56 protein-coding genes (1 of these 56 cut by a window edge) are annotated in these 56,984 nt (G+C 40.3%); 31 read left to right on the forward strand and 25 right to left on the reverse strand.

Annotated features, from left to right (window positions below):
- Positions 1-236 precede the first annotated feature (236 nt).
- The 4 genes from ACE1CI_RS08845 to ACE1CI_RS08860 form a co-directional block, all read right to left on the reverse strand.
- Positions 237-1,301, reverse strand: coding sequence for an oxidoreductase (locus ACE1CI_RS08845; protein ID WP_496615347.1), 1,065 nt, complete (start codon positions 1,299-1,301; stop codon positions 237-239).
- Between the two features lie 304 nt (positions 1,302-1,605).
- Positions 1,606-2,589: a heme o synthase gene (locus ACE1CI_RS08850; RefSeq protein WP_413264416.1), complete on the reverse strand. Its 984-nt coding sequence runs from the start codon at positions 2,587-2,589 to the stop codon at positions 1,606-1,608.
- A 96-nt stretch (positions 2,590-2,685) separates the two neighbouring features.
- Positions 2,686-3,600, reverse strand: a complete 915-nt coding sequence (locus ACE1CI_RS08855; protein ID WP_413264415.1) for a COX15/CtaA family protein — start codon at positions 3,598-3,600, stop codon at positions 2,686-2,688.
- A 286-nt stretch (positions 3,601-3,886) separates the two neighbouring features.
- The gene (locus ACE1CI_RS08860; RefSeq protein WP_413264414.1) at positions 3,887-5,434 is read right to left on the reverse strand and encodes an ABC transporter ATP-binding protein; all 1,548 of its coding nucleotides are present in this window, start codon (positions 5,432-5,434) and stop codon (positions 3,887-3,889) included.
- A 329-nt stretch (positions 5,435-5,763) separates the two neighbouring features.
- On the opposite strand from ACE1CI_RS08860, the gene ACE1CI_RS08865 reads away from it, so the two are divergent.
- Positions 5,764-6,078 carry a slr1957 family protein gene (locus tag ACE1CI_RS08865; protein WP_413264413.1) on the forward strand — a complete coding sequence of 105 codons (315 nt, stop codon included), beginning with the start codon at positions 5,764-5,766 and terminating at the stop codon, positions 6,076-6,078.
- 78 nt (positions 6,079-6,156) lie between these two features.
- Here the strand turns inward: ACE1CI_RS08865 and ACE1CI_RS08870 are convergent, their stop codons facing one another.
- The 4 genes from ACE1CI_RS08870 to ACE1CI_RS08885 all read right to left on the reverse strand — a co-directional run bounded on the left by ACE1CI_RS08870 (position 6,157) and on the right by ACE1CI_RS08885 (position 10,429).
- Complete coding sequence (locus tag ACE1CI_RS08870) at positions 6,157-6,666, reverse strand: four helix bundle protein (protein WP_496615348.1); 510 nt, start codon at positions 6,664-6,666, stop codon at positions 6,157-6,159.
- Between the two features lie 125 nt (positions 6,667-6,791).
- Positions 6,792-7,625 (reverse strand): ABC transporter permease, encoded by an 834-nt coding sequence (locus ACE1CI_RS08875; RefSeq protein WP_413268335.1) that lies wholly within the window; start codon positions 7,623-7,625, stop codon positions 6,792-6,794.
- 79 nt (positions 7,626-7,704) lie between these two features.
- The gene (locus tag ACE1CI_RS08880; RefSeq protein WP_413268336.1) at positions 7,705-8,715 is read right to left on the reverse strand and encodes an ABC transporter permease; all 1,011 of its coding nucleotides are present in this window, start codon (positions 8,713-8,715) and stop codon (positions 7,705-7,707) included.
- A 67-nt stretch (positions 8,716-8,782) separates the two neighbouring features.
- The gene (locus tag ACE1CI_RS08885; protein ID WP_413268337.1) at positions 8,783-10,429 is read right to left on the reverse strand and encodes an ABC transporter substrate-binding protein; all 1,647 of its coding nucleotides are present in this window, start codon (positions 10,427-10,429) and stop codon (positions 8,783-8,785) included.
- Between ACE1CI_RS08885 and ACE1CI_RS08890 the strand changes: the two genes are divergently transcribed.
- A complete protein-coding gene (locus ACE1CI_RS08890) occupies positions 10,428-11,033 on the forward strand; it encodes a hypothetical protein (RefSeq protein ID WP_496615349.1) in 606 nt (201 codons plus the stop codon). The genes ACE1CI_RS08885 and ACE1CI_RS08890 overlap by 2 nt on opposite strands.
- A gap of 49 nt (positions 11,034-11,082) precedes the next feature.
- Here ACE1CI_RS08890 and ACE1CI_RS08895 read toward each other — a convergent pair whose 3' ends face one another.
- Positions 11,083-13,215: a DNA phosphorothioation-associated putative methyltransferase gene (locus tag ACE1CI_RS08895; RefSeq protein WP_413268338.1), complete on the reverse strand. Its 2,133-nt coding sequence runs from the start codon at positions 13,213-13,215 to the stop codon at positions 11,083-11,085.
- 58 nt (positions 13,216-13,273) lie between these two features.
- On the opposite strand from ACE1CI_RS08895, the gene ACE1CI_RS08900 reads away from it, so the two are divergent.
- From ACE1CI_RS08900 to ACE1CI_RS08910, 3 genes are all read left to right on the forward strand, one after another.
- Positions 13,274-14,719 (forward strand): alpha/beta hydrolase, encoded by a 1,446-nt coding sequence (locus ACE1CI_RS08900; protein WP_413268339.1) that lies wholly within the window; start codon positions 13,274-13,276, stop codon positions 14,717-14,719.
- A gap of 307 nt (positions 14,720-15,026) precedes the next feature.
- Positions 15,027-15,317, forward strand: a complete 291-nt coding sequence (locus ACE1CI_RS08905) for a hypothetical protein (protein ID WP_413268340.1) — start codon at positions 15,027-15,029, stop codon at positions 15,315-15,317.
- A 17-nt stretch (positions 15,318-15,334) separates the two neighbouring features.
- Positions 15,335-15,679, forward strand: coding sequence for an immunity protein CdiI family protein (locus tag ACE1CI_RS08910; RefSeq protein WP_413268341.1), 345 nt, complete (start codon positions 15,335-15,337; stop codon positions 15,677-15,679).
- A 55-nt stretch (positions 15,680-15,734) separates the two neighbouring features.
- Here the strand turns inward: ACE1CI_RS08910 and ACE1CI_RS08915 are convergent, their stop codons facing one another.
- Both ACE1CI_RS08915 and ACE1CI_RS08920 read right to left on the reverse strand, forming a co-directional pair.
- Positions 15,735-16,070 carry a DUF5615 family PIN-like protein gene (locus ACE1CI_RS08915; protein ID WP_413268342.1) on the reverse strand — a complete coding sequence of 112 codons (336 nt, stop codon included), beginning with the start codon at positions 16,068-16,070 and terminating at the stop codon, positions 15,735-15,737.
- Positions 16,039-16,380, reverse strand: coding sequence for a DUF433 domain-containing protein (locus tag ACE1CI_RS08920; RefSeq protein WP_193978409.1), 342 nt, complete (start codon positions 16,378-16,380; stop codon positions 16,039-16,041). Before ACE1CI_RS08920 ends, ACE1CI_RS08915 begins: the two co-directional genes overlap by 32 nt.
- A gap of 164 nt (positions 16,381-16,544) precedes the next feature.
- Here ACE1CI_RS08920 and ACE1CI_RS08925 point away from each other — a divergent pair, with 164 nt between their 5' ends.
- Entirely contained in the window at positions 16,545-17,039 is a 495-nt protein-coding gene (locus ACE1CI_RS08925; protein ID WP_413268343.1) for a DUF4385 domain-containing protein, read from the forward strand.
- Between the two features lie 7 nt (positions 17,040-17,046).
- On the opposite strand, the gene ACE1CI_RS08930 is transcribed toward ACE1CI_RS08925, so the two are convergent.
- On the reverse strand, positions 17,047-17,664 hold the full coding sequence (locus ACE1CI_RS08930; protein ID WP_413268344.1) for a hypothetical protein: 618 nt from the start codon (positions 17,662-17,664) through the stop codon (positions 17,047-17,049).
- 219 nt (positions 17,665-17,883) lie between these two features.
- Here ACE1CI_RS08930 and ACE1CI_RS08935 point away from each other — a divergent pair, with 219 nt between their 5' ends.
- From ACE1CI_RS08935 to ACE1CI_RS08955, 5 genes are all read left to right on the forward strand, one after another.
- Positions 17,884-18,630 (forward strand): DUF3891 family protein, encoded by a 747-nt coding sequence (locus ACE1CI_RS08935; protein ID WP_413268345.1) that lies wholly within the window; start codon positions 17,884-17,886, stop codon positions 18,628-18,630.
- 97 nt (positions 18,631-18,727) lie between these two features.
- Positions 18,728-20,905, forward strand: coding sequence for a Tex family protein (locus ACE1CI_RS08940; RefSeq protein WP_413268346.1), 2,178 nt, complete (start codon positions 18,728-18,730; stop codon positions 20,903-20,905).
- 9 nt (positions 20,906-20,914) lie between these two features.
- Entirely contained in the window at positions 20,915-21,925 is a 1,011-nt protein-coding gene (locus ACE1CI_RS08945) for an NAD-dependent epimerase (RefSeq protein WP_413268347.1), read from the forward strand.
- Between the two features lie 70 nt (positions 21,926-21,995).
- Positions 21,996-22,433, forward strand: a complete 438-nt coding sequence (locus ACE1CI_RS08950; protein ID WP_413268348.1) for a DUF29 domain-containing protein — start codon at positions 21,996-21,998, stop codon at positions 22,431-22,433.
- A 3-nt stretch (positions 22,434-22,436) separates the two neighbouring features.
- Positions 22,437-22,895: a DUF29 domain-containing protein gene (locus ACE1CI_RS08955; protein WP_413268349.1), complete on the forward strand. Its 459-nt coding sequence runs from the start codon at positions 22,437-22,439 to the stop codon at positions 22,893-22,895.
- On the opposite strand, the gene ACE1CI_RS08960 is transcribed toward ACE1CI_RS08955, so the two are convergent.
- On the reverse strand, positions 22,892-23,353 hold the full coding sequence (locus ACE1CI_RS08960) for a DUF29 domain-containing protein (protein WP_413268350.1): 462 nt from the start codon (positions 23,351-23,353) through the stop codon (positions 22,892-22,894). The genes ACE1CI_RS08955 and ACE1CI_RS08960 overlap by 4 nt on opposite strands.
- Positions 23,354-23,618: 265 nt before the next feature.
- Here ACE1CI_RS08960 and ACE1CI_RS08965 point away from each other — a divergent pair, with 265 nt between their 5' ends.
- The 3 genes from ACE1CI_RS08965 (at position 23,619) to ACE1CI_RS08975 (ending at position 27,000) form a co-directional block, all read left to right on the forward strand.
- Positions 23,619-23,936, forward strand: coding sequence for a carbon dioxide-concentrating mechanism protein CcmK (locus ACE1CI_RS08965; protein ID WP_413268351.1), 318 nt, complete (start codon positions 23,619-23,621; stop codon positions 23,934-23,936).
- Between the two features lie 161 nt (positions 23,937-24,097).
- Positions 24,098-26,194, forward strand: a complete 2,097-nt coding sequence (locus ACE1CI_RS08970; RefSeq protein WP_496615350.1) for a M3 family metallopeptidase — start codon at positions 24,098-24,100, stop codon at positions 26,192-26,194.
- A 143-nt stretch (positions 26,195-26,337) separates the two neighbouring features.
- The gene (locus tag ACE1CI_RS08975) at positions 26,338-27,000 is read left to right on the forward strand and encodes a class I SAM-dependent methyltransferase (RefSeq protein WP_413268353.1); all 663 of its coding nucleotides are present in this window, start codon (positions 26,338-26,340) and stop codon (positions 26,998-27,000) included.
- Positions 27,001-27,258: 258 nt separating this feature from the next.
- On the opposite strand, the gene ACE1CI_RS08980 is transcribed toward ACE1CI_RS08975, so the two are convergent.
- Complete coding sequence (locus ACE1CI_RS08980; protein ID WP_413268354.1) at positions 27,259-27,894, reverse strand: hypothetical protein; 636 nt, start codon at positions 27,892-27,894, stop codon at positions 27,259-27,261.
- Positions 27,895-27,983: 89 nt separating this feature from the next.
- On the opposite strand from ACE1CI_RS08980, the gene ACE1CI_RS08985 reads away from it, so the two are divergent.
- Complete coding sequence (locus ACE1CI_RS08985; RefSeq protein ID WP_413268355.1) at positions 27,984-29,927, forward strand: protein kinase domain-containing protein; 1,944 nt, start codon at positions 27,984-27,986, stop codon at positions 29,925-29,927.
- 28 nt (positions 29,928-29,955) lie between these two features.
- On the forward strand, positions 29,956-30,276 hold the full coding sequence (locus ACE1CI_RS08990) for a helix-turn-helix domain-containing transcriptional regulator (RefSeq protein WP_413268356.1): 321 nt from the start codon (positions 29,956-29,958) through the stop codon (positions 30,274-30,276).
- A gap of 12 nt (positions 30,277-30,288) precedes the next feature.
- On the opposite strand, the gene dprA is transcribed toward ACE1CI_RS08990, so the two are convergent.
- The 4 genes from dprA to ACE1CI_RS09010 form a co-directional block, all read right to left on the reverse strand.
- On the reverse strand, positions 30,289-31,443 hold the full coding sequence (gene dprA, locus ACE1CI_RS08995) for a DNA-processing protein DprA (RefSeq protein ID WP_413268357.1): 1,155 nt from the start codon (positions 31,441-31,443) through the stop codon (positions 30,289-30,291).
- A gap of 180 nt (positions 31,444-31,623) precedes the next feature.
- On the reverse strand, positions 31,624-32,286 hold the full coding sequence (locus ACE1CI_RS09000; RefSeq protein WP_413268358.1) for a DUF2301 domain-containing membrane protein: 663 nt from the start codon (positions 32,284-32,286) through the stop codon (positions 31,624-31,626).
- Positions 32,287-32,298: 12 nt separating this feature from the next.
- Complete coding sequence (locus ACE1CI_RS09005) at positions 32,299-33,177, reverse strand: proline iminopeptidase-family hydrolase (protein WP_413268359.1); 879 nt, start codon at positions 33,175-33,177, stop codon at positions 32,299-32,301.
- Positions 33,178-33,273: 96 nt separating this feature from the next.
- Positions 33,274-34,062 carry an SAM hydrolase/SAM-dependent halogenase family protein gene (locus tag ACE1CI_RS09010; RefSeq protein WP_413268360.1) on the reverse strand — a complete coding sequence of 263 codons (789 nt, stop codon included), beginning with the start codon at positions 34,060-34,062 and terminating at the stop codon, positions 33,274-33,276.
- A 220-nt stretch (positions 34,063-34,282) separates the two neighbouring features.
- Here ACE1CI_RS09010 and pirA point away from each other — a divergent pair, with 220 nt between their 5' ends.
- Complete coding sequence (gene pirA, locus ACE1CI_RS09015; protein WP_413268361.1) at positions 34,283-34,432, forward strand: arginine synthesis PII-interacting regulator PirA; 150 nt, start codon at positions 34,283-34,285, stop codon at positions 34,430-34,432.
- A gap of 112 nt (positions 34,433-34,544) precedes the next feature.
- Here the strand turns inward: pirA and ACE1CI_RS09020 are convergent, their stop codons facing one another.
- Positions 34,545-34,748 (reverse strand): hypothetical protein, encoded by a 204-nt coding sequence (locus tag ACE1CI_RS09020; RefSeq protein ID WP_413268362.1) that lies wholly within the window; start codon positions 34,746-34,748, stop codon positions 34,545-34,547.
- 458 nt (positions 34,749-35,206) lie between these two features.
- Here ACE1CI_RS09020 and ACE1CI_RS09025 point away from each other — a divergent pair, with 458 nt between their 5' ends.
- The 5 genes from ACE1CI_RS09025 to hemJ all read left to right on the forward strand — a co-directional run bounded on the left by ACE1CI_RS09025 (position 35,207) and on the right by hemJ (position 40,841).
- Entirely contained in the window at positions 35,207-36,613 is a 1,407-nt protein-coding gene (locus ACE1CI_RS09025; protein WP_413268363.1) for an aromatic ring-hydroxylating dioxygenase subunit alpha, read from the forward strand.
- An 89-nt stretch (positions 36,614-36,702) separates the two neighbouring features.
- Positions 36,703-37,557: an alpha/beta fold hydrolase gene (locus ACE1CI_RS09030; protein ID WP_413268364.1), complete on the forward strand. Its 855-nt coding sequence runs from the start codon at positions 36,703-36,705 to the stop codon at positions 37,555-37,557.
- 19 nt (positions 37,558-37,576) lie between these two features.
- A complete protein-coding gene (hetL, locus tag ACE1CI_RS09035) occupies positions 37,577-38,305 on the forward strand; it encodes a heterocyst differentiation pentapeptide repeat protein HetL (protein WP_413268365.1) in 729 nt (242 codons plus the stop codon).
- 242 nt (positions 38,306-38,547) lie between these two features.
- Positions 38,548-39,933, forward strand: a complete 1,386-nt coding sequence (gene hemN, locus ACE1CI_RS09040; protein ID WP_413268366.1) for an oxygen-independent coproporphyrinogen III oxidase — start codon at positions 38,548-38,550, stop codon at positions 39,931-39,933.
- A 335-nt stretch (positions 39,934-40,268) separates the two neighbouring features.
- Positions 40,269-40,841: a protoporphyrinogen oxidase HemJ gene (gene hemJ, locus ACE1CI_RS09045; RefSeq protein WP_413268367.1), complete on the forward strand. Its 573-nt coding sequence runs from the start codon at positions 40,269-40,271 to the stop codon at positions 40,839-40,841.
- A 266-nt stretch (positions 40,842-41,107) separates the two neighbouring features.
- Here the strand turns inward: hemJ and ACE1CI_RS09050 are convergent, their stop codons facing one another.
- The 3 genes from ACE1CI_RS09050 to ACE1CI_RS09060 all read right to left on the reverse strand — a co-directional run bounded on the left by ACE1CI_RS09050 (position 41,108) and on the right by ACE1CI_RS09060 (position 44,523).
- Complete coding sequence (locus ACE1CI_RS09050; RefSeq protein ID WP_413268368.1) at positions 41,108-41,815, reverse strand: DevA family ABC transporter ATP-binding protein; 708 nt, start codon at positions 41,813-41,815, stop codon at positions 41,108-41,110.
- Positions 41,816-41,830: 15 nt separating this feature from the next.
- On the reverse strand, positions 41,831-43,006 hold the full coding sequence (gene devC, locus ACE1CI_RS09055; protein ID WP_413268369.1) for an ABC transporter permease DevC: 1,176 nt from the start codon (positions 43,004-43,006) through the stop codon (positions 41,831-41,833).
- A gap of 92 nt (positions 43,007-43,098) precedes the next feature.
- Entirely contained in the window at positions 43,099-44,523 is a 1,425-nt protein-coding gene (locus ACE1CI_RS09060; protein WP_413268370.1) for an ABC exporter membrane fusion protein, read from the reverse strand.
- 126 nt (positions 44,524-44,649) lie between these two features.
- Between ACE1CI_RS09060 and ACE1CI_RS09065 the strand changes: the two genes are divergently transcribed.
- The gene (locus ACE1CI_RS09065) at positions 44,650-45,279 is read left to right on the forward strand and encodes a TetR/AcrR family transcriptional regulator (RefSeq protein ID WP_413268371.1); all 630 of its coding nucleotides are present in this window, start codon (positions 44,650-44,652) and stop codon (positions 45,277-45,279) included.
- Positions 45,280-45,526: 247 nt separating this feature from the next.
- Here ACE1CI_RS09065 and psbA read toward each other — a convergent pair whose 3' ends face one another.
- Complete coding sequence (psbA, locus tag ACE1CI_RS09070) at positions 45,527-46,609, reverse strand: photosystem II q(b) protein (protein ID WP_413268372.1); 1,083 nt, start codon at positions 46,607-46,609, stop codon at positions 45,527-45,529.
- Positions 46,610-46,821: 212 nt separating this feature from the next.
- Between psbA and ACE1CI_RS09075 the strand changes: the two genes are divergently transcribed.
- A complete protein-coding gene (locus ACE1CI_RS09075; protein WP_413268373.1) occupies positions 46,822-47,496 on the forward strand; it encodes a DUF1361 domain-containing protein in 675 nt (224 codons plus the stop codon).
- 95 nt (positions 47,497-47,591) lie between these two features.
- Here ACE1CI_RS09075 and ACE1CI_RS09080 read toward each other — a convergent pair whose 3' ends face one another.
- The gene (locus ACE1CI_RS09080) at positions 47,592-50,093 is read right to left on the reverse strand and encodes a putative PEP-binding protein (RefSeq protein WP_413268374.1); all 2,502 of its coding nucleotides are present in this window, start codon (positions 50,091-50,093) and stop codon (positions 47,592-47,594) included.
- Between the two features lie 258 nt (positions 50,094-50,351).
- Here ACE1CI_RS09080 and ACE1CI_RS09085 point away from each other — a divergent pair, with 258 nt between their 5' ends.
- From ACE1CI_RS09085 to ACE1CI_RS09095, 3 genes are all read left to right on the forward strand, one after another.
- Positions 50,352-50,744: a lipopolysaccharide assembly protein LapA domain-containing protein gene (locus ACE1CI_RS09085; RefSeq protein WP_413268375.1), complete on the forward strand. Its 393-nt coding sequence runs from the start codon at positions 50,352-50,354 to the stop codon at positions 50,742-50,744.
- Between the two features lie 24 nt (positions 50,745-50,768).
- On the forward strand, positions 50,769-51,737 hold the full coding sequence (locus tag ACE1CI_RS09090; protein ID WP_413268376.1) for a segregation/condensation protein A: 969 nt from the start codon (positions 50,769-50,771) through the stop codon (positions 51,735-51,737).
- A gap of 87 nt (positions 51,738-51,824) precedes the next feature.
- Entirely contained in the window at positions 51,825-52,991 is a 1,167-nt protein-coding gene (locus tag ACE1CI_RS09095) for a nucleotidyltransferase family protein (RefSeq protein ID WP_413268377.1), read from the forward strand.
- A gap of 186 nt (positions 52,992-53,177) precedes the next feature.
- Here ACE1CI_RS09095 and speA read toward each other — a convergent pair whose 3' ends face one another.
- On the reverse strand, positions 53,178-55,178 hold the full coding sequence (gene speA, locus ACE1CI_RS09100; protein WP_459564173.1) for a biosynthetic arginine decarboxylase: 2,001 nt from the start codon (positions 55,176-55,178) through the stop codon (positions 53,178-53,180).
- Between the two features lie 179 nt (positions 55,179-55,357).
- On the opposite strand from speA, the gene ndk reads away from it, so the two are divergent.
- The 4 genes from ndk to ACE1CI_RS09120 form a co-directional block, all read left to right on the forward strand.
- Positions 55,358-55,807 (forward strand): nucleoside-diphosphate kinase, encoded by a 450-nt coding sequence (ndk, locus tag ACE1CI_RS09105; protein ID WP_413268378.1) that lies wholly within the window; start codon positions 55,358-55,360, stop codon positions 55,805-55,807.
- Between the two features lie 222 nt (positions 55,808-56,029).
- Positions 56,030-56,707, forward strand: coding sequence for a Uma2 family endonuclease (locus tag ACE1CI_RS09110; protein ID WP_413268379.1), 678 nt, complete (start codon positions 56,030-56,032; stop codon positions 56,705-56,707).
- Between the two features lie 58 nt (positions 56,708-56,765).
- Positions 56,766-56,942, forward strand: coding sequence for a DUF6888 family protein (locus tag ACE1CI_RS09115; RefSeq protein WP_413268386.1), 177 nt, complete (start codon positions 56,766-56,768; stop codon positions 56,940-56,942).
- Positions 56,939-56,984, forward strand: the beginning of a protein-coding gene (locus tag ACE1CI_RS09120; protein ID WP_413268380.1) for a DUF6887 family protein. Its footprint extends 167 nt past the window's final position; 46 of the gene's 213 nt are visible here — the first part of the coding sequence; the start codon lies at positions 56,939-56,941; the stop codon falls past the right edge of the window. Before ACE1CI_RS09115 ends, ACE1CI_RS09120 begins: the two co-directional genes overlap by 4 nt.

Genomic DNA, 56,984 nt, shown 5'->3' on the forward strand with positions numbered 1-56,984 from the left:
TAAGTTATTATTTAAATTACCTCTTTCGGTAGATAGATTTAATCGACGTTTTGTAATTATTCAGGGGGTGTTTTTTGCCAGTCAGTTACGATTAAATACCATTAAAAAGCGATCGATCGGTTAATCCTACTACCGCTGAAATTGTATTTTTACTTGAAGATAATCCAGAGGGCAGATCCAGTGCTAAAGCTTGAGGCAAATCAATTTTCACCCAAGCTGATGAACGAATTTGGAAATTAGCTCCAGGCGCGACGATATTGAACTGGAGATGGGACTGATTGATGTAATTGTTTTGCCGCCCGCATTGCCCAGTAAGGATCGCGCAACATTTCTCTAGCCAGTAACACTATATCTGCTTGACCTGTGCGGATGATATGGTCTGCTTGTGCGGGTGAGGTAATCATGCCAACTGCTCCTGTGGCGATGTTTGCTTCTCGACGGATGCGATCGGCAAAGGGGGTTTGATAGCCTGCACCTGTTGGAATTTGTTCACCCGGCACAATGGCACCCGATGAACAATCGATTAGATCCACGCCTAAAGAGCTTAATTTACTGCACAGTTCCACACTTTGTTCTATATCCCAACCATTAGGCACCCAATCGGTAGCAGAAATACGAACCCAAAGCGGAGTTCGATCGGGCAGAACGTTTCGCACCGCTTGCACAACTTCACACAAAAACCGGATGCGATTCTCAAAACTCCCACCGTACTCATCGTTTCGATGATTGCTCAAGGGTGAGAGAAATTCATGGAGCAGGTAGCCATGAGCAGCATGAATCTCGATCAAGTCGAATCCGGCTGTTAGGGAGCGTTTAGCCGCATCTACGAAGGATTGGGTTAGCTTTTGGATGGCTTCCGTGCTCAGTGCGATCGGATCGGGGCGATCGGGCTTAAAAGGAATGGCACTCGGCGCAACTACCGCCCATCCTCCTTGAGATTCGGGAATCACATTTCCGCCTTCCCAAGGTGGAGTGGTGCTGGTTTTGCGACCCGCGTGAGCTAGTTGAGTTCCCACAATGGCACCGTTACCATGAATTAACTCGACAATTCGTGCCAACATTTCGATCTGTGCATCTTGCCAGATTCCCAAATCTTGCGGTGTGATTCTTCCTTCCGGCTCTACTGCTGCGGCTTCAGCGATCAAAATCCCTGCCCCTCCTACGGCTCGGCTGACGAGGTGAACTAAATGCCAGTCATTGGCAAATCCATCTTGGCTGGAATATTGACACATCGGGGAAACTGCAATGCGATTCCGAGAAGTAACGCCACGTTGATTAAATGGCTCAAATAAATGGGGCATGGTTGAGGATTTCTAATTCCAAAAACTACTTCTTCATTAAAAGCCTGGAACGCCAAAATGGTTCATAATCTCGGTCTATCTTTGGAGGGATTTTGGTTTTATCGAAAGCAGTAAAGATGGCTACAAAAAAAGTGATAAACCGCAAACAAAGGGGGGTTATCTTAATTTAAATTAACTCAGATCTGGCACCAAGAGGCAGAGCCTCTATTTTTCGTTCCATTTGTTGAACCTGGGAACGAGGACAAAGGAGGTGGAACCTCCTAGTTATGCAAGATCTGAGTTAATTTAATTCCTAATTTTACAATTATTGCAAAATTGGAATGGCGCTAATTATGGTTTGCAGATTCTCTACCAAAATTGCGGTTAAGGAATGAGTTTCCGGTAAGGTATCTACGACAATTCCTAAGCACAACAACATCATGTAGATGATGGAGTATTTGAAGGTCGATCGCGCTAAGGGAATATCACTGGGATTGTGTAATAATTGCCAAGATTTTTGAATGAATTTCCATCCTAAAATAGTTGCGACCGCACCATAAACTATCCCCACATTTCCCAAAGGATAAATTAGCAGAAAAGTTGATGCCACCATGATTAAGGTGTAAACCCAAATTTGCCTGGTTGTCTCTTCTTCTCCTACGATTACGGGTAACATGGGAATGCCAACTTTGGCGTAATCTTCGCGAATCATTAATGCTAATGCCCAAAAATGTGGCGGTGTCCACAGGAAAACTATGGCAAATAACATCCACGCTGACCAACTTAAATCACCTGTGACTGCTGCCCATCCTACTAAAGCGGGAATTGCACCAGCAGCACCACCAATAACGATATTTTGGGTAGTATGACGTTTGAGTAAATGGGTGTAAACTGCCATGTAGAAAACTATGCCGGACATTGCTAACAAAGCGGCTAATAAGTTGGCGAAAACTGTTAGCAAGGTGAAGGATAAAACCCCAAGGACGATCGCAAAAATAAGTGCGTGGCGAGTTTGAACTTTTCCCGAAGGAATCGGACGCTTGCGGGTGCGTTCCATTGTATAATCAATATCGCGATCGTAAATGCAATTTAAGGTTTGGGCTGATGCAGCTGCCAGAGTTCCACCCAATAAAGTTACTACTAACAAAAAGGGATCGACTCTGCCATTTGATGCCATCCACATACTAGCTGCTGTGGTAATTAGTAGTAGTGGAATAATCCGAGGTTTCGTCAATTGGTAATAACTTTGGATTACTTCTTTAAAGTTTTGATGCTGACGAGAAACCCCAGTTGCAATAAGTTCTTGCATGAATTCTAGTGTCCTTTGATAATTACTAATTACTAACAGGTAATCGGTAATTGGTAAAGTATAAATAGTAACTTTTTCCCAACTACAAATCGCCCATTATCCATTTGTTACTAACTTACTGTCGCGCCATGCTAAAACACTGAAAATTACCAGTGTTGCGAGTAAAGCTGCGCCTATTGCTTGGTGACTTACTGTTAATGGTTCCACTTGTAAACGCAATCGGAAAGTCGCTACTCCTAAAGCAATTTGGCATACCAGCAATGCGCCAGAAATGTTAGCTAAAAATCGCAAATTTGGGTGCAGTCCTGCTGTTCGCCACGCTACAATTACGACTGCTAAAACTCCCAAAGTTGCGGGAACAACTCCAGCAATGTGATTATTCATCACTGTACATAAACTAGAGTCAGATAAGCATTGATGTAGCGCCCATTGTGAACCTACTAATGCGCCTAAAAGACTTTGGGAATAAATCAAAAAGGCAGCAACTAAGCTGATCCAGGCTAATTTTTTTGCAGTATTTGTGCCTTTGTAGGGCAATAGTGAGGTGCCGATTACTAACAGGGTAACAAAAAATAACAATGCTGTTCCCAAGTGTGCGGTGACGATATCGAATCGTAATAGTTGAGTAACAGTTAAACCGCCGAGAATGCCTTGGAAAAGTATTAAGAAGAGGGCGAATAATGATGCCCAAGGCAACCATTTGGGTATTTGTTGGCGATACCACCCGGATAATCCAACTAAGGCGATCGTACTAATCCCCACTAAAGCCGCATCCAACCGATGAAACCACTCTAAGAAAACTTGCAGGTTCATTTGTTGACTGGGCACTAATTGACCATAGCACAAAGGCCAATCAGGGCAAGCTAATCCGGCGTTCATTACCCTTGTCGCACTTCCTACTGCCATTAACAGGAAGGTGGCGATCGCAATTTTCCACACCAAGCGACGGATAATCTCTACTGGGACGATCGCGGAATTACTTCGATCCTGCTGCAACACAGATTCTGTCATAATCTGTACCTTCCAACTCCAAGTGTTAAGTTACTGCTGAGTGATCGCTCAGCTGATAGCCAGCTAAGGCACTAGTTAACACTTTACTTACGGGATCGAGTTTTGCCCAAAAGCTTTAGGTAATTTTCAGTTCTCAGTGTTTATATTTCTTAATGTAGGGACTAGGGACTAGGGACTAGGGACTGGGGACTGGGAAGAGGGAGTGGGGAGGTAGGGAGGTAGGGGGAGTAGAAGAATTAGTAAAATTATTCTCCCCATCTCCCCATCCCCCCATCCCCCCATCTCCCTAATGTCCTGCCATGCGTTTACCAATTTCTACGACATCGGCATCGGCGATCGCACTTTCGTAGCCAAATTTACCTTCGCTGATGACGATGACGCGATCGGCAATTTTTAAGATTTCGTCTAAATCTTCGCTGACTAATAAAACAGCTACGCCGCGATTTCTGGCTTCTACAATTTGGTTGTGAATGAAACTTACAGCGGCAAAATCTAAGCCAAAACAAGGATTAGCGGCAATCAATAATTTAACTTTGTCTGATGATAGTTCTCTGGCTAAAACTGCACGTTGGACATTGCCGCCAGATAGGTTAGCAATGGGGGTGTCTGGTGAGGGTGTTTTAATGGAAAATTGCTTAATTAAACCTTGGGCTACTTGACTAATTATTTTCTTAATTAGTAACCATCCGCCTACAGCTTGGGGTGGGCGATCGAACGTGCGTAACGCCAAATTTTCCGCCACACTCATATTAGGTACGCAGGCATTTTTTAACGGTTCTTCTGGCAAGGAGTAAATCTGATATTTGTACATTTCGGCGCGAGTAGCTTTGTAATGTTCCCCATTCACCAAAATCTCTCCCGCAGTTGCCGGACGTTGACCTGCTAATACTTCGACTAATTCTTTTTGACCGTTACCGGAAACGCCTGCAATTCCGACAATTTCGCCAGCATGAACTAGGAGATTTACTCCGCCAATAGCTTCTAATCCATTATCTTTATTAGTATGCAAATTCCTCACTTCTAATACCGGGACTTTGGCGACAGTTGCTTGTTTTTCAACTGGTTGAGATTCGCGTTTTTCTCCCATCATCATCTGTGCCATATCGGAAACAGAGAGATCTTTTACTGTCCCGGAACCTGCCAATTTTCCTTTACGCAATACTGTCACTTCGTCAGCAAAGGCAGTTACTTCGCGGAATTTATGACTGATCATCAATACGCTTAATTTTTCGGCTATTACTTCTTGTCGTAATAAGCCTAAAATTTCATCTGCTTCTTGGGGAGTTAATACTGAGGTAGGTTCGTCTAAAATTAAAATCCGACTTTTGAGATATAGCTGTTTAAGTATTTCTAATTTCTGTTTCTGTCCGGCGGCTAATTGGCTAATTGGTGTATGTAGGTCAAGATGAAAAGGTGCGGAGTTCATGAATAAGATCAGGCGATCGTACTCAGCTTCCCAATTAATAATATGGGAGCCTTCAAAAGAAGAGAGTACCAAATTTTCTGCTACCGTCATTGCCGGAATGGAGGTGAAATGCTGATATACCATGCCAATGCCGTATTTATGGGCATCACGAGGACTGCTGATTTTGTGCGGTTGTTGATTAATTAACACCTGCCCACTATCAGCAGTGTAAAAACCCATAATGCACTTCACCAAAGTGCTCTTACCTGCGCCATTTTCTCCCAGTAAAGCATGAAATGTTCCCGGTTTAAGAGTAATGGAAACATTATCTAACGCGGTCATGTTACCAAACCGTTTAGTCATGCCAATTACTTCTAACTTTGGTGGTTTGGTTGTTTCTATCATTACATTGGAAGTAGTGGCAGTCATGGGATTACCTCAATTAGGGAGAAGTAATTAGTATTTCATTTTGTATCAAGCTTAGTATGTTCATCGGTAACTTTTTTTTGCCTGAGTAGTCGCAGTTCTTATTCTTTCTTAAGGTTTGGTAATCCGTTCATTAAATTTATTATCTTTTACTTTCGTATAAGTCTAGCTTTTGCTAACCTGTTCAGAACACAGCAGTGCTAGACAGCTTGGTAAGAGTCTTCTAACTATTTAAGGGAATTAACACTTTCTGACTTTAGTTCGCTAATGGTCGAGTGCTGTTAGCGATCGCTAGATAACCTAACTTAATTGCTGGATTGGGAGGAATTGAAATGAAACATTTTGCTGATGAATGGGTTAACCAATGGTGTGAAGATAACGGTTGGACAGATTTAGTAGTTGATGGTAAAAATACCTATTGGGCTTTTCCTCCCGGCGCAGTCATGCCGGAACCAATTCCTAGCAGAGAATTAAGAGAAATTAAAGAAAATAAAGGTTTGAGTCCGCAAGAAAGAGTTTGGGCGATCGCTGCTGTGCTAGTAACAATTAGTGCGACAATTGCTAGTGCTGTGATGAAATGCCCTATTCCGATTGTGTTAGCTTTTGCCTTTTGTGCGGTTACTGTAGGACAATTCGACTTAGATTGACTGGGGACTGGGGACTGGGGACTGGGGACTGGGAAGATGTTTTTCAACGATTCTTTGCTAATCCATGATGACAGATAGTTAATCATCTATATACTTGTTTCCATATTCGTCCCTTCCTTGTTTTTGAGAACGGATAAAGCGACAGTAACCGTTAAGCTTTTTTTCGATTTGCTCTTTAAGTTGAATCACCCAATTCAATTGTTCTTTGGTGCAATATCCCACACTTTCAGCAACAATAAAAGCACTAACAGTTTCTCCCAATGAACCGCGAGCTATGTAGAGAAAACGCAAGCGATCTAAATAATGATAACGTGCATATCCCTCGGCAATATTTAACACAATACTACAAGCACATCGTCGCAATTGATCGCTGAGATTATAGCGTTCATAAACAGGTAAACTATTTGCCAATCTATAAGCAGCTTTGACTAACTTTAAACTATCTTGGTAAAACTCTAGGGATTCAAAGCCTCTTTCTTCCATGATATTTGGGGATTGGGGATTGGGGACTGGGGACTGGGGACTGGGGACTGGGGACTGGGGACTATGATCGGAAGCTAAAAATTTAGCTTTAATAATTATTCCCAATTTATTGTATAAAATTATCCCTAAAAACCAGTTTTCACTACTTAATCCCCAGTCCCCAGTCCCCAATCCCCAGTCCCCAATCCCCAGTCCCCAGTCCCCAGTCCCCAGTCCCCAGTCCCCAGTCCCTAAGAACGAGGATCGAGGCTATCTCGTAAACCGTCTCCTAAAAGATTGAAAGCTAAGACGGTTAAAGTAATAAATAATCCGGGAAAAATTGTTGTCCAAGGATAGGTTAAAGAATAGCCGCCTTTGAAGGCATCGGCTAACATTGTGCCTAATTCTGGTGTTGGTGGTTGTGCTCCTAATCCTAAAAATCCTAATCCCGCTGCTTCTAAGGTTGCTGTACCAATTGATAGTGTTGCTTGGACTATTAAAGGTGAAAGTGTACTGGGTAAAATGTGATGGAAAATAATGCGATTTGGTGAAGCACCTAAAGCTTTTACTGCTTGAATAAATTCTTGTTCTCTTAATGAGAGTACCATGCTGCGAGTTAAGCGAATATAAATGGGAATTTGGACGATTCCTACTGCTAACATGACGCTGGGTAAACTTGGGCCTGTGACGGTGACGATCGCGATCGCTAACAAAATAGAAGGAAAAGCCAAAAGTATATCCGTCAACCAACTAATGAAAGTATCAACTTTCCCCCGAAAATAACCTGCAATTAATCCTAAAATTAACCCAATTATTAATCCTATCCCTACGGAAATTAACCCAACAGTAAGAGAAGTTCGCATTCCATACCAAACTAATACTAAAATATCTCTTCCTAACCCATCTGTGCCAAACCAGTGTTCAGCACTAGGAGGTTTTAAACGTGCGGTAAAATTGCGATCGGTAGCTGGATCGTAAGGATGAAGTATTGGCGCTAAAAGGGAAAATAATACGATCGAAATGGTTAAAATCAACCCAATTTTGCCCGAAGTAGATTGCAGAAAGCGTTCCCAAGATTTTTGCATAATAAAAAGATATGATACAAATCGTTCGTTGTTCCCACTTCAGTGGGAAAAGCGCTGAAGCGCCTACAACGAACCTTATTTACTTATACTGAATTCGGGGATCTAACAAAGTATATGATAAATCCACTAACAAGTTAATTAACACAAAAGTTACACATACGAAAATTACTCCTCCTTGAACAACTGGATAATCTCGCGCTAAAATTCCCTCATAAATCCAAGAACCAATTCCGGGCCATGAGAAAATTGTTTCTGTAAGAATTGCCCCACCAAGTAGCGTACCAAATTGTAACCCAATAGTGGTACTAATTGGCAAAAAAGCATTTTTTAAAGCGTGTTTTAAAATAACAAAATATTCAGGAACTCCCTTTGCCCTCGCAGTACGAATATAATCTTGGGATAACACTTCTAACATAGCGCTTCTAGTAATTCTAGCGAGAATTGCTAAAGGAATCGTTCCTAATGTTATAGCTGGTAAAATTAAATGAGATAGGACATCTTGTAAAGTTTTGATATCTAATCTGAGAAGAGAATCAAGCACAAAAAAACCTGTGATTGGTTTAAAATTAAAACCTGCGTCAACGCTAATTCTGCCACTAGGAGGTAACAATTGCAAGTTGACGGCAAATAAATAAATTAACAATAATCCTAACCAATAAACTGGCAAAGAAACACCTATTAAAGAACTACTCATTAACAGGTTATCCAACCAGCTATTTTTCCGAACTGCGGCAAAAATCCCCGCAGGAATTCCCAAAATTAAAGCAATTAACATTGCTGCTACTGATAATTCAAATGTCGCAGGCCAACGAGTTGAAATTTCATCAATAATGGGAATCCCGCTGATAATACTCTTGCCAAAGTCGAAGCGAATTACATTGAACAAAAAGTTAAAATATTGGATCGGTAATGGTTGATTTAATCCTAATTGCTGTCTCAGGGATTCTATCTGTTCAGGTGTTGCTCTTTCTCCTAATAATACCACTGCTGGATCTCCGGGAATTAAATGCAGCAAGGTGAATACTAAAAGGGTGATTCCGATGAGGACTGGGAGGAGACTTAGTAAGCGTTTTAAAATGTATTTAAACATGATTTGGTACGTTGTTGCGCTTCAGCGCTACATTTTAGCGCTAAAGCGCAACAACGTACCTGATTAATTATTGTTTTTGAATTCCAGCAAAATCTTCACTACCTAAAGGACTGGGAATCCAACCTTGAACGTTTTTTCTTTTAGCTAAAAGTGGTTGAGAATGTACTATTGGTAAACGCACAGCTTCTTGAGATAAAATTTCATCAATTTGGGCATAAATTTTCGCCCTTGCTGCTTTATCTCCAGTTGCCCGACCTTGGTTTAAAAGTTGGATAAGTTTGGCGTTTTTCCAACCTCCAATATCTACAGTTCCACCGGGGCCAAAATGCGGGTAATAAAAACTATCGGGATCGCCATAATCAGCAGTCCAACCTAACATAAATGCTTGAAATCCTGGCGATTTTTTGCGATCGGCAATATAAGCTGCCCAATCTTTGGTGTTAAGTTTAACTCGAATCCCGATCGCACTCAAATCAGCAGCAAAAGCTTCAGCAATTGGTTTAGGTGTGGGAAAATAAGGACGAGAAACGGGCATATACCAAAGTTCTAAATCAAATCCGTTTGGATAGCCAGCTTGTGTAAGTAGTTGTTTGGCTTTTTGGGGATTAGGTTGGGTTTTGGTCAGGTTTTTTGATTGCGCCCAACTTAATATGGAGGGGATAAAATGAGGGGAATTCTCACCTAAGTCTCCCCAAAATGCTTGAACAATTTGTTGTTTGTCAATGGCAAGGTCGATCGCCTGTCTAACCCTCACATCTGACAGGGGTTTGTAACTGGTATTCAGTGCAAGATAGCCCACATTAAATGAGGGACGGGGAACAGCATCTAAATTGCGATCGCTTTGGATTTCTTTAATTTGATCTGGCGCAAGATCGACGGTAAAATCAATTTGTCCAGCGCGAAGTTGGGCTAATCTGGCTGCGGGATCGGTGATAAAACGAATTACTAATTGATTAGTTTTGGGAAAACCTTTTTGCCAGTAGTTAGGGTTTTTTGCCAAGGTGACGCGATCGCCTGTCCGCCATTCTTTAAATATAAATGGGCCTGTTCCTACAGCTAACGAATTAGGAGTACCATAATTAGCACCAGCTTTTTTAATTGCTGTCGGACTAGCTATGCCAAAAAATCCCGATCCAATGGCAGAGGGAAAAGCAGCAAAAGGTTGTTTTAAAACAAATTGAATTGTAGATTTATCTACTACTTTGAAATCTTGTAATAGTGAGTTCGGATCGCCTTTAAATCCGCCAAAGATTTGCTGCCAAATTTCATAACTTTTGCCAGCATTGCGATAACCGTTGGGATTTTTCGCATCCCACCAACGTTCCACATTAAATTTCACAGCTTCTGCATCAAAATTTGTGCCATCGTGAAATTTTACACCCGGACGCAGTTTAAAAGTCCAGGTTTTCCCATCAGCGGAAACTGACCAAGACGTAGCTAAACTCGGTTGCAAATCAGTAGTACCTGGTTTAAATTTTAATAGGCGATCGTAAATTTGTTGTTGCACAATTAACGAGTTACCATCAGTAACATTTCCCGGTTCTAGGTTTACTGGAGAACCCCCGGAACCGTAAACAAATACTTGTTGATTTGCTGTGGAAGTGGTTGGGGTAGTTCGATCGCTATTCGGCGCACTTTTACAATTGTTCAGGATGAGTGCGATCGCACAAACCGCCCCTAAAAAAAATAACCGTCGTCTTTTATAGTTGATCATGTTAATTTCTAAAGATATGAAAGAGATTAAACTGGGAAAATACCTCACTCTCGAAGAGTTTTGTACTTGTACTCAAACTTATCAGAAGTACGCCGATCAAATCAATCCTTTTCCCGAAAACTTAGCAGAAACATTACCTGCAATAGAAGCTTTAACACAGTTTATTTTAGAGCCAATAATTAACTATTTTGGAGTAGAAAATTTTCGGCTAACTTACGGTTTTTGCTCAAAAGATTTGAAAAAATATTTAGCCAAAAAAGACCCCGAAACAGGCTTAAAAAATGGTAGAGTTGCGCCGGAAATCGATCAACATTTAGCTCATGAAATTAATAAAAATGGAAAGTATTACTGTCAAAGGTTGGGGTCGGTTTGTGATTTTTTGATTTTGGGGTCAGGGAGCGATCGCGTTATCGACTGGATTTTAGCACAAAAACTGCCCTTTGATTCACTTTATTTTTACGGTGTCGATCGACCAATTCATATTAGTTATGGGCCGCAAAACAAAAGAGAAATTTGGACTTTTACCGCATCAGGACAACCGAGCAAAAAAGGTATTGAACATTGGTTAGAGTTAGCTAAAAAAACTCGTAAACAATCAAATTAGCCTTAAAAAATTGCAGAACTCGATCGAGAATTTGACCAATTACCAATGACTAATTTACTTTTTGCCGTGCTTTTTTAGCAGACTGCGCCAACTTAACTCGATAAGGGTCAGCATCTTTCTGCCAAAACAATCGATAATTACGGATTTCTGCACAATGTTCTTCTAAACATCGTTGCCAACCTTTAAGGGTTCTAATAGTATTAAAATCATCGAATAATCCCCAATTTTCTTCTTGCTGACTGAGTTTGGCAAATTTTTCATAACCTGGATAGTCAGGAGTTAAAACTGTTTCTTTCCGATGCCAAAGTGGAGGATCGTTTGCCTCAGAATAATCTCGATAACTAACGTGCAAATCTCGTAAATCGATGTGCATACTGGTGTGTAAAGCTGGATGGGGTTCTGTATCAAAATGGGGATAAAATAGATAGGAAATTTTCGGTTGTTTGGTATGGAATTTGATTAAAGTTGCGCCATCCATGCGACCAATAGTTCTGCTAGCGCAACCTTCATAAATTCGCAAACGATAGTCAAGTTCTGGCAAAGCGGAAACATGAACGTAAAGAGCATTAGCACGTTTGCTACCAATTTGACTAGCTTCACAACATTTATTTATAATGCTTAAGTTTCCCAAACTAAACAACATTCCTTCGGCAGCTTCTTTGGCGTTTCTATAACTACCAAAAAATCCTTTTATATCCTTTTGAATCACTGGAGGAACATCTTTGAACTTGTGGGATTCGTTAAAGTTTTGCAAGGCAAGATAAAGGAGTAAATCCGAGTAACGTTTTTCCGTAATCATATCCCACTCTTGTTGGTCAGTTGCTTGTAAAATTACTTGAAAAGCACGGCTAATTCTGCCAAATTCGGCTTTTAATTCGGCTTCTTGGGGGAATTCTCCTGGTAGGGGAAGACGACCTCTTTCGGTGAAAAATGTCATTAAAGGTTGGAGTAATTCTTGATAGTCTTCAAAGCGTTTATCTAGGTATTTAACTCTGGGTGTGGAGAGGCGCGATCGACACCGAGAAGCACGAAAATTTTCCGCTTGAATTGGATCGCGAAAAACAAAGTAAATTCCTAAAGCAATGGGAATCGAATCTACTTCTAAAACTTGGTCAATATAAACTTTTAATTCTTCTTGTTGGTAATATTTTTGAAAGGTATTTCTCCGAGTAACAAATCCATCGTTAAATGCTACTTGACCGCGCCTTTCATCATCAATTAAAACCTGTGCCGAAACAATTAAAACTTGTTTAGTTAATTCCCAAGCTTTTAATAAAGCTTCGCGCCGTTCTTTTTGGCATTCAATCACATTAATTACATAACCAATATTGACAATATCGGCAGCAATAATATGATTGTATGGGAAGTAGTAGGGGTCCCATCCATAGCTGACAAAACCTTGTTCAGCAATACGTTTTACATCACCGCCATAACCGCAACCATAATCAAAAAAAGTGGTATCTTGATTAAAGATATTTGCCTCTAAAGCTAACCGCACCGGACGAGAAATATCTCGGCGCACCATTGCGGCTCGGTGGCGTTGAATTTGGGGTAATAGTAATTGGTAGTTGGTAGTTGGTAGTTGGTAATTGTTTTCTTTAAAGTCTAATTCTTCGCCATTTTCTGTAATGATAAAAATGCGATGATTGCGGATTTCTATACCTTTTTCGTCTAAGCATTGTTGCCAAGCTTTGAGCGTGCCAATAAAGTTGGTTTTGTCAAGAAGTCCTAATATTTCTTCTTGGTGAGTCAGTTCGGCAAATTCTGCGTAATTAGGATATTCTTCTGTAACAAATGTTTCTTTGCGATGGAGAATTGGCGGATTATCAGCAGTAGAATAATTTCGATAGTTAATACTACGATCGTTTAAGTCAACTTGGATACTAGCGTGTAAAGCGGGATGGGGATCTGTGTCGAATTCGGGATAAAATAGGAAAGATATTTTTGATTCGTTGGTGTGAAATTTAACTATGTTTGCTTGGTCAATTTGCCTGTCTACAATTGAGAGGAAACGGTCATAATGAAGACGCAATAAAGGGTCGAGTTTTTCAATAGCGGAAATGTGTACGTAAAGAGCATTGGGTAATTTTTTACCGATCGCACTTTGCAGACAACAAGATTCGATCGCACCCGGTTCTTCCAAGCGAAAAAGTAGTTCATCGCTGACACTAAAACTAGTCATTGCTTTGCCTCAATCAGCTATCTTTTTGAATAAGAATAACTCTAGTTGGGAAATTTGGATGACTCGCAAACGTATATTTTTACTAACAATTGCTCTATTATCGATCGCCTTTTCTTGGTGGGGTGTAGCAACTGCACAAAATGGACTGGTAGTACGTTCTTTTTCCCGCGATAACGTACCTATGGTATACGTTGCGCCAAAAAACCAAGACAAAATTCCCGGTGTTTTGGTGGCGCATGGTTTCGCAGGTTCAAAACAGTTAATGTTGGGTTACGCGCACACATTAGCGCACACTGGATATGGTGTATTATTGTGGGATTTTGGTGGTCATGGTGCTAATGCGACACCGCTAAAATTTGATTCATTGCAAAAATATATTGACGTTGCGACTGCTGCTTTGTTGGATCAACCGCAAGTAGATGCGGCGCGTTTAGCTTCCTTGGGTCATTCTATGGGTAGCGGCGCAGTAATTTCTGCTGCAATGAAAGATTCTCAAAGTTTTGCGGCGACAGTTGCGGTTTCTCCTACGGGTAGAGGCGTGACACCTGCGACACCGCGTAACCTTCAGCTACAAGCAGGTAGTTGGGAACCGGGTTTTGTTAAGAATGCAGAGAAATTGTTGCAAGCTGCGGGGGGAGAAAATCAAAATTTGGCAGCGGGAAAAGGACGAGAATTAATTATTGTTCCCAATGCCGAACATATTACAATTTTGTTTCGAGATGAAAGTCACCAAGCGGCGCGTAAATGGTTAGATGCAACTTTTGGGTTGCAAAGTGATAGTAAATATCTCGATCGCAGGATGCTTTTTTACGGTTTACACTTATTAGGATGGTTGATTTTACTAGCTGCAATTGCTCCCAAATTGAATTTTAATCCTAATAATCAGAGAGTTTCTTGGTTGAGAAGTTTTGCGGGTTTGTTGGTAGCGCCTTTTGTGGCAAGTGGGTTGCTTTCTGGGTTGGAGGGTGCGATCGAACTAGAAAGTTTAGGCGGTTTATTAGTAGGCGGCGCTTTGGGTGTTTGGTTCTTTTTGGCAGGTACAACTTGGCTAATTACTATCTGGAAATTTCCCCGTCCCAAAATACAAAATTTACTCTTAGGTTTAGGACTATTTGTACTACTTTGGCTGGCTTTTGGTGCAATGGCACAAGTAGTCTGGTTACAATGGTGGTTAATTCCCTCACGTTTGTTAGTTTGGCCTATACTTTCTTTAGCTTGTTTACCTTGGTTTTTAGCATCAGAAATCGTGCAACAAAATGTAGGAATAGGCAAACGATTAGCTTGGTGGTTTTGCCAAAGTATTCTCTTAATTACAGGTTTAATTGTAGCGGTTTCCCTAGTGCCATCACTCAGCTTTATCTATCTTTTGTTGCCAATATTTCCCCTAGTTTTCGGAATTCTTGCTTTCGCTGCGTCTCAAGTAAATGATGCTTGGACTTATGCTTTAGGAAGTACTTTGTTTTTTGGTTGGACGCTTGCTGCTGCTTTTCCCTTAGCTGGGTAGTTATTAATTTTGAGCCTTTCGGGTCTAACAGTGATACCATCTTACCGAATCATCCAAAATAAGAAATGGTATCGCGTTCCGAATTGATAGCCGAGCTAATAACTCAAGTTGCTAGTTACAAGTCTGCCTCTTTCTTAGCCCCCCTTGTTAAGGGGGGTTGGGGGGATCTAAACGTAGTAATCACAGCCGAAGATCCCCCCTAACCCCCCTTACTCAAGGGGGGAACTCCGAAAGTAATAACTAGCAACTTGCGTTAATACATAATGGAATCAGGTGTACACCAGAAAATATAGTTAGAATTGCTAAGTTGGCTGATGGCAAAATCGTTTTCTTAGAAAGTGGAAATTCTAAGGCTGGTTTGCAACATATACTGGAAAATCATGCCGCTGATTTTTTCAATAAAGGCATCTCCTCAGAACAAATTCCAGATGCCATAATCACAGCCGTAACCCAAGGTACTATCGTCGGTTATTTAGGAACAGGAAACAAGCCAAGACCTATTTATCAAGTTTACTTTCAAGGTACATCTCAGTACATTGCCGTGACAGTGAGCGAAAATGGTTTTATCGTAGGAGCTAATCCTACCTCTTTTACTTAATTTAACAGAGTCCAACTATGAAAAAAACAATTAAGCTAATGGCAGACTATGGATGCTACCCATTATGGTGGGTTGATTCAGAAAAAGTGGGAGCGATCGCTCCATCAGACTTGCCTTTGAGTCAGGAAACCATTAAACAATTAGAAGTTTGGTCAAGTGTATATGATGCTACTTTAAACCATGATTACCCGCCTGACTCAGGTTTTTTAAGTGAACAGGATGCGGAAAAATTTGAACGCCAGGGAATCATTCTTTGGCAGCAGCTTTCTCAAGAACTCGCGCCTAATTACGAAGTTTTCTACTTCAGTGAAAAATGTCGTCAACTATTCACAAATCCAAACCAAGTTTCTTCACTTGTCTAAAAAAATATATGCGCCTCGCCTACTTGGAATTAATCAAAATGCGCGATCGCATTCCTCAAATAAATTCCACTCGATCGCGCATTTCCTCCGGTTCAAGACACTCCCAAATTAAAATTAAAAAGCGCAAAATATCCCCAATCGATCGACTATTCTGCTTACAGTATGTAATGCCAGAATGTTCAATTCCAGCTTGATGGAGCCTCAGAAAATCATCGTCCTGAGTAAAAATTACCCGACTTTGGGACAAGGCAAATGCTAGTTGTACCTCATCAGAAGCACCAATCAGTCCTACTTCTGGCGAAGTTGTTACATCAATACCACGCCTTCGTAAACCATCTGCGATCGCACCATTAACATTCTCATCCAAGTGAAATCGAATCGTTTGTGTCATTTCGATCCCTTAATTTTTGTCGAAGTAAAGACGGAGTTTTAGCCTCCATCTCTCTAGCAAAGGCTTCACCTTCTTCTATTTGTTGTCTAATTTCCTGTAAATGGTCGTGATAATACGCCAAAGCAGCATAGACATCAGCCAAAGTAATTGTAGGATACTGCGACACTATTTCATCGGGAGACATTCCCATTCGTTCGTGCCAAATAACAATATCCTGCACTTTAATTCGATGTCCGGCAATACGTGGTTTACCGCCACAAACACCAGGAGTTATTTCAATATGCTCGGAGATTATCGGTTGAATAGTCATGTTTGCTTAGTACCTGACGATCGGTAATTTTAAAACATATTTAATTATCGCACTTTTGGCTATTTTTAACAAATTTAGTTATCATTGATTTGCGATCTACGGGAATGATAGCGATCGCACTCCTCAAACCAATCAAAATTCAACTTTTGGAATAGGTGAAAATAATGGCTTTTGATTATAATTTAGATTTTAAAAACCTCAATTTTCGCTCCTCCCCCGAACTTTACCGAGTTGGTAAAGGCGAACAAGGAGTACTTTTAGTCGAACCTTATAAATCAGAAATTCTTCCCTATTGGCGCTTTAAAACTCCAGAAATTGCCAAAGAATCCAGTGAAAAAATCTACCAAATGTTTCTTGATTATTTGGAGCAAGATGATTTTGTTGGAGCAGATATGGCGCGAAAGTTTCTTCAAATGGGTTACACGCGATCGCGCCGATATGCTAATCATAAAAGTGGCAGGAAGTATGAGAAAAATCCGCAAAAAGAAAGCACTAAAGAAGCTCAGTTATCAGCGAGAAAAAATATTCTCCCCAATGAAGTCGATCCCATAAAAGCTGAATCTGCGGCAATATTTAAAGAAAAATGGACTTTGGCAAAAACCAATGCAAAATATTTACAACTTTTACAAAAACATAAACAGTTGTATGAAAAAGAATAGTTAACTATCAATCTGCTTGACGACAAAATTCAACTGCTCTTTCTACAGCTTGCATCCGTCTTTCATTCATGCTTAAATCTGGGTCAAGTAGAGCTTCATCAAATCCAGGATATGCTGTTTTAACACAAGTTACAGCTTCAGTTGTACCGCCAACTCTACATAAGTCTACAGCTAAAGTTGTCGATCGCTCAGACTTTTCCTCATTACTCAAAATCCCAAAAAAAGTGTTATCCAAAAAGTTTTGTGCTTCTTTGGCACAGGTTACACTTTGCTTAGTTCCTGCTAGCTTACATAAGTCTACTGCTAAAGTTAGCGATCGCTCTTTTCTCTCATCATTACTGAAATTACCAAATAAAGCATCCTCGAAAAGTTTTTGCGCTTCCTTAGCACAAGTTACAGTTTCTGGACTTCGGTATTCTCGACATAATTCTGCCGCTAAATTAGCTGCTCTCTCCTTTGTAGCTGAACTCCCAAAAAGTGCAGAATAAAAATAGTTTTGTGCTTCTCGTAAACAATTTGCAGCTGTTGTTTGTGCTTCCACAGTCTTTGTACCTGTAATTACGGTAAAAGTAACAATTGGTAATAGACAGTTCAAGGTTGCAATAATTCGCAGCTTCAGATTCATAGCTATTTCCTGGGATAGGTTGACTAAAAATGTGATATCAGTTAAAAGCAATTATAAATGTAAGGATAGTTCATGAATTATCCCTACATTTGTGATTTCTGTTCCTTGTTGTTTGGTGAATTAAAAATCATTCTTTCTACAGAGGTTGTGTTAAAAATCCAGCAATTACAATTCTACAGTAGCAACTTTGCTAAATAAACTAAGGAGCTAAGAAAAACTATGATTGCTAACCAACATGAGAAAGGTTGGGAAATAATTTATCATCGCGCTCATGCTTTATTGGCGGCGCAAATTGCAGGAAATTGGCGAAAAAGCGATCGTCCTAGACGCATTGTAGAAACAGTAGCAGCGATTTCTCATCATGATGATTTAGAAAAAGAATGGGAAGGCAATCACCTAACAGAAGTTGGCACGCCTTTAGACTTTACGCTGATTAAAGGAGTGCCTAAAGGATCGGACATAGAAAAAGTGCGAGAATTAACTAAAAATTCCCGATATCGAGGACGTTGGGTAGCAATGTTAATTTCGATGCACGTTAGCTTTTTAGGTGAAGGAAACCGGGGAAAATTAGCAGAATTAGATAGCTTTCTTGATGAACAATTGCAAAATCAAAAACAATGGCGAGAAGAATTAGGAATTAGCAAAGAAGAAGCAGCACAAACTTATGCTTTTTTCCAATTATGCGATCGCCTTTCCCTCATCCTTTGTAATCGTCAATTACCAGCAGGTGAACGTTATTTAGAAATTGGCAAAGATGCCGAAGGTCAACGTTATGATATAATTCAAAAACAAGATCAAACTGTGTATGTAAAACCTTGGCCTTTTGAAGAGGAAAAGTTTACAGTTAATGTGGAAGCAACTTACTTAAATCAAGTAGTATTTGAGAACAACGACGCTTTAACTCAAGCGTTGCAAGTTGCACCAATAAAAACTCTAGAGTGGACTTTTGCCAACTCCTCAGATTAATCGCAAACAATCTTAATTAATTTAGAAGTTGCCAAACATTTGTTACCCTAGAAGATGACCAAAAAGTTATCTCACTGGTAACGGTTGAATAGATTCGATGTTGAACATTCCGCAACTTCTCGCACAAGAACTTTCCGTCGCACCTTCGCAAGTGCAAAATGCACTGGATCTCCTCGCCGAAGGTGCAACAATTCCCTTCATTGCACGCTACCGCAAAGAACGCACTGGCGCACTTGATGAAATACAACTTCGCAACATTTCCGATCGCTCTACTTATCTGACAGAATTAGAAGAACGGAAGGCGAGTATTTTAGATGCGATCGCTTCCCAAGGTAAACTAACTGATGAATTAAAAGCAAAAATCGAATCTACTTTACAAAAAAATGAATTAGAAGACCTTTATCTTCCTTATAAACCGAAGCGGCGAACTCGCGCCACAATTGCTAGAGAAAAAGGTTTAGAACCTTTAGCAGAATTTATTAAATCTCTGAACGATCGCAACGCCAAACCCACACCTTTAGAAGCAGAAGCAGCAAAATATATTTCCGAAGAAAAGGGAGTAAAAACTGCTGAAGATGCGCTCAAAGGTGCTTCAGATATTTTAGCAGAAGAAGTGGCTGAAAAAGCAGAATTGCGTGCTTACTTGCGCGAATACTTTTTAGAAGAAGGTGTCTTTGTTTCGCGGATTAAAGAAGAACATCCCGAAGGAAGCACCAAATTTGAAATGTATCGCAATTACCAAATTCCCGTAAGAAATATTGCGCCTCACAATATGTTGGCATTGTTGCGGGGTGAAAGCGAGGGAATTTTAGATTTAGACTTAGCTTTTGACGACTCTGTTGTTCTGTCTTACCTGGAATCTCAAAACATTAAAACTAAGATTCCCCAGGTAAAACAATTTTACCAAGAAATGCTCAAAGATGCCTTCAATCGGTTAATGAAAACTTCTTTAATTACCGAAGTTCGTACCGAAAAGAAAGGTTATGCTGATTTAGAATCAATTAAAACCTTTGAAAGTAATTTGCGGGAGTTGTTGTTATCTTCTCCTGCGGGAATGAAACCAACTTTGGCGATCGATCCCGGATTTCGCACAGGTTGTAAAGTTGCTGTTCTCTCGGAAACCGGGAAATTTTTAGAATATCAAGCAATTTTTCCTCATCAAAGCGCAGCACAACGCACCCAAGCAGCTAACACTTTGAAAAGTTTAATTCAAAAATATAACATTGAATTAATTGCGATCGGAAACGGTACAGCTTCCCGCGAAACAGATGAATTTGTTACCGAAGTTTTAAAAGATAGCGATCGCAAACCAATCAAAGTTATAGTAAACGAATCAGGCGCATCAATTTATTCCGCTTCCGATGTCGCCATTTCAGAATTTCCCGATCTTGATGTTACCGTAAGAGGAGCAATTAGCATCGGTCGGCGTTTACAAGATCCTTTAGCGGAACTAGTAAAAATCGACCCCAAATCGATCGGTGTCGGACAATATCAACACGATGTAGACCAAAAATTGCTCAAGAAAAAGTTAGATGAAACCGTCGAAAGTTGCGTTAACTACGTTGGCGTAGATTTGAATACAGCATCGAAAGAATTACTAACTTTTGTATCTGGAATGACACCAACAGTCGCCAAGAATGTTGTTAGTTACCGGAACGAAAATGGCGCATTCAAAAATCGTCGCCAACTCTTAAAAGTACCCAAATTAGGGCCAAAAGCCTTTGAACAAGCAGCAGGTTTCTTAAGAATTCGGGGTGGTGATAATCCCTTAGATAATACTGCGGTGCATCCAGAGAGTTACGGAGTCGTAGAAGCGATCGCCAAAGACCTCAAAGTTCCTCTCAATAATATTACCCAAATTGCCGAAAAACTTAAAACAACTGACCTAAAAAAATATGCCACCGATACAGTAGGATTACCGACATTACGAGACATTTTCTCCGAATTAGAAAAACCCGGAAGAGATCCTCGTGCGGAATTTAAATATGCTACCTTTAAAGAAGGAATCAAAGAAATTTCCGACTTAAAAGTTGGGATGGAATTAGAAGGAATTATCACCAATGTTGCTAACTTTGGCGCATTTGTAGATATTGGCGTGCATCAAGACGGTTTAGTACATATTTCTCAACTTGCCGATCGCTTTGTCAAAGATCCTAAAGAAATAGTCAAAGTCGGACAAGTTGTGAAAGTACAAGTTATGGAAGTAAATGAAAAATTGAAGCGAATTAGCTTATCAATGAAAGCCGTTAATCAAGCCAGTGCTGGCAGAAAATAAGGAGAATATATGGCGAAAATTTTAGTTACGGGAGCAGCAGGATTTGTTGGTTTTTTTGTTGCCCAAAAATTGCTGGATAGAGGAGATGAAGTAATCGGGTTAGACAACCTCAATGATTACTATGATGTAAATCTTAAATATGACAGATTAGCACAATTAGAAGGCAGACCAAACTTTACTTTTTATAAGTTAGATTTAGCCGATCGCGAAGGCATGGAAAACCTATTTGCCGAACATCAATTCGATCGGGTAGCACATTTAGCTGCTCAAGCAGGCGTTCGCTATTCCTTAAAAAATCCCCATGCTTATGTAAATAGTAACTTAGTCGGATTTATCAACATTTTAGAAGGTTGTCGCTATCAAAATCTCCAACATTTAGTATTTGCTTCCAGCAGTTCTGTCTATGGTGCAAATACCAAAATGCCATTCTCCGTCCACGATAACGTAGACCATCCATTGAGCCTTTATGCTGCTACAAAAAAAGCTAATGAATTAATGGCTCATACTTACAGCCATTTGTATAATTTACCCACAACTGGACTAAGATTCTTCACCGTTTATGGCCCTTGGGGTCGTCCAGATATGGCATTATTTGCCTTCACCAAAGCGATTTTATCAGGCAAGCCAATTGATGTATTTAACTATGGGAAAATGCGGCGAGATTTTACATACGTTGATGATATTGCCGAAGGGGTAGTTCGCACCTTAGATAAAATCCCCCAACCCAACCCCGAATGGTCAGGAGAACACCCAGATCCCAGCACAAGTAAAGCGCCTTACAAACTTTATAATATAGGCAACAATCAACCTGTAGAATTAATTAAGTTCATCGAAGTTTTAGAAGATTGTTTGGGAATGAAAGCCGAAAAAAATATGTTACCTTTACAACCAGGAGATGTGTTAGCAACCTACGCAGACGTAGACGACTTAGCTAAAGATGTAGGCTTTAAACCCAGCACACCGATCGAAGTAGGAATTGATAACTTTGTAAAATGGTATCGCTCTTACTACAAAGTTTAAACTCCCATTCGTAGGGTGCGTTAGTGACAACGTAACGCACCATCCTACTGAACTTTTTGGAGAATTTCAGATGCTCGATAACCTGTATAATTCCGATTATGATGCCTGGGTAGCAGAACAAATCCAACACTTAAAGTTTAAAGCTTTAGAAAAGCTGGATATTGACCATTTGATTTCCGAATTAGAAGGAATGGGAAAAAGTGACCGTCGTTCGCTAGAAAGCAACTTACGTATTTTACTAGCACATCTTTTGAAATGGAAATATCAACCAGAAAAGCGATCGGGAAGTTGGCGAGGTACAATTAAAGAACATCGTCGTCGTTGCCTAAAAATTTTATTCGACAGTCCCAGTCTAAAAAATCATTTAAGTACTGTTTTAAATGAGTGTTATACAGATGCCAAAGATTTAGCCGCAACAGAAACAGAATTACCAGGAGAAACATTCCCCAATGATTGTCCATTTTCAATTGATGAAATTTTAAATCCTGAATTCCTCCCGGAAAATTAGCAAATGAATTCAATCCCAAAAACCACAACCAGTTTATATAAAACCGATTTTGTAGCTTGGACTGAAGAGACAGCAAAATTAATTAATGCCAGAGAATTTTCTCAGGTAGATTGGCAAGCAGTAGTGGAGGAAATTGAAAGTTTGGGAAAGTCCGATCGCCGCGAACTAAAAAGCCGTTTAGAGGTATTATTACAGCACTTACTCAAATGGCAATATCAATCTAATTTACAAAGTAGCTCTTGGCAAAATACAATTTATGAACAACGAAACCGTATCTTAGACTTATTAACAGATAGTCCCAGTCTTCAGCCATATTTAACCGAAGTTTTACCTGAGTCTTATCATCGAGGGAAAAAAGCAGCGAGTAACGAAACTAAACTACCAATAAACACCTTTCCTGCTGATTGTCCCTATTCTATTGGTGAAATACTTGACTCAGAATTTTTACCAGAAGCTATTTAAAACTCTTCCTCTAACTCAATACTTGGTTCGCCGGGGAAAAAGCGATCGCTCAAAATATCTTCCCACACATAACCGCAAACAGAAGGAAAAGTTTTGTAAGGCAAATTAGTTTCCATCACCGCTAAATCTTTGCCATTTTCATAAACTTCCGGTAAAATTTCTAGCAAGTAAGGTTTCAAACTAGAATTATCTCGCATTAACCTTAAAATATCACGCCTTTGAACTCGAATTGTTGCCAACCAACTCCGACTACGCCGTTCCCTTTGATATTCCCACTTTAATAAATGACCAATCAAAATACTCAAACTATTTCGTAGTTCTTGACGTTGTTGTTTTCCCAAAGATTCTACTTCCTCAATTAAATTTGCTAAATCTAACTTTTGCCACTCTTGCTGGCGCAGTAACTCAGCTTGTTCTTGTGTCCAAGCATAAAAATCTATTTCGTAAAGATTAGACATAATTTTCTTACCAATTCATTAAATAGTGCAATAATATCATCATAATTATATAGACTAAATTAACTGCTATTTCTCTAAACCATAGTAACAGTTAAGAAAAACTTCTTACTCCCATAAACTGTTGTTAATTTAAATCATGTATTCCCTGTTCCCCTCATACCCTACTTAAACGCCGAACAGGTTAAGAAATTTACTTGCTAATTTGGTAGGTCATTCAAAGTACAATTAAAGTCGAATATGCCTTAATTATTGTGGGAGTCTTACGATGCCAGCAGCGGTCGGTATGGTTGAAGTCAAGGGTCTTCCTCCAGCTTTAGCAGTGGCAGATGCGATGGTGAAAGCCGCCCGTGTGACACTTGTCGGTATGGAGAAAGTCAGCAGTGCCCGCTATACACTCATTGTCCGAGGAGATGTAGCCGAGGTTACAACCTCTGTGGAAGCAGGGGTAAGAGCAGTAGCCTCAGTCAATACAGAAGAAGAGTTATTACTTTCTTATCACGTAATTCCTCGCCCTGATGCTAATGTCGAGACTGTTCTACCAATTCATAACAGTCGGGAAGTTGAAGTTTATCTTCGGGCTTGACAAACTTAGTTTTTAATTGTTAGTTGTTAGCCTTTAGTCGAATCTCCAAAAAACCTTGTAGAGACGTTATATCTAACGTCTCTACAAGGTTTTCAGGTAATGCACTCTTGATGGTAATTTACGTTAACCTAAAGTAAAGAGACTGTAGTAACAGCTAAACTATGATTGCCAATACCATTACCGATAATCCACTTTTAATTGGCAAAGGACTACCTCCCTTTGATGCCATTAAGCCAGAACAAGTAGAACCTGCATTTGCCGAATTACTACCTAAACTAGAAGCAGAACTCGCTCAATTAGAAGCTAATGTTCAGCCCACTTGGAGTGGCTTAGTCGAACCTTTAGACCGTTTAAACGATCCCCTAAGATGGAGTTGGGGAGTAGTTGGTCATTTGATGGGAGTAAAAAACAGCCCCGAACTGCGCCAAGCTTACGAAAACGTCCAACCAAAAGTCGTACAATTTTGGAACAAACTCAGCCAAAGTAAACCCATCTACGAAGCATTTAAAGCTTTGCGCCAAAGCGAAGATTGGGATAAATTACAACCAGCACAAAAGCGAATTGTAGAATCAGCAATTAAAGATGCCGAACTTTCTGGTGTAGGTTTAGAAGGAGAAGAAAAAGAGCGTTTTAACGCCATTGAATTAGAATTAGCTGAACTGGGAACTAAATTTTCTAACCATGTTTTAGATGCCACCAAAGCTTTTAGTTTAACCCTCACAACTAAAGAAGAAATTGATGGTTTACCTCCCAGTTTACTCAGTTTAGCTGCTCAAGCTGCCCGTGCTGCGGGAGAGGAAAACGCCACCCCAGAAAATGGCCCTTGGCGCATTACTTTAGATTTTCCCAGCTATGTTCCCTTCATGCAACATAGCACCAGACGCGACTTACGAGAACAACTTTATCGGGCTTTTATTAGTCGTGCTTCCAGTGGCGAACTAAACAATTACCCATTAATTGAACGCATTTTAGAACTACGAAAAGAACAAGCTGGCATCCTTGGCTTTAACAGTTACGCTGAGTTAAGTTTAGCCAAAAAAATGGCTCCCAATGTCGATGCAGTAGAAGCATTATTGGAAGAATTACGTTTAGCTAGTTACGATGCTGCTGTTAAAGATTTGGCAGAATTAAAAGCTTTTGCTGCCTCGAAAAATGCCCCTGAAGCTAACGACTTTAAACACTGGGATATTAGTTTTTGGTCAGAACGGCAACGGGAAGAAAAATATGCGTTCAATGCTGAAGAATTGCGTCCTTATTTCCCATTACCACAAGTATTAGATGGGTTGTTTACTTTAGCAAAACGGCTATTCGGTGTTACTATTACTGCCGCCGATGGTACTGCCCCGGTTTGGCAGGAAGATGTGCGTTATTTCCAAGTAGCTGATGAGACAGGAAAACCCATAGCTTACTTTTATTTAGACCCCTACAGTCGCCCCGCAGAAAAACGCGGTGGTGCCTGGATGGATGAATGTATTGTGCGGGCAAAAATCATGGAAGCTGGCACAGAAACTACTCGTTTACCTGTGGCTTATTTAGTTTGCAATCAAACTCCGCCTGTAGATGGTAAACCTAGTTTAATGACTTTTATGGAAGTGGAAACTTTATTCCATGAATTTGGTCACGGTTTACAACATTTGCTCACCAAAGTAGATTATCCGGGAGCAGCTGGTATTAATAATATTGAATGGGATGCGGTAGAATTGCCGAGTCAATTTATGGAGAATTGGTGTTACGATCGCAACACCCTATTCAACATGGCAAAGCATTACGAAACAGGCGAACCTTTGCCCGAACATTATTACCAAAAACTCTTAGCCGCACGCAACTACATGAGTGGTAGCGCCACATTGCGCCAGATACACTTTAGCCTTCTGGATATCGAATTGCACGATCGCTATCAACCCGGAGGCACCGAAAAAGTTACCGATGTCCGAAACCGCCTCGCCAAAACCACCACAGTCATCCCACCCTTACCCGAAGACGCATTTTTGTGCGCCTTTAATCACATCTTTGGTGGTGGTTACGCCGCTGGATACTACAGCTACAAATGGGCAGAAGTCCTCAGCGCCGATGCCTTCTCCGCCTTTGAAGAAGCAGGTTTAGAAAATGAACCTGCCATCGCTGAAACAGGCAAACTTTTCCGCGAAACAGTCCTAGCATTAGGCGGAAACCAACACCCAATGGAAGTTTTTAAAGCCTTCCGAGGTAGAGAACCAAATACCGAAGCATTGCTTAGACACAGTGGGTTGAAAAGCTAAAAAGGCAGAAGGGAGAAGTTAAAGAAGGAGAAGGGTAAGCATCTTTCCTTTACCCCTTACCCTTTTCCCCTTCCCCCTCCATCATCCCAGTTCCCAAAACCAGGGTTTTCGAGCTAACATACCGAGACTAGTATCAAATCATTATGTTACGAGAAGAAGCAAGCTGGCTGGCAAACATTATTTATTCTATAGCGCCTGATCATGTATTTCCGCTGTTGAATATTGGGAGTGAAAACCAAGATTTCCGAGAGAAAGAACAACCTTGGATAGATGATTTATTGTTCAAGCCAGCCAGAAAAAAGGGATATTCTGTAATTCATACTGACATAAAAAATGATGTAGGAATTGATCTAGTAGGAGATTTATACAATCCTCTATTTTTAGAAGAAATTTCGCAAATGAATATTAAGTCTGTGTTGTGTTCTAATCTACTTGAACATATAACCAACAAAGAGGAAATCTGTAAAATTATTAGCTCTATTATCCCAGATGGAGGTTATCTATTTGTGACAGTTCCCTATCAGTATCCCTACCATCGAGATCCAATAGATACAATGTTTCGACCCAATATTGAAGAATTGAGTAATCTTTTTCCCGATCTAAAATTTATTCAGGGTAAAATTGTCGAGGGAGGAACTTTGGTTAAATCAACTTCCATCACACCAATACTATATTTACTTGCGATGATAATTCGACTAATCTTACCTATCTATCAACCGCTCAGGTGGGTAGATTCGCTGCAATATAGTTTATGGCTTTTCCGAGATATTTCTGTGACTTGTGTTGTCTTACAAAAAAGACCATAAATGTATTATGAACTACTCGGCTGTGCCTCTTTAGCTGGAAAAAGATCAGGAAAATCTGATGATACCTAAAATTACTCAATCATCATTGTACGATCGCGATTTCGCCCTGTTGCAAGATCTGAGTTAACCTGGAAAAAAGCTAAAAACTCTCTCCCTAACTCAAAACTCAGTAGGGACAATTCATGAATTGCCCCTACTCAAAATTTTCCCCAGTTCCGTAGGACAGGCATCCTGCCTGTCATTCCCAGTCCCCTCTAATCAATTTATCGAAGTTGGTTTTGGACTAGCCGCAGGTTCCTCAGTTTGTTGGCTAGCAGGTTCCGCAGTCGGAGTCGCCGATTCAGCCGCTGGAGTCGCCGCAGGTTTACTCTGGGAAGCAGCAGGTTTCTGGGTTGGCGAAGAAGTATTAGTCCGCGCTGGTTGCTGATAGAAACCCACCACCCTTTGCACGTAAGCCGCATTCACCCCACTGGTACAACCGTTGTCTTTACCAGTCATCCACCAACAAGCAGCACCACGTACAGCAGCAGTTTCATTACCAGTCGCACTATACACCCTGTTAAACTCCCGTCGAGCAATACAGGCTACAGTATCCCTAGCAGCTTTAGCATCAGCCTCAAATTCAGCAGGAGTCAGTTGCCTTCCCAAACAGCGTTTAGTCCAGTCAGGAATAATAGCTGGCAAAACTTGCCAATCACTGTACATCCCATCATTGGCGCGGTTTGGAGGCGCTGCCTTTCGCAAAGCTTCCACCATCGCGTTTACCTGGGCATCAGAAACTTGTCTTGTTGGTCTAGTTTGTTGGGCTATCGCTGAACTATTTCCCAACCAAATACCAGCTAAGATGCTTGTGAGTAGTAGATTTTTGCCCTTCTTGATTAACTTGGTATTCATAGCAGATACTCAGTAATCACTCCAAAAACACTCCGACTGTCCTGAAAGAAGATTTACCATTATCAGAGGAGGGTGCGTCTGTCCAAAGTATGATTTGTTGTCTTAATCCAGATTGCTATAAGCCAGAAAACCCTGATGGGACTGAGTTTTGCCAAAGTTGTGGAGCAAAACTTGCGCCCCTGCGTAACCGTTACCGTGTAATTCAGCTACTCGGTGCCGGAGGTTTTGGCAGAACTTTCCTCGCTGAAGATCTAGATAAACTCAATGAGCGATGTGTTGTCAAGCAGTTTTTACCCCAAGCGCAGGGTAGTTGGGCAATTAAAAAAGCTACCGAACTATTTCAGCAAGAAGCAAGGCGACTGCAATTATTAGGAGAACATACCCAAATTCCTACGCTTTTCGCCTATTTTGAAGAAGATAAACTTTTATATTTAGTGCAACAGTTTGTCGATGGAGATAACTTGTTGCAGGAGTTAGGTAAACAAGGCGCTTTTAGCGAGCAAAAAATCCGGGAATTGTTAATTGATATATTACCAGTACTGCAATTCGTGCATCAACAAAAGGTTGTTCACCGCGATATCAAACCCGATAATATCATTCGTCGTCGCAGCGATCGCAAATTAGTGTTAATTGATTTTGGCATAGCCAAACATTTAACGGCAACTGCCATGAATCAACCAGGTACTCACATCGGCACTCTCGGCTATGCCCCCGTCGAACAAATGCAAGATGGCACAGCATATCCAGTCAGTGATTTGTATAGTTTAGGTGTGACTTGTTTCAGGTTATTAACTAAAACTAGTCCCCATAATTTATTTGTCAATAGCGGTTATGAATGGGTAAAAAATTGGCAGCAATATTTACCCCAACCAATCCATGAGAATTTAAGTTATGTGCTAAATAAGCTGTTGCAAAAAGATATGCAACAGCGTTATCAATCAGCAGATGAAGTTTGGCAAGATTTGCATTCTACAAGTTTACCAACAACCATCTATCAAAATCTCACTCAAATTACTCAGCCATCATCATCAATCATAGAGAATCCTGCTGCTAAACCGAGAATTAATCGCCAAACTAAGACTTTAATTGCTGGGTTAGGAACTGCTTTGTTACTGTTCGCAGGTGGTGGTTATTGGTATTGGCAGAAGTCTACTAATCCCCGCACTTTAGGAGGGCATTCCGGGGAAGTAAATACTGTAGTTGTCAGTCGAGACGGTAAAACAATTGCTAGCGGTAGCGATGATAAAACTGTTAAGTTGTGGCAACTAAATGAAGGTAAAGAAATTCGTACCCTCAATGGTCATTCTGATTGGGTTTATTCAGTCGCTATTAGTCCTGATGAGGAAACTATAGTTAGTGGTAGTAAGGATAATACTGTTAAGGTTTGGAATTTAAAAACTGGAAAACAATTACTAAATTTAACAGGTCATAAGAGTTCGATTAATTCTGTAGCTGTTAGTGCTGATAATCAAAATATTGCTTCTGGTAGTTATGACAACACTATCAAAATTTGGAACCGGAAAACAGGACAGTTACTTCGTACTTTAACAGGTCATTCTGCTCCTGTACTTTCTGTTGCCTTTAGCCCTAATAATCGCACTCTTGTTAGCGGTAGTGTAGATAAAACTGTGAAAGTTTGGGATTGGCAAACAGGTAAGGAATTACGCAGTTTAACCGGGCATTCAGGTGATATTAATTCTATTGCTTTGAGTCGTGATGGTCAACTAGTGGCTAGCGGTAGTGATGATAAAACTATTAAATTATGGAATGTCAATACCGGACGTGAATTACGCACTTTTTCAGGAGGACATACAGCTGATATTAATGCTATTGCTTTTAGCCCTAATGGTAAAATTTTAGCTAGTGGAAGTGATGATAAAACTATTAAATTATGGAATGTGATGACTGGAGAGCAAGTAGCTAATTTTCAGGGACATACTGCGCCTGTTTATGCTGTTGCTTTTAGCCCTAATGGTAAATTATTAATAAGCGGTAGTGGGGATAAAACTATGAAAATTTGGCAAGTTCCATAAAAGGCACAAGAATACTGGAGAAACTACCATGAACGAAGCGAAGATTTTACTCAGTGATAGTTGGCAAGATGCACTAATCGAATCACTAAAAAATTCTGAAGAAACTGCTGCTTACCTAAGTGCAGCTTTAGTCTCGGAAGACAGCGATCGTCAATTAATTAGGGCAGTTATACAAGATGTAATTAATGCCAAGTTAAGAATAAATAATCTTTCGCCAGCAGCTACACAATATTACGAAAAGCTTGAGAAAATGCTTTCTGAAAATGGAGGTCAAGAAATTTATACTTTAGTATGTCTATTAAATAATCTGGGATTTTCTGTGAAAATACAAGTTAAAGAGACTAATTAATAAAACTTCTGGTTAACATTTCTGATATCTCATTCCTGGCAACTGAGTTACTAATCCCATTAATTCTAATTGCAACAAGGCACTAGAAACAACACTCGCTGCTAAACCGCTTTGTTGCACGATTAAATCAAAGGATAAAGGTTCTGTGGTAAGAGTTTGGAAAACCTGTTTTAAATCTGGTTCTAATTCAGGAGTTGGTGGTTGAATTGGTGTTGGCGATCGCTCAATTTGAGGTTGATTAAATAAGGGTAAGGATGAAAAATCTGCTTTGTCTGCTACAGGTTTTGCTCCTAACATGGTTAAAAGTTGATCGAATTCAACTGGAATTGCGTTAGCTCCTTTGTTTAATAATTTTAAGCAACCATGAGAATTATAATCCTCTAATCGAGCCGTTAATACATAAATATCTCGTTGTAAATCCTTAGTATAATCCGCAGTAATTAAAGCTCCTGATTTGTTAGGTGCTTCCATCACTAATACTGCTCGACTTAAACCTGCAATGATGCGATTTCGGGGCGGAAAATTGGTGCGATTTGGTTGAGTTCCGGCGATATATTCACTTAAGACTAAACCGTTTTCTAATATGCGATCGTACAACCTACGATTACTAGGCGGATAAACTACATCTACACCAGTTCCTAACACTGCTAAAGTCCTTCCACCTACTTCTAAACAAGCATCATGTGCTTCGGTATCAATACCTTCTGCCATGCCGGAAACTATAGTAAATCCTTGTTTAGCTAATGCAGCACTAATTTTTCTAGTCCAACGTTTGCCATATTCGGAAAGGGAACGAGTACCGACAATACCAATAGTAGGAGTGATACCTTGATTTTCGGAAAGTTGGGGTTTTCCTCGATAATAAAGTACTGGTGGTGGGTTAGGTATTTCTAACAATAAACGGGGATATTCGGGGTCAGCTGGTGTCCAAAAATTCGGGTTTTTTTCTAAGTGCTGTTTGAGGAGTTTTTCGGGGTCAATTTTTGCCCTTTTTTCCACCACTGCTTGTACTGTTTTATTTCCAAATCCCTCCACTTCTCTAAGTTGATTTGGACTTGCTTCCCAAGCTGCTGACAAGGAAATAAAATGGTTTTGCAGCCGTTTGAGCAAAATTGGCCCAACTCCTGAAATTTGCGCCCAAGCTAACCAAAATACCCGTTCTTCCACTACTTAAAATCAATTACTCGCTTCTGATTTGATTATCGCATTATTTTCACGGATTCAGGACTTACGCAACTGGCAGATTCAAAAAGGTACGTTGTTGCGCTTCAGCGCTAAAGAAAGGCGAGTCGAGCGCAACAACGTACTAGACTATTAATAAACATTAAAGAAAAATTTCCAGTTTCCTCAAGCTTTGGCTTTCCGCTGGTTTTTCAAGTATTCAAAAACACTTTTATCACCAATATCTTGGGGAATTTCTTGTAATATTTTTCGCCCTGCGAATACGACAAACAAAACTGCCCAAATCGCTACTAAAACTTGTTCAATGTCTGTAGGAATCAAACTAAAGAGATGTCCTACTAATAACAATGGTACTATTGGTGTTAGGACTTTGGTTTCTAAACGGTTGAAACAAAAGGCTTCTTTGAAATAAATTCCTGTTAATGCGGCAAAGAGAAATCCTACTCCTAGAATTGTGAATGGATGCTCGTAGATATACAAGGCTAGGGGTTGTTTGCTTTGAATAGCTAATACAATTGAACTGAAAACTCCGATTCCCCAAAAAATTTGCAATGCGCGATGCAATTCTGCCATATAAATATGAATTGTATATAAACTTACTCCCAATGCTAAACAGAATGTTGCATACAAAAGAGTAACTGCATTGAGGGTAATTGGATTATCAATTTGGGTGATAACTAACCAAGTGGCAGTGGCAAAACTTAAAGCTGCTATGATTAAGCTGGCGCGATAGATGATTACGCCTGTGCGATCGCTCTGAGTAATTGTAAACTCCCCAAATTGTCCCTGATAAACTTTTGGTTCAGATGAATCTAGTACTTGAGTCATTTTTTTACTGCCTTATACTAACTTTTTGTTGTCTTCAACACGATGCAAAAAATCGTTCAAAACTTGTAAAAATCGCTCTTTTTCCTCCAGATGAGGCATATGTGAACTGTTTTCAAAAAGTACCCACTCTGATCCTGAAATACCTTTGTTAACTGTTTCGACACAAGCGGGGGTAACTTCATCATAGCGACCTGAAAGCAATAGCGTAGGTGCAACAATTTCCGTCAGGCGGTTTTCAATATTCCAGTCGATAATCTTGCCAACACCGCGAAACTCTGTGCCAACTTTGCTATAGGCTCTAGTTAAGCAGCTAGGCCAAGGATCTAATCGACAAAGAAAGGTATGATTGAACAATTCCATTGCCTGTTTGTATTCAGGAGATTGGGTTGTATCTTCAGCTTCGTGCTTGCGGATAATCTGTTGTACTTCCTCTGGTAAATCATTCATCAAGCGATATGCTTCAGTGACGAATTGTTGAACGTTAGCAGGTGTACTTGCCAAGATTAGACTAACTAACCCAGCGGCTTGAGAAAGAGCGTGTTCCAGTGCCAAACAACCACCCCATGATTGCCCAAAAAGATGAATGTTTTCTAAATTTAGGGCTTGGCGAACGGCGACAAGTTCTTCTTTAAATAGATCAATAGAATAAAGATTGGGATCGTTGGGGCGATCGCTATTCCCACAACCTAATTGATCGTAAAATATAACACGCCGTCCAGTTGCAGCGATCTCTTCTAGTGGTTCTAAGTAGTCGTGTGGTACTCCCGGCCCTCCATGAAGACATAGCAGCGGTAATTTGCCAAATTCTTCCTGTTCTGGTTTGATTATCCGATACCAAACTTGGCGATCGCACAATGAGATAAAGCCTTCAATAGCAGATGTTGCTGTCATAAAGTCAAGTTTTTTCAATCAAAAGTAACTATACCTCAGATAAATGACTCTTTCTACCACTTATTTCTTAACATTCAAAATTTCTGCTATGATTTATTAACTGTGTAATACCTTTACCTGATCTCCATAATTTAATTGTAACTTTGACTGAGCATTACCATTATTAACGGCAATTTCTACCCATCCATGACTACCAACTAAAGCGATTAAACTTCCAATTGGAACGTCGCTGTAAGTTCGTTTACCTGGGATGTTTACTTCGGCAATTTTTACAGTCCAAGTTTTGTCGATTACTAGATTACCGGGAATGTTGGTGATTAGGTTGCCGAAGCGATCGATATACTGAATACAACCCTCTAAAATTCCATCTTTTTCTCGGCATTCAGCTATTGGCAATTTTACCAAACTTTCAGGATTAATTACTGTTCCCAATTCCTCTAAACAAACACCGCTAGCCAAATGTGCGCCCACTGCGGCAAAAATATCTCGACCATGAAAAGTTGTGCTAGGCGATGCAGTGCGCCAGTACCGATAATTAGTTAATTCAACTGCTGAAATAGCTGGATTTTGACTAAGAATACCATTAAATAAACCGTTATCCGGCCCTACTAAAAAACCGCCAGCAAACTCTATTGCTACTCCGCGTCTGTTACTTCCCACCCCTGGATCTACCACAGCAATATGTACAGTTTCTTTGGGAAAATAAGGAACAGCATTCATCAAACAAAATCTCGCAGCAGCAACATTTTGGGGAGGAATTTCATGAGTTAAATCGATTACTTTTAATGTTGGGTTAATTTGGGCAATTACACCTTTCATCACTCCAACATAAACATCACTTAACCCAAAATCAGTTAAAAGAGTCACAATCCTTTGTTCATTCATTAACTTAGCTTATTTGTTGGTGCAAATAGTTCACCTGAAACTCATATTGCACAGTCTGTTTTAATTAACATCCTACAATTGGGTGAAAAGCTGCTTTGTAAGAAATTAGTTTCGCAGGAATCAGTAAATAAATTTCTGTAAATTAAGATACAGTTTGCCAAGTTTTAGTTATAATAAGGGTATAGAACATACAGCAGTTAAGTAAAAGAAAGAGTCCAAAATGAACAGAAAACGTGAAGATCTACAAAGAGTCGCTGATGTCCACCGCGCCAACATCCAAAGAAGACTCGAACACCGTCTGGAAGTTGCCAGAGCTAAGGGAGACGACAATCTAGTACAGATGTTGGAAGCAGAAATGCGCCAAATGTAGTTAAATTAAAGAGGGTAGGTTATGCCTACCAAAATATTTCTTTTGCAAAAGACCCCGTTACCTTCATTTAAAACGGGGTCTTTTGACGTTGGATTTTAGATTTTAGGTTCAATTAATCGGGAACGTACATTTTTACGTCTTCAGGCATACTCATTCGGTAATGTGCTTGCCTGTCACTATCATTATTTTCTAAATCTTTTTCTTGTAAAGAATAACCACAATCAGCACAGGTATAAGAATAGAGTGGTGGAGCATCAACGCGCCGTTTTAACAATTTTACTTTAATAATTCCACCACATTGAGGACATGGATTCATTTGGTATTCCTAAATATTTTTTAGCTTACGTCTTTATACTAGCTCAAGTTGTTAGTTACAAGTCTGGCTCTTTCTTAGCCCCCCTTTGATCCCCCCTCCGCCCCCCTTATTAAGGGGGGAACCAGCGGAAGCTTCGCTATTAACATCACGGGGGGTTGGGGGGATCTAAACCTAGTAATCACAGCCGAAGATCCCCCCTAACCCCCCTTACTAAAGGGGGGAACTCCGAAAGAATTAATAACTAGCAACTTGCGTTACTAGCTCAAGTTGTTAGTTACTAATTTTGGGTAAATTTTTTGTTTGTAGTTTGTAGGGTGCGTCAGACACTATAATTTTAGTAAATCACAATAATTATCTGATTCTGACGCACCCTACGGAATATAACTACCCACTTAAGCGGCAAAAATTTTGGATAAAAGTCACAATTAAGAAGGTGGAAATGAGTAGAGACGTAAAGTATGGTGACAACTTCCCCAACACTTGAGAATACAACAGCAGAAATGCTTGCGGGTGGGAATGAACCCGATCGCTTTGACTGGCAAGAAGCTTGGTATCCTGTATATTATGTGGCAGACTTGTCCAAGTCGCAACCTACACCTTTTACCTTGCTAGGAAGAGATATTGTCATTTGGTGGGATAAAAACGCTTCAAGCTGGAGAGTTTTTGATGATAAATGTCCCCATCGTTTGGCACGTCTTTCGGAAGGTAGAGTTTCTGAAGATGGTTTATTAGAATGTCCTTATCACGGTTGGGCGTTTGCGGGGAATGGCAATTGCGATCGCATTCCGCAGCAAGTTGCTGATGGTAAAGCCCAAAATTCTAAAAGGGCTTGTGTAGCTTCTTTACCAACAATTGAAAAGCAGGGAATGTTGTTTGTTTATCCAGGAAAACCGGAAAACGCAGCATTAACCAAAGTGCCAATTGTAGACGCAATAGAAGAAAATCCTGATGAATGGATTTGTATTAATACTTTTCGGGATTTGCCTTATGATGCTTTGACACTGTTAGAAAATGTGTTGGATGCGAGTCATGTTCCCTACACTCATCATCGCACGGTGGGAAATCGCAGTTATGCTAGCCCAGTGGAATTAGAAGTTACTGAGTCTGGTAAACATGGCTTTAAAGGTGTTTGGCAAGAAGGGCCAAGAAAGGGAACTTTGGGAAGGCAAGATACTACTTTTATTGCGCCGAATTTGATGTGGCATGACTTAACTTCTAAGCAGTTTGGCAGAACTTTAACGGTGGTTTATGCTACTCCAATTCGCAAAGGTAAATGTCGTTTATTTGCGATTTTCCCTTTCAAGTTTGCCTCGAAGTTGCCTGGTTTATTTATTAAGTTAACTCCGCGTTGGTATTCTCATTTGGGACAAAATCGAGTTCTGGAAGATGACCAGATTTTCTTGCATCATCAAGAACGTTATTTGGAACAAGCGGGGAGTGAGAATTTTACTAAGGCGTTTTATCTGCCAACAAAAGCAGATAGTTTTGTGTTTGAGTTGCGGCAATGGGTGAATCAATATAGTGTCGATCCATTTCCTAATACTAGTTTGCCTCCGGCTTTGTCTCGTGAAGAGTTGTTAGATAGGTATCACTCTCACACAACTAAATGTAATAGTTGTCGCACTGCTTTGGCGAACATTCAAAAAGTTAGGTTGTGGTTGGGTGTTGGTGTGGCATTTGCTTGGACGATCGCACCAATTACCGCAGTTTTACTGAATCAAAATGCTGTTTTACCCACAGCTTTGTTAACTGGATTAAGCCTAAGTTTAGGTGCAGTTTGGTTGTATCTTGGTAAGTTGGAAAAACGATTTTACCAAGGTGAGAATATCCCCCCACGTAATATGGTAGAAAAAGCTAAGAAGTAGTTCGTTGTAGCGACTTCAGTCGTATACTTTTAAATAAACCGACTGAAGTCGTTACAACGAACCAAGAAAAAGTTAGGAAAGTGGGGAAAATGGCTGTACGTCAAAGTTTATCAACTCCTGAAATTCAACTTTCTTATTTGGAATGGAACTCAGGGAAAGAACCTGTATTATTGTTGCATGGGTTGGCGGATCATGCTTTGGTTTGGTCAATTTTGGGAGATGATTTAGCTGATGAATATCATGTAGTTGCGCCGGATATGCGGGGACATGGGGAGAGTAGTAAACCGGAAAAGGATTATAGTTTTGGGAGTGCGATCGCAGATTTAGAAGCATTAATGGATCATTTAGGATGGCAAAATGCCCATATTTTAGGACATTCTTGGACTGGTAAATTAGCCGCTATTTGGGCAAGAAAAAATCCCGCCAGATTTCGCAGTATGATTTTAGTCGATCCGATTTTTATTTGGAAATTTCCCAGCGTAGTTAAGTTAACTTTTCCATTTTTATATCAAGTTTTACCTTTTTTAAAAGGTATGGGCCCATTTGCAACTTATGAACAAGCTGTTGCACAGGCAAAGTTATTGAATCAATATCAAGGTTGGACTCCTTTACAACAGCAAATTTTTCAAGAAAGTCTGATTCAAAAAGCTGATGGAAGTTGGGTTAGTAAATTTACAGTGGCGGCAAGGGATGGTATTTTTGATGAAGTAATGTTGGAACCTGGGTTTGTTAGTGCGATCGACATTCCCACTTTGTTTATCCAGCCTGAAAAAGGTGTAAATCGCTTGGATTGGCAATTACAACCTTACAAAAAGTATCTGAAAAATTTGCAAGTTAGCCAAGTTCCGGGAAATCATTGGGCGTTTTTAGTCGAACCAGAAAAGTTTAATCAAACTATTAGAAGTTTTTTAATAAAATTGTGTCATGATACAAAACGCACATAAAGATAACAGCTGAAAAATTATGGATGTTGATGAACTGCTGAGACGATATGCAGCAGCCGAAAGAGATTTTGCTGAAGTTGATTTAGCCGGAGTTGATTTGCGGGAAGCTAACTTGGTGGATGCTAATCTTCACAGTGCTAACCTTAGTCATAGTGACTTGCGCGAAGCTAGATTAGGGCACTCAAATCTAGTTCAAGCTAACCTCAGTCAAGCAAATTTAAGTGAAATAATTCTCTGGGGTGCTAATTTAAGTGAAGCCAATCTTTCTTTAGCACAATTGCGAGAAGCAGATTTAAGTGGTGCAATATTAATTAAAGCGAACTTAGAACAAACAAATTTTGCCAAAGCTTATTTGTGTGGTTGTAATTTAAGTAGTGCAAATTTAGCGAAAGCAATTTTGTTTGAAGCCGATCTTCGCCCTACTTCACATCAACAAACTGATTTAAAAGGTGCAAATTTGAGTCAAGCAGACTTTAGTTATGCTCACTTAAATGGAGTACAATTAAGTCAAGCTAAATTGGATAATGCTAAACTTTGTCGCGCTAATTTAGCAGTTTGGAAAAAGGAGCAAGTTTACCAAACAGATCTCAGTGAAGCTAGTTTGCAAGGTGCAGATTTAAGTTATGCTGATTTGACAGGAGCAAATTTACAAAAAGCTAATTTATTAGGCGCAGATTTAACCAGAACTATCTTAACTGATGCTAATTTAACAGGCGCAATTATGCCAGATGGTTCTGTTCATGATTGATGCTTTTCATGTAATTAGTCATTAGTCAATAGTCATTAGTTATTTGTCATTTTATTTAACATTTTCCCCTTGACTAATGACTAATTTCCATACTCACCGACTTAGGCTATCAACAAAAAATATTACAAATTATTAAACGTTGTATAACTAAATGGCGATTTAAAGTTAAATATAAATTCACCTTGTCGCTTTTCCTCCTTGGTCTAAAGACACAAGGTTTCCAAGCTCCCGGAGGTTTTTAGATGAGATTCTCTTTGCAAGATGTAAGTTTTGACTTCGATCTAATTAAAAAATACGACAATCCTACACCTCGATACACTAGCTATCCACCTGCAACTGAGTTAAGCAAAAATTTTACCGAGTTAGATTATCGCCAAGCAATAGAAGCTTCTAACTCTCGTTTTACGCCTTTATCGCTATATTTTCATTTACCTTTTTGCCAAAGTGCTTGTTATTTCTGCGGTTGCAATGTAGTGGTTTCTAATAACAAGAGAATTGCCGATAAATATCTGGAATACTTGTTTAAAGAAATCGAATTTACCTCGAATTTAATTGACTCTAACCGGAAGGTTTTACAATTGCATTGGGGTGGCGGTACGCCGAATTATTTATCTTTAGAACAAGTGGATTTACTGTGGGAAAAAATCAATCGCCATTTTGAGTTTGACTCTAATGCAGAGGTTTCGATCGAAATTAATCCCAGATATGTAGACAGAAATTATATTTTCTTCTTAAAGTCGTTAGGATTTAACCGAATTAGTTTTGGGATTCAAGATTTTAATCCCGAAGTGCAAGAAGCAGTGAATCGGGTACAACCAGAAGAAATGCTTTTTGAAGCGATGGGATGGATTAAAGATGCGGGTTTTGAAAGCGTGAATGTTGACTTGATTTATGGTTTACCTTTCCAAAGTTTGTCTAGCTTTAAGGAAACAATTAAAAAGACAGTACAATTAGATCCCGATCGCATAGCAGTATTTAATTTTGCTTATGTTCCCTGGATGAAACCTGTACAGAAAAACATCCCGGAAGCTGCGTTACCAAAACCGCAGGAAAAGCTAGAAATTTGGCAAATGACGATTCAAGAAATTACCAATAATGGTTATGTTTTTATTGGAATGGATCACTTTGCTAAACCGAATGATGAATTAGCGATCGCACAACAACAAAAATCCTTAAAGCGCAACTTCCAAGGTTATACAACTAAACCAGAAATCGATCTTTTTGGGTTTGGTGCAACTTCTATTAGTATGTTGGAAGATACCTTGGCGCAAAATCAGAAAACTTTGAAAGAATATTACCAAGCAATTGATGCTGGTTGTTTACCAGTAAGTCAAGGTTTTAAACTTAGTCGTGCAGATATTTTGCGCCGTGATGTGATTATGCAAATCATGTCTAACTTCCAGTTGGATAAATCAACAATCGAAGCCAAATATAATATTGACTTTGATACCTATTTTGCGCCGGAATTAGAAGCATTAAAACCTTTGCAAAAAGATGGTTTATTGGAATTGTCTGCTAATCGGATTGAAGTTACATCGATGGGAAGGTTGTTGGTGCGAAATATTGCGATCGTCTTTGATACTCACACTAAACCAAGAACCGAAAACCTACTTTCTAGGGCGATTTAATCAAAATTTGCTACAGATGCTTGATCCCCCCTAACCCCCCTTACCAAGGGGGGGACAAGACATCGGTTTTAAGTCCCCCTTATTAAGGGGGATTTAGGGGGATCTCAGATATTTGTGCTCAAGTAATTTACGGGGGGACAAGAGTGAGTTTTAAGTCCCCCTTATTAAGGGGGATTTAGGGGGATCTCAGATATTTGTGCTCAAGTAATTTACGGGGGGACAAGAGTGAGTTTTAAGTCCCCCTTATTAAGGGGGATTTAGGGGGATCTCCGTGCGATCGCAACACCACCCACAATGGTAAAATATTGGGTCGAGACTTTTGCAGGAAATGAGTCATGGCTTATCTTTGGTTTAAAACATTTCACATAATAGGAATTGTGGTTTGGTTTGCTGGGTTGTTTTATATAGTGCGGTTGTTTGTTTACCATGCAGAAGCAGAGGAAAAACCGGAACCTGCAAAAACAATTCTCAAGCAACAATATGAAATCATGGAGAAACGCCTTTACAAAATTATTACCACGCCGGGAATGGTAGTAACAGCAGCAATGGCGATCGCAATTATCTTCACAGAACCCGAAGTTTTAAAAAGTCCTTGGCTACATTTTAAATTGCTTTTAGTCGCCGTTTTAATCGGTTATCATTTTTACTGCGGTCGAATTATGAAACAATTAGCCGCAGGAACATCTACTTGGAAAAGCGAACAGTTTCGGATATTAAATGAAGTTCCGACTGTGTTGTTATTGGCGATCGTTTTATTAGCGGTTTTCAAACAAAGTTTGCCAGTAAATTCAGCTATTGCTAGTCTTGTGGCGTTAACTTTGGTGATTGTGGCGATTTATAAAATTTATGCCAAGATTCGCCAACAAAATGAAAGTAAAATGGATTTAGCAACTAAGTCTGAGGTTTAAATTTTTGAACCACAGATGAACACAGATGAACACAGATAAACACAGATGAAGAAATAGCTTTTCTTCCTTCTTCCTTTTTCTTCCTTCGCGTTCTTTGCGTCCTTTGCGGTTCAAAAAAAATCTCTATTAAGTAGGTGCAAATAAATAAAGTGAAAATAGTTATCTATCAATGGGGCGGGCAAGATGCCCACCCCACAAGAAAGCTGAAAATCTTGTGGGGTGGGCATCCTGCCCGCCCTTGTTTTACTTTATTTAGATCTACCTACTTACCCAGCAGTAACTAACTGCAAATTAGAATTAGATAACTGTCCATCTTCCATGTGAACAATGCGATCGGCAATATCCAAAATCCGATTATCATGAGTCACCATTAGGATAGTACAACCCTGTTCCTTAGCCAACTTTTGCATCAAATTCACCACATCTCGACCCGACTTTTTATCTAAAGCAGCAGTCGGTTCATCAGCTAAAACAATTTTCGGATGACTGACTAAAGCCCGCGCAATTGCTACCCGTTGTTTTTGTCCCCCAGACAAATCCTCCGGGTAGTAATTAATCCGATTTCCCAAACCTACAACTTCTAACATTTCGGCGGATTTCGATCGCATTTCCCCCACAGAATATTGAGGATGCAATTCCAATCCCATTTGTACATTTTGTTGCGCCGTTAAACTCTTGTGTAAATTGTGTGCTTGGAAAATATAACCAATGCGACGACGCGCTTCCACTAACTCTTTTGCCGAAGCATTACACAACTCTTTATCTAACACTTTTAAACTACCATGACTGACAGAACGTAGCCCACCAATTAGAGTCAAAAGGGTAGTTTTTCCCGACCCAGAAGGGCCCGTTAAAATGATAACTTCTCCCGCTTGAATCTCTAAGTTAATGTCGAAAAGTACCTGTTTCCTCAGTTGACCTTGACCGAAGAAATGAGCGAGATTTTTAATATCAATAACTGGTGAGTCTAACATTTTTTAACCCCCTAATTAGAACATATCAGCAGGATCGGCAGCTTGTAGTTTTTGAGTAGCAATTACGCCAGAAATACCGCACATTACCATCGTTAAAATTAGCACTTGTAAAGCTCTAGCAATGGTCATATACATGGGTAAATTTGTAGCAATTCGCGTTAAGTGATACAATCCTATAGAAACAGTTACTCCCGGAACAAATCCCAGAACTGCTAATATTACTGCTTCTTCAAATACCACACTTAAAAAATAAGTATGACTATATCCCATTGCTTTGAAAGTGGCGTATTCTCCGATATGATCGTTCACATCTGTAGATAGAACTTGATAGACAATAATTACACCTACCAAAAATCCCATTGTTACACCTAAACTAAATACAAAACCAATGGCAGTATTTGTAGACCAATAATTCTTTTCAAATTCGATAAACTCTTGCTTCGTTAGTACTTTGACATCATTCGGCAAATAAGCTTTTAAAGATGTAGCAACTTGCTGAGGATTATAGCCTGGTTCTAAGTGAATTAAGCCAATACTAACGCTAGAAGCTGACTTTCTAGGAAACAACATCAAAAAGTTTTGATCGCTGGTCATTAAACTGCCATCAGCAGCAAAAGAAGCGCCTACTTTGTATAATCCATTGATGTGAATAGTGCGTCTTTCTAATTCAGTATTAACTGTTTGACCTTGGGAAACTTTGGCAATTGTTTCTTGATATGTTCCTCTCGATGCTTCATCGAATAACATCGTATCTGGCATTTTAATCTTATTTAAATTTTGCTGCAATTCTGGCAAATCGAAAGCAGGTTTATTGGGGTTAAAGCCTAAGACTAAAATGTTAGTTTCCTTTTGCGTTTCTGGGTTTTTCCAATTTGCGATATTTACATATAATGGATCGGCTGATTTGACTCCCTCTACACTCATTGCTTGATACAATCGTCTGCGGGGAAAAGTGGAAATATTAATCATGTTCCGACCTTGGGGATTGACTAATACTAAATCCGCATTTATGTTTTGATGCAATCTAGTATTACTCTCATATAAAGCTGATTGAAAACCTAACTGCATCATCATTAAAACATCGGCAAAAGCTACTCCTGAAATTGCAACTAATAAACGGCTTTTTTGTTTGGTTAATTGCAACCAACCTAGAGGTGTGCGGCGGCGAATTTGTTGGATAAAACCGATCATAATTGAATCCTATTTGTGTGTGATGGAGAGAGATTTTTTGAACCGCTACAGACGCAGAGGACACAGAGAGAAGAAGGAGTTTAATAGGATTGCTATAATTCAATCTCGACGTTTACTTGTAAATTAGTTAATCCAGCAACTTTTTGACTTGCTGCGTCATCTAGGCGAATTCTTACTTCTACAACTCGATTATCAATATTTGCTGAAGGGTCGGTGTTAATTACATTTTGCTTTTTGACTTGTAAGCCAATTTGCTCAACAGTTCCAGGCAATTCTTCAGTTAAAGAGTCGCTTTTTATTCGTGCTTTTTGCCCAAGTTTGACTTTGTTAATGTCGCTTTCGTAAACTTCGGCAACCGCGTACATTTTCTGGGTTTCTCCCAGTTCTACAATGCCTTCGTTACTAACTAATTCTCCAGCTTTTGTATGAACTTTCAATATTTGGGCATCACGGGGCGATCGCACATAAGCAGTCTCTAAATTTGCCTTCGCCCTTTTCACTGCTGCTTCCGCTTGACTCACTTCGGCTTTGGCAATTTGCACATCGACTGGGCGAACTTCAGCAATTTTTTCTAAAGTGGCTTTCGCCTCATTCTCTTGTTCTTGTTTCCCCGCAGTAATTTTAGTTAAATTAGCTTCTGCTTCCTTTAATTGTTGTGCTTTCGCTGAAGTAATTTTGGTTAAATTAGCTTCTGCTTCTTTTAGTTGCTCAAACTTCGACGCTTCTATCTTTTTTAAATTAGCTTGCGCTTCTCTGACTCTTTCTTGAGCAGCAGCTAATGTTAAACTTTTACTATCTTTAGCTGAAGCAGAAATTGCGCCATCTTTATATAACAATTCATAGCGTTTATACTCGGTTTGAGCATTGCTAAGTTCGGCTTCTAACCGCGCAATTGTCGCCTTTTGCGCTGCAATTTCGCTTTCTCTTTCGGCATTAATTCGGGCAATTGTGGCTTTTTGGGCGGCAATTTCGCTTTCTCTTTCAGCATTAATTCTGGCAATTGTCGCCTTTTGTGCAGTTATTTCATTCTCTCTTTCGACGTTAATTCGGGCAATTGTCGCTTTTTGCGCCTCAACTTCGCCTTTTTTCGCTCCTGCTAGCACTTTCTCTAAATTAGCCTGTGCTACTTTTACTTGCTCTTGCGCTTCCATTAAAGATGCAGCTAGGCGATCGCGACTATCCAAAATCGCAATCTCCTGTCCCGCCTTCACCCTATCCCCCTGTTTCACCAACAGTTGCTCAACCCGACTACCTTCCGCAGACGCAGGCGCAGAAATTGTCAAAACTTCCCCCTGCGGTTCCAAACGTCCCAAAGCCGTCACTACCTTGATTTGGGGAACTACCACCACTGGCGCTTGGGAAGTTTCCGACTCAGAAGACTGAAACCGCCAAATTGTGTAAGCACTAGTTCCACTAACTAACAAAGTGGCTGCTGTCGCCATCACCAAAGCATTTTTAGGGAGTAATTTTTCTAGCCAACCTAACCCAGATTTGGATTTACCCGAATCTACAAGCATTTGGCACCTCTTACATGATTAGCTTAAGAACTAAACCGTTTAGTTTTGTTACTGCTATACTAAACGGTTCAGTATAATGGAGTCAAGTACCCCAGAAGGATAATAGTCAAGGTGGGAAAATTGAGAATGCTAGAAAGCAAAACCAGTGGGGAAAGGATGAGTAAAGAAGTCAACGATAAAAGAGAGCAGATACTTCAAGGAGCGATGCAAGAGTTTTTAGCGCAAGGATTCACCGCTACGAGTATGGATCGAGTAGCAAAGACAGCGGGAGTTTCCAAAGCCACAGTTTACAGCCACTTTCAGGACAAAGAAGAGTTATTTGTCACCTTAGTAGAGAGATTAGCGAAGAAAAAGTTTCAGCTAATCATGGGAAGCTTGACGTTATCTGAAGAGCCAAAAATACTGTTACGAAAATTAGCCAAAGCATTAATCTATCAAATGTCTAACGATCCAGAGTATATGACTTTTGTGCGGTTAGTGATAGGAGAATCAGCGAGATTTCCCAGTTTAGCTAAAACTTTTGCTCGCAACATTGCCAAGCCAGGATTAGAAACATTAGCTCAATATTTAACCGACCATCCAGAGTTAAAAATTCCCGATCCCGAAGCCACAGCGCGAATATTTCTAGGCTCATTAATTCACTTTACGCTGTCCCAAGAAGTGCTGCACGGAAATGAGATTATGCCAATGGAGAGCGATCGCCTAATCGACAGCCTAACCCACTTAATATCTTGTTGCTCAAACTGTAAAGAGTGAAAGCTCCAAGGCAGAAGGAAATTACAATTAATAAACCTCAGTGCAAAAGTAGACAATCTTTAAATTACATCTGCGTTCATCTGCGGTTAAAAAATCCTAATTTAAATTAAACCGCAAAGGACGCACTAGGCGAAGCCTTCCCGAAGGGTAGGACGCAAAGAAAAAACCCTGACTTTAGCTGTTAGCTGCAACCGCCAAGAGTCAGGGCAACAAATTAAAAAGGGAAACTGCTTAAAAAAAGAGGGAATTAACCATTAATAACAGGTGCAGTTAAAGCCACAGGTTGCACATCAACAGCAGCCAAATCCAGAGGGAAATTGTGAGCATTGCGTTCGTGCATTACTTCAATACCCAAATTAGCCCGATTAATAATATCAGCCCAGGTATTAATACCCCGACCTTCAGCATCAAGAACTGATTGGTTAAAATTAAAACCATTCAGATTAAAAGCCATTGAAGAAATACCCAAAGCAGCGAACCAAATCCCAATAACGGGCCAAGCTGCAAGGACAAAATGGAGCGATCGCGCATTGTTAAAACTAGCATATTGGAAGATCAAACGACCAAAGTAGCCATGAGCAGCTACGATATTGTAAGTTTCTTCCTCCTGCCCAAATTTGTAACCATAATTAGCAGATTCGTTCTCACTTGTTTCCCGAATCAAACTAGAAGTTACTAAAGAACCGTGCATCGCAGAAAATAGCGCCCCACCGAACACACCAATCACACCTAATTGATGGAAAGGGTGCATCAAAATATTGTGCTCAGCTTGGAAAACAATCATGAAGTTGAAAGTACCAGAAACTCCCAACATCAAACCATCAGAAAAACTGCCTTGTCCGATCGGATAAACCAACAAAACAGCAGTTGCAGCCGCCACAGGTGCAGAGAAAGCCACAGGAATCCAAGGACGCATTCCTAAACGATAGCTTAACTCCCATTCCCGACCCATATAAGCAAAAATTGCAATTAAAAAGTGCAGCACAATTAACTGATATGGGCCACCATTGTACAGCCATTCATCCAGAGAAGCCGCTTCCCACATCGGGTAAAGGTGCAAGCCAATAGCAGCCGAAGTTGGGACGATCGTCGCCGTGATGATGTTATTGCCGTAAAGCAAAGAACCAGAAACAGGTTCCCGGATGCCATCCAAATCTACTGGAGGTGCGGCAATGAAGGCGATGATAAATGCGATCGCAGCCGTTAGCATCGTCGGAATCAACAACACCCCAAACCATCCAATATATAGCCGATTTTCGGTGCTGGTAATCCAATTGCAGAATCGAGTCCACAGGCGATCGCCCGTAGGTCTGACTACAGAAGTTGACATGAAATTGATATCTCCTGAAAGATGAATGCTTTATGTGTTGATGAATACTCACAGCGTTTACCGTGCTGTATGTATTTATAGCTGCATGGTTATATGGTTGTCAATATACTTAGAGTATAAAATTTACTTATAAGAACCGTTCAGATCCCCGACTTCTTGAAGAAGTCGGGGATCTAAAATAAGATGAGTAATTTTTGGAAACAAGTTAAATTATGCTGTCCATACTTACTAATCAAATTCATTCTGCTTGGCAACTTTTCTTAGATAACTTCAATTGGATGGCGTGGAATTTATTTTTAGCCTTAATCCCGTTAGGTTTAAGTATAATTCTGTTTATTCCACCTCGCTTTTCAGCTTTTAAATTTAATTTAAGCTCCCTTTTATGGGGCATAGGATTTCTAGTTTTCATGGCTTTTTTACCTAATGCTCCTTACGTTTTAACCGATTTAATTCATTTAGTAGAAAACATCAAAGAAAATGATTCTCTATTAATGATTCTTTTAGTGTTGTTTCCCCAATATTTCCTATTTACACTGATTGGGTTTAGCGCTTATGTCTTGTCTATAATTAACTTAGCCAAATTCTTAAAAAGTAAAGGTTGGCAACAAAAGCAGATTGTTATAGCTGAATTGGTAATTCATGCGCTTTCTGCGATCGGTATTTATTTAGGAAGATTTCTCCGATTTAATAGTTGGCACATAATAACAGAATTACCGGATTTAATTAATAGTCTCATATATGATTTGATTGGTAAACGTCCAATAATCATTATGACTGTTATGTTTATAGTTTTGACGATTTTGTATTGGATAATGAAACAAGTAACTTTAGGAGTGATTCTGCGAATTAAGCAAATTAGCGATCGAAACCCTATTTCAAGTGTGTAACTATAATTAAATATGGTGCGTTACGTTGCACTAACGCACCCTACGAATTGATGGGGAAAACTCAAAACTCTGTACGGGCAATTCATGAATTGCCCCTACAACTCAAAACTTTTTTCTGCTAACTGTTGTCTAGCAGCTTCTAAAATTAAGCGTTGTTCCGCACGGACGATCGCATTATGCGTAAATTCCACTGCATCCAAACTGACAGAAATCGAAGTAATTCCCCATTGGACTAAACGCTCAATTAACTCTGGATATTGTGCAGGTGCTTGACCACAAATAGAACAAGGAATACCAGCTTTTTTAGCTTGATAAATTAATTGCCGAATTGCTTGCATAACAGCTGGATGACGTTCATCAAAAGCAGTTGACATTTCTGCTTTATCGCGATCGACACCCAGTAAAAGTTGCGTCAAATCATTAGTACCAATAGAAATTCCCATACAACCAGCCTTCACATAATCTGGGAGTAAAAAGATGACAGAAGGAACTTCCGCCATGATCCAAAGTTGAAAATTAGCAGAAGAGAAAAGACCAAATTCTGCAATGCGACGACGACAGAAAGCAAATTCTTCCACAGTGCGAACAAAAGGCAGAATTAGATTAACATTTTTGTAACCTGAGTGCAAAACTCTTTGGAGTACTTCTAATTCCAAATCAAAAAAAGTTGGGTCTTGCTGATAAGCAAAAGTGCCTCGTATCCCTAACATGGGATTAACTTCTTTAGTCGATTGAGGAAAGACATTTTGAAACTCATGCGATCGCCAATCCAAAGAACGATAAAATACCGGACGAGGCGTAAACGCACTAGCAAACTGACAAACAGTTTGGGTCAACCTTTCCAATAACTCTTCCTTGTGTCCAGAATTCAGCCACCGATTTGGATGTTGTCCTTCCAAAATATCCAATAACATCAATTCTGAGCGTAATAAACCGACACCATCAACAGGCAAACTAGCAGCACGTTCAATAGTGCTTGGTTGACTAAGATTCACCATCAATTGAGTTGCCATTAACGATGGTAAATTCATCATTTGGAATCTTTCCCGATCCCCTAAATCCACAATAGATGCTCTACTCCGATTTTGCTGTTTCTTTAAATGTAATCCCTCTTCACTGTCTAAATGTATCTCTCCGCGATCGCCATCCACCAGCAAAAACGTACCAGTTTGGATCAACTTCGTCGCACCAGACACACCAACAACAGCGGGGATTCCCAATTCTCTAGCAATAATCGCCGCATGGCAAGTCATTCCCCCCTGTTCCGCCACAACTCCCGCCGCCTTTCGCAGCAAAGGTAGCCAATCTGGATGTAGATGTTTCAAGATTAAAATTTCCCCAGCCGGAAAAGTATCCCAATCTTGGGTAGGGAAATCAATTACTACTTGGGCTTTGGCGATCGCCTTACCTCCAGCCGCCCCTAAACCTTTAAAAACTTGAGATTTTGGTTGAATATTAGTAACTAACAGCGGAATTTTAGTTTTTTCTTCCTCTAGTTGACTCTCTTGAGGAACAGGAAAACTACTTTCCTGTTTAATTATCGTCTCATGGCGCTGCTCGCAACTTTGAATTTGCGTAATATAAAACTTAGGTTCGGCAACTTCCGACTCGTTTAGCATAAGTATCCAAGCCATAGAAAAAGCCACACCCAACTCACCAGTTAATTGATGTCCTAACTGCACCAAATCTTGTAAATGACTGGCTGATAAAACATACTGTTTTTGTGCTTCCTCACTGGGTAAATAAACTTGGAGAGGCGGATTAACAGCTACTTGATTCCATCCTTCCTCAACAGACGATCGCGAACCTTCCAGCAATCGATAAGCTAGAGTCTTTACCCCAAGTTTTTGGTTCAGGATACCATGATTTCCTGGTGGTACCTCATAAAAATCAGGTAACACCTCACCCTTCACCAAAGCCATCTCCAGCCCCCAAGTTGCCTGAATTTCATAAGTAGAAGGTTGGCTACTTGCGGCTGGTGGGGAAATCAGATTCCCGCATTGTAACCAACCACTAGCCAAACAGTTTTGTAGTGGCTGAACTAAGATTGCCAAATGAATTTTTTGTAGCTGAATACCAACACGCTGCCAATATAGTAAACTTCGGGCGCGGAATAACTCTGCCCAAGTTTGTTTTACAGCTTTAGCGATCGCCTCTGGCGACAAACCACAAACATGACTTTCCCACAACCCAGAAAAACTCGCAGAGGAAAAATCATTTACTTGCGATGGTAAAGCCAAAGAAGGGCGAAAAATCAACGCATTTCCTGGTAAATTGCTACAAATCGCCACTAACTTATCCAACCACTCTTCTGGCAATGCCGTAGCCACAATTTCCCGCCGAATATGTTGAGCCACTAATTGCAATTGTCGCGGGTTGTCTACATCCAAATGGAGAGCAGAATTCGCCAAATCAGCAAAAAATGGGTCTAACCACTCAATAGAAGCTAGAAACTGACGTAAGACCGGAGCTTTAACCACAAAACCAGGAATTACAGGATAACCCCTGTGAATTAGATGGCTCAAGTAAAACGCCTTTTCGCCTACAGCGAGGCGATCGTCAAAATGAATCTGGTCAAGCCAGAGAAAATCATCCACAGATAGATAGAGAAATTAGCATAATATTTTATTTTCCCTTTTTCATTGTGCCGTGATGTCTCCTGGTTTTCTGCTAATTGAGGCGAAACAAAGAGTAAAGTTGAAATTAGGAACCGAGAAAGGCAGAAAGCAGAAGGGTAGAAAGCAGACGGCTCCAAGAAAAGAAAGGGTAAAGGTGAAATTTAATTCCCCCCTGCTCCCCTGCTCCCTCTAGCGAACCTGCCCTATCCTATTGTTTCGTCATAAAGGAGTATCACAATGCGAGTTATTAGCCTTTTAATTATTTTTGCCTTTTCCCTAGCCTTAGTCTTATTTAGCTTAGAAAATACTCAGCCTGTAATGCTTCATCTAGCCCCACAAGTCGAACTGCAAGCACCCTTATGTGTGGCATTATTCACAGCTATGGGCGTAGGAGCTTTGTTAGCATTACTTTCTGGGATTTGGTTTCGCTTACTGGTGCTGCTAGAAAACCGCAAAACCGCCCAGATGATGCGGGAAAAAGATCTACGGATTCAAGCATTAGAAAAAGACCTGCAACAGTATAAAACTGAAACTCCCAAAGAACCACTTAAACTACCACCAGCCACATCATCCCAAGTAGAAACCGCTGGCGGAACAGTGGAAACAATCCAAACATCATCTGTAAAGTAGATCAAGAAGTATTTGGGTAAAGGCATGGCAGTTTCTCCAACCTCAGAAACAAAGCCCGTGCGTGAGATTAGCGCCATTTCCCTGTTGATTGACCTGGCAGAACGCGGGGAAATTGACCCTTGGGATGTCCAGGTAATTCAAGTGATTGATTTAGTTTTGAGCCAACTAGCGGCTTTGAACGATACCCGTTCTGGCTCTTGTGAGGCTGACTTATCCCAATCTGGACAGGCGTTTTTAGATGCCTCTTTGTTGGTGTTACTTAAAGCGAAAACTTTAGAAGCACTGGAATTATCCGCCGCCGAAGCTGATGCAGAAGAAGAGCCAGAAATTGTGGCATTGGATGATTGGGGTAATCCTTTATTACCAAGGAACTTAGAGCGTCAATTACGCCGACGACCGACCCCAGCCCCACCTGCTCGGCGGCGGGTAACTTTACAAGAGTTAATCGACCAATTGCGGTTAGTAGCAGCAGCAATTGAGAAAAAACCACCAAAAGTCCGTTCCAGCCCTTTGCGTTCCCAGTCACGCGCTCAAGCTATGCGGGTGGCTATGGATTTGATCAATGAAGAAAATTCTGTGGAAGTGGCAGCCCAATTGGAAGATTTACTGGCTACATACTGGTCTGAAGATGCTGAAGATGACAATTGGTTGGATTTGGATCGGCTAGTCAACTTATGGTGGCAAAGAAAACAGGGAGATGTAGAGGTATCCAGTGCGATCGCCGCACAACTTGCGGCTGTAACAGATGACCCGGAGCAATCTGAGGGGTTAAATGGGGAAACAGGAGAAACTTTTTCTGTAGTTCATCCTTCACCCCAAGAGTTGGTCAATGAACGGGTAAATGTTTTCTGGGCTTTGTTGATGCTCTCGGCTCAGTCCAAGGTAGAGTTGGTTCAAGAGGAATTCTACCAAGACTTGAAAATCCGCTCTTTAGTAGAAGTTGCAGAGAATGGAGCAGTTTCATCGCTCGGTCAAGAGTCTAGGGACAAGTGACAATTGATGAATGACGCAAGACAATAAATTAATGAGCACTGACTTGTCAGCGGTTTATATTGACTCTAGTTTGAGGTAAGGATATTTATGAAAGCCATGATTCTGGCAGCAGGTAAGGGTACTCGCGTTCGCCCCATTACATACACTATCCCCAAACCTTTAATCCCCATCTTGCAAAAGCCAGTGATGGAGTTTTTAGTTGAATTGCTCCGCTTGCATGGTTTTGACCAGATTATGGTCAATGTGAGCCATTTAGCAGATGAGATTGAAAACTATTTTCGTGATGGTCAAAGGTTTGGGGTACAAATTGGCTATTCTTTTGAAGGCAGAATTGATGAAGGTAAGTTAGTGGGAGAGGCGATCGGTTCCGCGGGCGGACTCAAACGCATTCAAGATTTTTCTCCTTTCTTTGATGATACTTTTGTGGTATTGTGCGGCGATGCTTTGATCGATTTGGACTTGACGGCAGCGGTGAAATGGCATAGGTCGAAGGGTTCGATCGCCACTGTAGTCATGAAATCTGTTCCCAAAGAAGAAGTTTCTAGTTATGGCGTAGTCGTTACTGATAAAGATGGCAGAATTAAAGCTTTCCAAGAAAAGCCCTCTGTAGAAGAAGCCCTCAGCACCGATATCAACACGGGTATTTATATTTTTGAACCGGAAGTTTTAGACTATATTCCTTCTGGCGTTGAGTACGATCTGGGTGGTCAGTTGTTCCCCAAATTGGTGGAAATGAATGCTCCTTTTTACGGAGTAACAATGGATTTCCAATGGGTAGATATTGGAAAAGTTCCCGACTATTGGCGGGCAATTCGGGATGTTTTAATGGGCAGAGTGAAAAATGTTTCTATTCCCGGACATGAAGTGCGCCCAGGCGTTTTTACTGGCTTAAATGTGGCAGCAAATTGGGACAAAATTGATATTAAAGGGCCAGTTTATGTTGGTAGTATGACTCGCATTGAAGACGGAGCAAGAATTGTTGGGCCGACAATGATTGGCCCGAATTGTTGGGTTTGTAAAGGTGCAACTGTAGATAACAGTATTATTTTTGAATACTCTCGTTTGGGAGAAGGCGTGCAACTAGTAGATAAGCTGGTGTTCGGTCGTTATTGTATTGATAAAACGGGTGCCGCGATCGATGTTCAAGCCGCAGCTTTAGACTGGTTAATTACTGATACCCGTCAAGAACCTCCTTCCATGAGTGCGATCGAACGACAAGCGATCGCAGAAGTCCTGGGCATGGAAACTCGATAATGGTCATGGGTCATTGGTCATTGGTCATTAGTCATTTGTTATTGGTCATTTGTCATTGGTCATTTGTTAGTTATTAACTACCAGAATTATTGATTAAAAGTCCTTTGGGTCTTAATCTTTTAACCAATGACCAATGACCAATGACCAATGACCAATGACCAATAACAAATGACTAATGACCAATGACTAATCCGCCAAATAAGTGTACCGACTGAGACTGCGTTCGTAATTTTGCAGTAACAGTTGAGATTCTTGTAAAGTGATGCGTTTTTCCTGTAAGGCTTGTTCAGAACGACGGCGAATTTTTTCGACTAAATCTTCTACATCGTACTGTACATAACCGAGTACTTCCGTCATGGTATCACCCTTAACGACGTGCTCAATTTGGTAGCCTTTAGGGGTAAGTTTGATGTGAACGGCGTTAGCATCACCGAACAAATTATGCAGAGAACCCATAATTTCTTGGTATGCACCATTGAGGAACATTCCTAAATAGTAAGGTTCACCTGGTTTTAAAGCATGAAGTTCTAAGACTGATTTTACATCTCGGAGATCGATAAAACGATCGATCTTCCCATCACTATCACAAGTCAAATCTGCCAAAATTGCTCTTTCTGTTGGTTCTTCAACTAAGCGATGAATTGGCAAAATTGGGAATAGTTGATCGATCGCCCAACAATCAGGTGCCGATTGAAAAACCGACATATTAATGTAATATATGGAAGCCATGATTTTTTCCAAGTCTTCCAATTCATCAGGAACGTAATCTTCCTCTCTGGTCAGCTTAACAATTTTCCGACAACAAGCCCAGTACATCCTCTCAACTCTAGCTCTTTCTGCCAGTCGTAAAATTCCCAAATTAAAGCGACTAATCGCCTCTTCTTTGAATTGAGTAGCGTCGTGATAAGCTTCCTGGTAATTCTCGTAATTAATAGATTGATAGGTTTCCCAAAGATTCCAAACTATTGGAGGTTCTCCCTCTTGTGGTGGTTGTGGTTCTTCTGTGGGAACATCACTACTACCAAGAACATCAAAAATCAAGACTGATTGATGGGAAGCGATCGCTCTGCCACTTTCACTCACTAAAGTAGGAACAGAGACATTATGCTCAGTACAAGCGTCCTTTAACTCTGCCACAATATCATAGGCATAGTTTTGCATATTGTAGTTTTTAGACGCATAGAAATTAGTTTGAGAACCATCATAATCTACCGCCAAACCACCACCGACATCAAGATATTTCATATCTGCACCCAACCGCGCCAACTCCACATAAATTTTGCTGGCTTCTTGGATGGCATCTTTAATTACTTGAATAGCCGAAATTTGGGAACCAATATGAAAATGTAAAAGTTGCAAAGAATCTAACAGATTAGCTTCGCGGAATTTGTCTACAACTTGAATAATTTCGGGAATAGTTAAACCAAATTTAGCGCGATCGCCCGTAGAAGTTCCCCAACGACCTACGCCTTGAGTACTCAATTTAGCACGCACACCCACAATTGGCTGAATTCCCAAATTTTTGGCAGCGTTTATTACTAAATCTACTTCTTCTGTTTGTTCTAAAACAATAATCGGAGTTTGTCCTAAACGCTGGGCTAACATTGCCGTTTCGATGTATTCTCGGTCTTTGTAACCGTTGCAGATAATCAAAGCCCCAGGCGTATCCAACATTGCCAAAGCAATCATTAATTCCGGCTTAGAACCCGCTTCCAAACCAAATTGATGTGGTTTGCCAAAAGCGACCAAATCTTCAATTAAGTGGCGTTGTTGGTTGCATTTGACCGGATAGACACCCTTGTAGATGCCTGGGTAGTTGTAACGTGCGATCGCTTTGGCAAAGCAAGCGTTTAACCGTTCAATCCTATCTTCTAAAATATCCGAAAAGCGAATCATTAGCGGCAAAGCCAAGTTACGCTGCTTTAAAGCATTTACCAATTCAAATAAATCCAGCGAACCACCACGTTCACCTTTAGGCGAAACTGTAATATGACCAGCCGCATTAATCGAAAAATAAGGCTGACCCCAACCTTCTATTCGATATAGGGCTTCACTATCTTCAATAGTCCACTGTCTAGTCACTTCTCTAGTCACCAGTGGCATACCCTTAGTTTCAAATTGTGCTAACGCTGAAGATTTACCTTTTTCTTCCACAGTGGTATCTTCAGCCCGTGAATAAGCCCCCATAGTTCTAGCCCCTACAACAACTACCGAATAGTCAGTTTAACTTATTGGCTAGCAAGTCGTTGGCTAATTTCCTCACCAAGTCTGTCTAGTTATCTCACCAATCCGAAATTAATAATAATTTAACCTCATAAAGTTTTACGATACTAAGCGGTAGACAATGTTTGGGAGCAAATGTTTTAGTGGAACGCACATTTTTAGCAATCAAACCCGATGGCGTACAGCGAGCACTAGTAGGTGAAATCATCCGTCGCCTAGAAACCAAAGGTTTTACGTTAGTAGGTTTAAAACTAGTCAATGTCAGCCGTGAACTCGCAGAACAACACTACGGCGTACACAAGGAAAGACCATTTTTCCCCAGCTTGGTTGATTTTATTACCTCTGGCCCTGTAGTAGCAATGGTTTGGGAAGGCGACGGAGTAATTGCCTCTGCACGTAAAATCATTGGCGCTACCAATCCTCTAAATGCTGAACCCGGCACAATTCGCGGTGATTTTGGGATTAATGTTGGTCGTAATTTAATTCACGGTTCAGATGCGCCAGAAACCGCAACTTACGAAATTGGTCTTTGGTTCAAGGATGAAGAATTGGTAAGTTGGCAACCCACAATTACTCCTTGGTTGCACGAATAATTTCAGTTGAGTTTCATTGTACTGCCACCGCTAATCCGGTGGCTTTTTTGTTGTTAAAATTAGGAGAATAAAAAAACAGGTTCGTTGTAGGGACTTTAGTCCTACTCTTTGAGATTGCTACGACTGAAGTCGTTACAACAAACGGGTACGACTGAAGTCGCTACAACAAACGGGTACGACTGAAGTCGTTACAACAGACTTATTAATTGGGAAGTATATTTTATGTTTCAATACGACCCGAAATTACATTGGCCTTCGGCGGAAGATTTACCCGATTCTGATGATACTCCTGTGGATAATGAATTACAAGATTTAATTCCAGGTTTACTGAAAGCGATATTAGCTTTAATTTGGGCAGATCGTCAGGATTGGTTTTTCGGTGTTGATATGGGAATTTACTATCATCCTGAACAAAGTGCGATCGTTCCTGATGGTTTTCTTAGTTTAGGTGTTGAGCGTTGTATTGATGAAGATTTACGCTTAAGTTACACCCTTTGGGAAGAAAAGCAAGTACCAATTTTCGTCTTAGAAGTTATCTCCCAAACTTACCGAGGCGAGTTAACAACTAAGAAAGATAAGTACGCTGAATTAGGAGTTTTGTACTATGCAGTGTATAACCCACGTCGGCGCAGAAAACCCCGTTTAGAAGTGTTTAAATTAATTGATGGAGTTTATGATTTGTTGCCCGGTAATCCCGTTTGGATGCCAGAAATCGGTTTAGGAATTGGTAGAGAAACGGGAGTTTATCAAGGACTAAATCGGGAATGGTTGTATTGGTATAATCAACAAAGTGAGAGGTTTTTAACAGCGGAAGAAAGAGCTTTTGCGGCAGAAAGAAGGGCGGAGATATTGGAGGAGAGATTGCGATCGCTAGGAATAGATCCAGACACCCTAATATAAACTTAGTCTAGCCATGCAGTATAAAATGAAAAATACCAAGACTTAAGGAGTCAAAAATATTCCCACTAACGAACAAATGCTCAGTTGCTTTATTCTCAGCTATTGGGCAACAAAAATGTATCTACCAATTTACATCATCCGCATCGATGAACGCACTAATAATGTGTTTTTCTTAGCAGGTGAAGAAACCGAGATTATTATCCCTCCTAATGGAAGATGGAGATATAACTTATGAAACCAGACTTTCAGGCAATGAGTCGTAAAGAATTACGAGCTT

The sequence above is a fragment of the Floridaenema flaviceps BLCC-F50 genome, from assembly GCF_041929275.2.
GTDB classification, from domain to species: Bacteria; Cyanobacteriota; Cyanobacteriia; order Cyanobacteriales; family Aerosakkonemataceae; genus Floridanema; species Floridanema flaviceps.

What these genes read in the sequence shown, in the direction of transcription:
- ACE1CI_RS08865 (WP_413264413.1), top strand. Translation starts at nt 5,764, where the DNA reads ATGAAACATTTTGCTGATGAATGGGTTAACCAATGGTGTGAAGATAAC.
- hemJ (WP_413268367.1), top strand. Translation starts at nt 40,269, where the DNA reads ATGGCTTATCTTTGGTTTAAAACATTTCACATAATAGGAATTGTGGTT.
- ACE1CI_RS08880 (WP_413268336.1), bottom strand. Translation starts at nt 8,715, where the DNA reads ATGTTTAAATACATTTTAAAACGCTTACTAAGTCTCCTCCCAGTCCTC.
- ACE1CI_RS08970 (WP_496615350.1), top strand. Translation starts at nt 24,098, where the DNA reads ATGATTGCCAATACCATTACCGATAATCCACTTTTAATTGGCAAAGGA.
- ACE1CI_RS08930 (WP_413268344.1), bottom strand. Translation starts at nt 17,664, where the DNA reads ATGAATCTGAAGCTGCGAATTATTGCAACCTTGAACTGTCTATTACCA.
- ACE1CI_RS09110 (WP_413268379.1), top strand. Translation starts at nt 56,030, where the DNA reads ATGTTTCAATACGACCCGAAATTACATTGGCCTTCGGCGGAAGATTTA.
- ACE1CI_RS08955 (WP_413268349.1), top strand. Translation starts at nt 22,437, where the DNA reads ATGAATTCAATCCCAAAAACCACAACCAGTTTATATAAAACCGATTTT.
- ACE1CI_RS08985 (WP_413268355.1), top strand. Translation starts at nt 27,984, where the DNA reads ATGATTTGTTGTCTTAATCCAGATTGCTATAAGCCAGAAAACCCTGAT.
- ACE1CI_RS09010 (WP_413268360.1), bottom strand. Translation starts at nt 34,062, where the DNA reads ATGAATGAACAAAGGATTGTGACTCTTTTAACTGATTTTGGGTTAAGT.
- ACE1CI_RS08895 (WP_413268338.1), bottom strand. Translation starts at nt 13,215, where the DNA reads ATGACTAGTTTTAGTGTCAGCGATGAACTACTTTTTCGCTTGGAAGAA.
- hetL (WP_413268365.1), top strand. Translation starts at nt 37,577, where the DNA reads ATGGATGTTGATGAACTGCTGAGACGATATGCAGCAGCCGAAAGAGAT.
- ACE1CI_RS09050 (WP_413268368.1), bottom strand. Translation starts at nt 41,815, where the DNA reads ATGTTAGACTCACCAGTTATTGATATTAAAAATCTCGCTCATTTCTTC.
- ACE1CI_RS08960 (WP_413268350.1), bottom strand. Translation starts at nt 23,353, where the DNA reads ATGTCTAATCTTTACGAAATAGATTTTTATGCTTGGACACAAGAACAA.
- ACE1CI_RS09065 (WP_413268371.1), top strand. Translation starts at nt 44,650, where the DNA reads ATGCTAGAAAGCAAAACCAGTGGGGAAAGGATGAGTAAAGAAGTCAAC.
- psbA (WP_413268372.1), bottom strand. Translation starts at nt 46,609, where the DNA reads ATGTCAACTTCTGTAGTCAGACCTACGGGCGATCGCCTGTGGACTCGA.
- ACE1CI_RS08845 (WP_496615347.1), bottom strand. Translation starts at nt 1,301, where the DNA reads ATGCCCCATTTATTTGAGCCATTTAATCAACGTGGCGTTACTTCTCGG.
- ACE1CI_RS08875 (WP_413268335.1), bottom strand. Translation starts at nt 7,625, where the DNA reads ATGCAAAAATCTTGGGAACGCTTTCTGCAATCTACTTCGGGCAAAATT.
- ACE1CI_RS09095 (WP_413268377.1), top strand. Translation starts at nt 51,825, where the DNA reads ATGAAAGCCATGATTCTGGCAGCAGGTAAGGGTACTCGCGTTCGCCCC.
- ACE1CI_RS08860 (WP_413264414.1), bottom strand. Translation starts at nt 5,434, where the DNA reads ATGACTGCCACTACTTCCAATGTAATGATAGAAACAACCAAACCACCA.
- ACE1CI_RS08900 (WP_413268339.1), top strand. Translation starts at nt 13,274, where the DNA reads ATGACTCGCAAACGTATATTTTTACTAACAATTGCTCTATTATCGATC.
- ACE1CI_RS08925 (WP_413268343.1), top strand. Translation starts at nt 16,545, where the DNA reads ATGGCTTTTGATTATAATTTAGATTTTAAAAACCTCAATTTTCGCTCC.
- ACE1CI_RS08975 (WP_413268353.1), top strand. Translation starts at nt 26,338, where the DNA reads ATGTTACGAGAAGAAGCAAGCTGGCTGGCAAACATTATTTATTCTATA.
- ACE1CI_RS08980 (WP_413268354.1), bottom strand. Translation starts at nt 27,894, where the DNA reads ATGAATACCAAGTTAATCAAGAAGGGCAAAAATCTACTACTCACAAGC.
- pirA (WP_413268361.1), top strand. Translation starts at nt 34,283, where the DNA reads ATGAACAGAAAACGTGAAGATCTACAAAGAGTCGCTGATGTCCACCGC.
- ACE1CI_RS09020 (WP_413268362.1), bottom strand. Translation starts at nt 34,748, where the DNA reads ATGAATCCATGTCCTCAATGTGGTGGAATTATTAAAGTAAAATTGTTA.
- speA (WP_459564173.1), bottom strand. Translation starts at nt 55,178, where the DNA reads ATGGGGGCTTATTCACGGGCTGAAGATACCACTGTGGAAGAAAAAGGT.
- ACE1CI_RS08920 (WP_193978409.1), bottom strand. Translation starts at nt 16,380, where the DNA reads ATGACTATTCAACCGATAATCTCCGAGCATATTGAAATAACTCCTGGT.
- ACE1CI_RS08965 (WP_413268351.1), top strand. Translation starts at nt 23,619, where the DNA reads ATGCCAGCAGCGGTCGGTATGGTTGAAGTCAAGGGTCTTCCTCCAGCT.
- ACE1CI_RS09085 (WP_413268375.1), top strand. Translation starts at nt 50,352, where the DNA reads ATGCGAGTTATTAGCCTTTTAATTATTTTTGCCTTTTCCCTAGCCTTA.
- ACE1CI_RS09025 (WP_413268363.1), top strand. Translation starts at nt 35,207, where the DNA reads ATGGTGACAACTTCCCCAACACTTGAGAATACAACAGCAGAAATGCTT.
- ACE1CI_RS08910 (WP_413268341.1), top strand. Translation starts at nt 15,335, where the DNA reads ATGAAAAAAACAATTAAGCTAATGGCAGACTATGGATGCTACCCATTA.
- ACE1CI_RS09090 (WP_413268376.1), top strand. Translation starts at nt 50,769, where the DNA reads ATGGCAGTTTCTCCAACCTCAGAAACAAAGCCCGTGCGTGAGATTAGC.
- ACE1CI_RS09075 (WP_413268373.1), top strand. Translation starts at nt 46,822, where the DNA reads ATGCTGTCCATACTTACTAATCAAATTCATTCTGCTTGGCAACTTTTC.
- devC (WP_413268369.1), bottom strand. Translation starts at nt 43,006, where the DNA reads ATGATCGGTTTTATCCAACAAATTCGCCGCCGCACACCTCTAGGTTGG.
- ACE1CI_RS08915 (WP_413268342.1), bottom strand. Translation starts at nt 16,070, where the DNA reads ATGACACAAACGATTCGATTTCACTTGGATGAGAATGTTAATGGTGCG.
- ACE1CI_RS08945 (WP_413268347.1), top strand. Translation starts at nt 20,915, where the DNA reads ATGGCGAAAATTTTAGTTACGGGAGCAGCAGGATTTGTTGGTTTTTTT.
- ACE1CI_RS09005 (WP_413268359.1), bottom strand. Translation starts at nt 33,177, where the DNA reads ATGACAGCAACATCTGCTATTGAAGGCTTTATCTCATTGTGCGATCGC.
- ACE1CI_RS08855 (WP_413264415.1), bottom strand. Translation starts at nt 3,600, where the DNA reads ATGACAGAATCTGTGTTGCAGCAGGATCGAAGTAATTCCGCGATCGTC.
- ACE1CI_RS08890 (WP_496615349.1), top strand. Translation starts at nt 10,428, where the DNA reads ATGTTAATTTCTAAAGATATGAAAGAGATTAAACTGGGAAAATACCTC.
- ACE1CI_RS08990 (WP_413268356.1), top strand. Translation starts at nt 29,956, where the DNA reads ATGAACGAAGCGAAGATTTTACTCAGTGATAGTTGGCAAGATGCACTA.
- hemN (WP_413268366.1), top strand. Translation starts at nt 38,548, where the DNA reads ATGAGATTCTCTTTGCAAGATGTAAGTTTTGACTTCGATCTAATTAAA.
- ACE1CI_RS08950 (WP_413268348.1), top strand. Translation starts at nt 21,996, where the DNA reads ATGCTCGATAACCTGTATAATTCCGATTATGATGCCTGGGTAGCAGAA.
- ACE1CI_RS08885 (WP_413268337.1), bottom strand. Translation starts at nt 10,429, where the DNA reads ATGATCAACTATAAAAGACGACGGTTATTTTTTTTAGGGGCGGTTTGT.
- ACE1CI_RS08935 (WP_413268345.1), top strand. Translation starts at nt 17,884, where the DNA reads ATGATTGCTAACCAACATGAGAAAGGTTGGGAAATAATTTATCATCGC.
- ACE1CI_RS08850 (WP_413264416.1), bottom strand. Translation starts at nt 2,589, where the DNA reads ATGCAAGAACTTATTGCAACTGGGGTTTCTCGTCAGCATCAAAACTTT.
- ACE1CI_RS09000 (WP_413268358.1), bottom strand. Translation starts at nt 32,286, where the DNA reads ATGACTCAAGTACTAGATTCATCTGAACCAAAAGTTTATCAGGGACAA.
- ACE1CI_RS08940 (WP_413268346.1), top strand. Translation starts at nt 18,728, where the DNA reads ATGTTGAACATTCCGCAACTTCTCGCACAAGAACTTTCCGTCGCACCT.
- ACE1CI_RS09060 (WP_413268370.1), bottom strand. Translation starts at nt 44,523, where the DNA reads ATGCTTGTAGATTCGGGTAAATCCAAATCTGGGTTAGGTTGGCTAGAA.
- ACE1CI_RS09030 (WP_413268364.1), top strand. Translation starts at nt 36,703, where the DNA reads ATGGCTGTACGTCAAAGTTTATCAACTCCTGAAATTCAACTTTCTTAT.